Origin of the sequence: Pseudomonas sp. Kh14, from assembly GCF_900291005.1 — a bacterium.
Taxonomy (GTDB): domain Bacteria; phylum Pseudomonadota; class Gammaproteobacteria; order Pseudomonadales; family Pseudomonadaceae; genus Aquipseudomonas; species Aquipseudomonas alloputida.
The window spans coordinates 1-56937 of the sequence record NZ_OLKJ01000014.1 but is presented as its reverse complement, the minus strand read 5'-3'; the positions used below and the strand labels follow the sequence as shown (position 1 = coordinate 56937).

The 56937-nt window shown below is 61.8% G+C and carries 52 protein-coding genes (1 of these 52 only partly in view); 25 read left to right on the top strand and 27 right to left on the bottom strand.

The genetic code is table 11. The features are described 5' to 3' along the window. The 3 genes from FQ668_RS06450 to FQ668_RS06440 all read left to right on the top strand — a co-directional run. Positions 1-360 carry the final stretch of an MFS transporter gene (locus tag FQ668_RS06450; protein WP_003251986.1) on the top strand. It extends 960 nt beyond the left edge of the window, so only the last 360 of its 1320 coding nucleotides appear in the window; its start codon lies off the left edge, out of view; it ends in the stop codon at positions 358-360. A 301-nt stretch (positions 361-661) separates the two neighbouring features. After that, positions 662-988: a hypothetical protein gene (locus FQ668_RS06445; RefSeq protein WP_014592240.1), complete on the top strand. Its 327-nt coding sequence runs from the start codon at positions 662-664 to the stop codon at positions 986-988. Between the two features lie 119 nt (positions 989-1107). Continuing rightward, on the top strand, positions 1108-1713 hold the full coding sequence (locus FQ668_RS06440; protein ID WP_010952506.1) for a flavin reductase family protein: 606 nt from the start codon (positions 1108-1110) through the stop codon (positions 1711-1713). Here the strand turns inward: FQ668_RS06440 and FQ668_RS06435 are convergent, their stop codons facing one another. Next, complete coding sequence (locus FQ668_RS06435) at positions 1714-1980, bottom strand: hypothetical protein (RefSeq protein WP_014592241.1); 267 nt, start codon at positions 1978-1980, stop codon at positions 1714-1716. Between the two features lie 16 nt (positions 1981-1996). Then, on the bottom strand, positions 1997-2290 hold the full coding sequence (locus FQ668_RS06430; RefSeq protein WP_010952504.1) for a putative quinol monooxygenase: 294 nt from the start codon (positions 2288-2290) through the stop codon (positions 1997-1999). A 202-nt stretch (positions 2291-2492) separates the two neighbouring features. Between FQ668_RS06430 and FQ668_RS06425 the strand changes: the two genes are divergently transcribed. Then, on the top strand, positions 2493-3413 hold the full coding sequence (locus FQ668_RS06425; RefSeq protein ID WP_014592242.1) for an AraC family transcriptional regulator: 921 nt from the start codon (positions 2493-2495) through the stop codon (positions 3411-3413). A 123-nt stretch (positions 3414-3536) separates the two neighbouring features. On the opposite strand, the gene FQ668_RS06420 is transcribed toward FQ668_RS06425, so the two are convergent. Beyond that, positions 3537-5174 (bottom strand): 5-guanidino-2-oxopentanoate decarboxylase, encoded by a 1638-nt coding sequence (locus tag FQ668_RS06420; RefSeq protein ID WP_014592243.1) that lies wholly within the window; start codon positions 5172-5174, stop codon positions 3537-3539. A 114-nt stretch (positions 5175-5288) separates the two neighbouring features. Between FQ668_RS06420 and FQ668_RS06415 the strand changes: the two genes are divergently transcribed. Continuing rightward, positions 5289-6164, top strand: a complete 876-nt coding sequence (locus tag FQ668_RS06415; protein WP_014592244.1) for a LysR substrate-binding domain-containing protein — start codon at positions 5289-5291, stop codon at positions 6162-6164. Positions 6165-6183: 19 nt separating this feature from the next. On the opposite strand, the gene FQ668_RS06410 is transcribed toward FQ668_RS06415, so the two are convergent. Further along, the gene (locus FQ668_RS06410; protein WP_014592245.1) at positions 6184-6798 is read right to left on the bottom strand and encodes an NAD(P)-dependent oxidoreductase; all 615 of its coding nucleotides are present in this window, start codon (positions 6796-6798) and stop codon (positions 6184-6186) included. Between the two features lie 183 nt (positions 6799-6981). On the opposite strand from FQ668_RS06410, the gene FQ668_RS06405 reads away from it, so the two are divergent. Further along, positions 6982-7890 carry a LysR family transcriptional regulator gene (locus FQ668_RS06405; protein WP_014592246.1) on the top strand — a complete coding sequence of 303 codons (909 nt, stop codon included), beginning with the start codon at positions 6982-6984 and terminating at the stop codon, positions 7888-7890. Positions 7891-8122: 232 nt separating this feature from the next. On the opposite strand, the gene FQ668_RS06400 is transcribed toward FQ668_RS06405, so the two are convergent. Beyond that, complete coding sequence (locus tag FQ668_RS06400) at positions 8123-8992, bottom strand: oxaloacetate decarboxylase (protein ID WP_003251963.1); 870 nt, start codon at positions 8990-8992, stop codon at positions 8123-8125. A 382-nt stretch (positions 8993-9374) separates the two neighbouring features. Here FQ668_RS06400 and FQ668_RS06395 point away from each other — a divergent pair, with 382 nt between their 5' ends. Next, positions 9375-10826, top strand: coding sequence for an MDR family MFS transporter (locus tag FQ668_RS06395; RefSeq protein ID WP_019437967.1), 1452 nt, complete (start codon positions 9375-9377; stop codon positions 10824-10826). Between the two features lie 118 nt (positions 10827-10944). On the opposite strand, the gene ttgR is transcribed toward FQ668_RS06395, so the two are convergent. Continuing rightward, a complete protein-coding gene (gene ttgR, locus FQ668_RS06390; protein ID WP_010952495.1) occupies positions 10945-11577 on the bottom strand; it encodes an efflux transport transcriptional regulator TtgR in 633 nt (210 codons plus the stop codon). Positions 11578-11833: 256 nt separating this feature from the next. Between ttgR and ttgA the strand changes: the two genes are divergently transcribed. From ttgA to FQ668_RS06365, 5 genes are all read left to right on the top strand, one after another. Then, entirely contained in the window at positions 11834-12988 is a 1155-nt protein-coding gene (ttgA, locus tag FQ668_RS06385) for a toluene efflux RND transporter periplasmic adaptor subunit TtgA (RefSeq protein ID WP_014592249.1), read from the top strand. A gap of 3 nt (positions 12989-12991) precedes the next feature. Further along, positions 12992-16144: a multidrug efflux RND transporter permease subunit TtgB gene (ttgB, locus tag FQ668_RS06380; RefSeq protein ID WP_014592250.1), complete on the top strand. Its 3153-nt coding sequence runs from the start codon at positions 12992-12994 to the stop codon at positions 16142-16144. Beyond that, positions 16141-17595: an AdeC/AdeK/OprM family multidrug efflux complex outer membrane factor gene (locus tag FQ668_RS06375; RefSeq protein WP_019437966.1), complete on the top strand. Its 1455-nt coding sequence runs from the start codon at positions 16141-16143 to the stop codon at positions 17593-17595. Before ttgB ends, FQ668_RS06375 begins: the two co-directional genes overlap by 4 nt. Positions 17596-17999: 404 nt before the next feature. Continuing rightward, a complete protein-coding gene (locus tag FQ668_RS06370; protein WP_019437965.1) occupies positions 18000-19256 on the top strand; it encodes an OprD family porin in 1257 nt (418 codons plus the stop codon). Between the two features lie 242 nt (positions 19257-19498). Next, positions 19499-20023 (top strand): DUF962 domain-containing protein, encoded by a 525-nt coding sequence (locus FQ668_RS06365; RefSeq protein WP_014592252.1) that lies wholly within the window; start codon positions 19499-19501, stop codon positions 20021-20023. Positions 20024-20076: 53 nt separating this feature from the next. On the opposite strand, the gene pcaC is transcribed toward FQ668_RS06365, so the two are convergent. The 7 genes from pcaC to pcaR form a co-directional block, all read right to left on the bottom strand. Then, complete coding sequence (pcaC, locus tag FQ668_RS06360) at positions 20077-20469, bottom strand: 4-carboxymuconolactone decarboxylase (protein ID WP_010952489.1); 393 nt, start codon at positions 20467-20469, stop codon at positions 20077-20079. A gap of 10 nt (positions 20470-20479) precedes the next feature. Beyond that, positions 20480-21271 (bottom strand): 3-oxoadipate enol-lactonase, encoded by a 792-nt coding sequence (pcaD, locus tag FQ668_RS06355; protein WP_019437964.1) that lies wholly within the window; start codon positions 21269-21271, stop codon positions 20480-20482. A gap of 11 nt (positions 21272-21282) precedes the next feature. Then, positions 21283-22635: a 3-carboxy-cis,cis-muconate cycloisomerase gene (locus tag FQ668_RS06350; protein ID WP_010952487.1), complete on the bottom strand. Its 1353-nt coding sequence runs from the start codon at positions 22633-22635 to the stop codon at positions 21283-21285. 9 nt (positions 22636-22644) lie between these two features. Then, on the bottom strand, positions 22645-23934 hold the full coding sequence (locus tag FQ668_RS06345; RefSeq protein ID WP_003251946.1) for an MFS family transporter: 1290 nt from the start codon (positions 23932-23934) through the stop codon (positions 22645-22647). Positions 23935-24120: 186 nt separating this feature from the next. Beyond that, positions 24121-25326 carry a 3-oxoadipyl-CoA thiolase gene (gene pcaF / locus FQ668_RS06340; RefSeq protein WP_172833550.1) on the bottom strand — a complete coding sequence of 402 codons (1206 nt, stop codon included), beginning with the start codon at positions 25324-25326 and terminating at the stop codon, positions 24121-24123. 322 nt (positions 25327-25648) lie between these two features. Then, positions 25649-26995 (bottom strand): MFS transporter, encoded by a 1347-nt coding sequence (locus FQ668_RS06335; RefSeq protein ID WP_019437962.1) that lies wholly within the window; start codon positions 26993-26995, stop codon positions 25649-25651. A gap of 320 nt (positions 26996-27315) precedes the next feature. After that, complete coding sequence (pcaR, locus tag FQ668_RS06330) at positions 27316-28125, bottom strand: pca regulon transcriptional regulator PcaR (protein ID WP_033723735.1); 810 nt, start codon at positions 28123-28125, stop codon at positions 27316-27318. Positions 28126-28669: 544 nt separating this feature from the next. Here pcaR and FQ668_RS06320 point away from each other — a divergent pair. Both FQ668_RS06320 and FQ668_RS06315 read left to right on the top strand, forming a co-directional pair. Then, entirely contained in the window at positions 28670-28870 is a 201-nt protein-coding gene (locus tag FQ668_RS06320) for a hypothetical protein (protein WP_003251937.1), read from the top strand. A 312-nt stretch (positions 28871-29182) separates the two neighbouring features. Next, positions 29183-30655 (top strand): inorganic phosphate transporter, encoded by a 1473-nt coding sequence (locus FQ668_RS06315; RefSeq protein WP_014592256.1) that lies wholly within the window; start codon positions 29183-29185, stop codon positions 30653-30655. Positions 30656-30777: 122 nt separating this feature from the next. On the opposite strand, the gene FQ668_RS06310 is transcribed toward FQ668_RS06315, so the two are convergent. Next, entirely contained in the window at positions 30778-32253 is a 1476-nt protein-coding gene (locus FQ668_RS06310) for a helicase HerA-like domain-containing protein (protein WP_014592257.1), read from the bottom strand. 168 nt (positions 32254-32421) lie between these two features. Between FQ668_RS06310 and FQ668_RS06305 the strand changes: the two genes are divergently transcribed. The 4 genes from FQ668_RS06305 to FQ668_RS06290 all read left to right on the top strand — a co-directional run bounded on the left by FQ668_RS06305 (position 32422) and on the right by FQ668_RS06290 (position 37332). After that, entirely contained in the window at positions 32422-34296 is a 1875-nt protein-coding gene (locus tag FQ668_RS06305; protein ID WP_014592258.1) for a methyl-accepting chemotaxis protein, read from the top strand. Between the two features lie 168 nt (positions 34297-34464). Next, entirely contained in the window at positions 34465-35586 is a 1122-nt protein-coding gene (locus tag FQ668_RS06300; RefSeq protein WP_019437961.1) for a glycosyltransferase family 1 protein, read from the top strand. Continuing rightward, positions 35579-36343 carry a DUF2334 domain-containing protein gene (locus FQ668_RS06295; protein WP_014592260.1) on the top strand — a complete coding sequence of 255 codons (765 nt, stop codon included), beginning with the start codon at positions 35579-35581 and terminating at the stop codon, positions 36341-36343. The genes FQ668_RS06300 and FQ668_RS06295 overlap by 8 nt, the downstream gene beginning before the upstream one ends. After that, positions 36340-37332 (top strand): lysylphosphatidylglycerol synthase transmembrane domain-containing protein, encoded by a 993-nt coding sequence (locus FQ668_RS06290; protein ID WP_019437960.1) that lies wholly within the window; start codon positions 36340-36342, stop codon positions 37330-37332. The genes FQ668_RS06295 and FQ668_RS06290 overlap by 4 nt, the downstream gene beginning before the upstream one ends. Here FQ668_RS06290 and FQ668_RS28955 read toward each other — a convergent pair. Continuing rightward, the gene (locus tag FQ668_RS28955) at positions 37238-37471 is read right to left on the bottom strand and encodes a hypothetical protein (RefSeq protein ID WP_076402233.1); all 234 of its coding nucleotides are present in this window, start codon (positions 37469-37471) and stop codon (positions 37238-37240) included. The genes FQ668_RS06290 and FQ668_RS28955 overlap by 95 nt on opposite strands. A gap of 92 nt (positions 37472-37563) precedes the next feature. After that, positions 37564-38415 carry a formyltetrahydrofolate deformylase gene (gene purU / locus FQ668_RS06280; RefSeq protein WP_003251921.1) on the bottom strand — a complete coding sequence of 284 codons (852 nt, stop codon included), beginning with the start codon at positions 38413-38415 and terminating at the stop codon, positions 37564-37566. Positions 38416-38699: 284 nt separating this feature from the next. On the opposite strand from purU, the gene mvaT reads away from it, so the two are divergent. Next, entirely contained in the window at positions 38700-39077 is a 378-nt protein-coding gene (mvaT, locus tag FQ668_RS06275; protein WP_003251920.1) for a histone-like nucleoid-structuring protein MvaT, read from the top strand. Positions 39078-39150: 73 nt separating this feature from the next. Here mvaT and sbcB read toward each other — a convergent pair whose 3' ends face one another. From sbcB to FQ668_RS06260, 3 genes are all read right to left on the bottom strand, one after another. Next, positions 39151-40584, bottom strand: coding sequence for an exodeoxyribonuclease I (gene sbcB / locus FQ668_RS06270; RefSeq protein WP_014592262.1), 1434 nt, complete (start codon positions 40582-40584; stop codon positions 39151-39153). Between the two features lie 57 nt (positions 40585-40641). Next, positions 40642-41001 (bottom strand): PilZ domain-containing protein, encoded by a 360-nt coding sequence (locus tag FQ668_RS06265; RefSeq protein WP_012053641.1) that lies wholly within the window; start codon positions 40999-41001, stop codon positions 40642-40644. Between the two features lie 123 nt (positions 41002-41124). Beyond that, positions 41125-41511, bottom strand: a complete 387-nt coding sequence (locus FQ668_RS06260) for a hypothetical protein (protein WP_003251914.1) — start codon at positions 41509-41511, stop codon at positions 41125-41127. A 180-nt stretch (positions 41512-41691) separates the two neighbouring features. On the opposite strand from FQ668_RS06260, the gene pyk reads away from it, so the two are divergent. Then, positions 41692-43146, top strand: coding sequence for a pyruvate kinase (pyk, locus tag FQ668_RS06255; RefSeq protein ID WP_003251912.1), 1455 nt, complete (start codon positions 41692-41694; stop codon positions 43144-43146). A 126-nt stretch (positions 43147-43272) separates the two neighbouring features. Here the strand turns inward: pyk and groL are convergent, their stop codons facing one another. The 5 genes from groL to FQ668_RS06230 form a co-directional block, all read right to left on the bottom strand. Then, positions 43273-44913, bottom strand: a complete 1641-nt coding sequence (gene groL / locus FQ668_RS06250; protein ID WP_003251907.1) for a chaperonin GroEL — start codon at positions 44911-44913, stop codon at positions 43273-43275. Between the two features lie 48 nt (positions 44914-44961). Continuing rightward, positions 44962-45255: a co-chaperone GroES gene (locus FQ668_RS06245; RefSeq protein WP_003251905.1), complete on the bottom strand. Its 294-nt coding sequence runs from the start codon at positions 45253-45255 to the stop codon at positions 44962-44964. Positions 45256-45498: 243 nt separating this feature from the next. Next, on the bottom strand, positions 45499-45960 hold the full coding sequence (locus FQ668_RS06240) for an FxsA family protein (RefSeq protein ID WP_014592263.1): 462 nt from the start codon (positions 45958-45960) through the stop codon (positions 45499-45501). 65 nt (positions 45961-46025) lie between these two features. Beyond that, on the bottom strand, positions 46026-46757 hold the full coding sequence (locus tag FQ668_RS06235) for a HugZ family protein (RefSeq protein ID WP_019437387.1): 732 nt from the start codon (positions 46755-46757) through the stop codon (positions 46026-46028). 82 nt (positions 46758-46839) lie between these two features. Beyond that, positions 46840-47850 carry a DUF481 domain-containing protein gene (locus tag FQ668_RS06230; protein WP_019437386.1) on the bottom strand — a complete coding sequence of 337 codons (1011 nt, stop codon included), beginning with the start codon at positions 47848-47850 and terminating at the stop codon, positions 46840-46842. A 164-nt stretch (positions 47851-48014) separates the two neighbouring features. On the opposite strand from FQ668_RS06230, the gene FQ668_RS06225 reads away from it, so the two are divergent. Beyond that, on the top strand, positions 48015-48368 hold the full coding sequence (locus FQ668_RS06225) for an MGMT family protein (RefSeq protein ID WP_014592266.1): 354 nt from the start codon (positions 48015-48017) through the stop codon (positions 48366-48368). Positions 48369-48411: 43 nt separating this feature from the next. Next, on the top strand, positions 48412-49959 hold the full coding sequence (locus FQ668_RS06220) for an AmpG family muropeptide MFS transporter (RefSeq protein WP_014592267.1): 1548 nt from the start codon (positions 48412-48414) through the stop codon (positions 49957-49959). Positions 49960-50163: 204 nt separating this feature from the next. On the opposite strand, the gene FQ668_RS06210 is transcribed toward FQ668_RS06220, so the two are convergent. The 3 genes from FQ668_RS06210 to FQ668_RS06200 all read right to left on the bottom strand — a co-directional run bounded on the left by FQ668_RS06210 (position 50164) and on the right by FQ668_RS06200 (position 53057). Further along, positions 50164-51405 carry an MFS transporter gene (locus FQ668_RS06210; protein WP_014592268.1) on the bottom strand — a complete coding sequence of 414 codons (1242 nt, stop codon included), beginning with the start codon at positions 51403-51405 and terminating at the stop codon, positions 50164-50166. 207 nt (positions 51406-51612) lie between these two features. After that, on the bottom strand, positions 51613-52455 hold the full coding sequence (locus FQ668_RS06205) for a mechanosensitive ion channel family protein (protein WP_003251892.1): 843 nt from the start codon (positions 52453-52455) through the stop codon (positions 51613-51615). Positions 52456-52571: 116 nt separating this feature from the next. Then, complete coding sequence (locus FQ668_RS06200; RefSeq protein ID WP_003251890.1) at positions 52572-53057, bottom strand: YajQ family cyclic di-GMP-binding protein; 486 nt, start codon at positions 53055-53057, stop codon at positions 52572-52574. A gap of 100 nt (positions 53058-53157) precedes the next feature. On the opposite strand from FQ668_RS06200, the gene FQ668_RS06195 reads away from it, so the two are divergent. From FQ668_RS06195 to FQ668_RS06185, 3 genes are read left to right on the top strand one after another with little or no spacing between them, the layout of a single operon-like run. Further along, the gene (locus tag FQ668_RS06195) at positions 53158-54075 is read left to right on the top strand and encodes a putative 2-dehydropantoate 2-reductase (RefSeq protein ID WP_014592270.1); all 918 of its coding nucleotides are present in this window, start codon (positions 53158-53160) and stop codon (positions 54073-54075) included. 37 nt (positions 54076-54112) lie between these two features. Beyond that, entirely contained in the window at positions 54113-56143 is a 2031-nt protein-coding gene (locus tag FQ668_RS06190; RefSeq protein ID WP_014592271.1) for an ATP-binding protein, read from the top strand. A gap of 1 nt (position 56144) precedes the next feature. Continuing rightward, positions 56145-56711, top strand: coding sequence for a cob(I)yrinic acid a,c-diamide adenosyltransferase (locus FQ668_RS06185; RefSeq protein ID WP_019437284.1), 567 nt, complete (start codon positions 56145-56147; stop codon positions 56709-56711). Positions 56712-56937: the final 226 nt, after the last annotated feature.

Below are 56937 nucleotides of genomic sequence, written 5' to 3'. Positions count from 1 at the left end.
GTGCTCGGCACCCTGTTCACCGTCCCCATCCTCAGCACCCTGCACACCATCCAGACCTGGTGGGGTGCATTCTTCCTGATCATGGCCGCACTGATCATCGTAAGCGGCTATACCTCGATCAACGCCGTGGTCAAAGCCGAGCTGTTCCCTACCGAGATTCGCGCCCTGGGCGTGGGCCTGCCGTATGCCCTGACGGTGTCGATCTTCGGTGGCACCGCCGAATACGTGGCCCTTTGGTTCAAGAGCGCTGGGATGGAGAGCGGCTTCTACTGGTACGTCACCGCCTGTATCGCCTGCTCGCTGCTGGTTTACGCGACCATGAAAGACACCAAGCAGCACTCGCGGATTACCACTGAGTAACGCTGGCCTGGCAGTACTAAAAAGGGGCGCTCCATTGCATGGAGCGCCCCTTTTTCATTCAGAACTTTCCTTCTTAACGCCCTATTAATTCCACCTTATCAAGCTGCAATGGCTGGCAGAACGCTAGCGCCCGTACGAACGCTCCCAAGCCAGCCTTGCGACCTGAAGGACGACATAGGCGCCCAAATACATCGAACAAATAGATTATTAGCCACTGTTTTTTGCGCTTTTTAATCAAATTATTCGGCGTAGGATTAAACCCATAGAAACAAACAACTCACCAACCCCTGGAGCAACGACCATGAAAAACAAACTGATCCTTACCCTGGCCCTCTCGGTTTTCGCAGCTGGCGCCTTCGCCGAAGATGGCTTCGACCGGACCGACGCTCACACCTTTGCCGCGGTTCAAACCCAGTCAGCCAGCTACGCTGAAGATGGCTTCGACCGCACCGGTGGCCAGCGCTTCGCCGAAGACGGCTTCGACCGCACCGGTGGCCAACGCTTCGCCGAAGACGGCTTCGACCGCACTGGTGGCCAACGCTTCGCCGAAGACGGCTTCGACCGCACCGGCGGCCAACGCTTCGCTGAAGACGGCTTCGACCGCACCAACGCGCACCGCATCAGCTGATACCTGATTGCGAGCACCCAGCCCGGCTTCGGCCGGGCTTGATCATTTGCAGGCAAGCTCAGGCTTGGCACACTAGGCACCTTGTCCACCAGGAGGTAGGGCCAACAAGCCCAGCACAGATGTATTACTACGAACCCGCCAAAGGCCACGGCCTGCCGCACGACCCGTTCAATGCCATCGTCGGTCCCCGCCCGATCGGCTGGATCTCCTCTCAGGACCGCGAAGGCCGCCTGAACCTGGCGCCTTACAGCTTCTTCAATGCGTTCAACTACATCCCGCCGATCATCGGTTTCTGCAGCGTCGGGCGCAAAGACAGCCTGAACAACATCGAGCAGACCGGTGAGTTCGTCTGGAACCTGGCCACCCGCCCACTGGCCGAGCAAATGAACCTGAGCTGTGCACCGGTTGCTGCCGAAGTGAACGAATTCGAATTGAGCGGCCTCACTGCCGCACCGTCGAGCATCGTCAAGGTGCCACGCGTGGGTGAAACGCCGGTAGCCTTCGAGTGCAAGGTCAGCCAGATCGTCCAGCTCAAGCGCGCCGACCAGGAACAGGTGCCCAGCTGGCTGATCCTTGGGGAAGTGGTGGCGGTGCACATTGCCGAGCACCTGTTGAACAACGGCATCTACGATACCGCTGCCGCCGAGCCGATCCTGCGTGGAGGTGGCCCAGCGGATTATTTCGAGCTGGGCAACCTGTTCAAGATGGCCCGGCCGCCGGCCTGATCACCAGACCAGCTCACCCTCTTCGCTGACGCCCTGCAGGCGTTGCAGCTCGGCGGTGGCCGCTTCGTCGGCGGCCACAGCGCCCTTGAACACCTGCCCGTCGAGAACCTTGTGAAAGCGCGGCGCACCGCCCATGCCCAAGGCTTTGACTGCGATGGCCGCGTTGTAGCCGCCACCTTCCACCGGCACCATCGCCGATACCGCTTCGAAATGAGTGAATTCCCTACGTGCCATGTTGCTGTCCGGGTTGTTGAACAAGGGCGTCACTTTACCTCATCCAGGCTCAGTCGAAGGTATGCAAGTCCAGGCTGCTGACCACCTGAGCCTGCACCAGCTCACCGAACACCTCCAGTGTCGGCGAAGCAAAGTAACCACTCATCGCCTGCTGGTCCTGCCAGCTTCCGCTGAGCAACCACAGGTCAGCATCAGCCTGAGAACGCTGCACGGTGAAACTCAGGCAACCCGGTGTACGCAGCGAGGGCTCGAGCAGGTCACGCAGACGCGCGCCCAGCTCTGCCGAGCGCCCGCTGCTGGCACGGATGAAAGCAAGGTGGGTGACCGGTTGTTTAAGGGTCATTGCACAATCTCCTTGAAGCAGGCGGACGGAAAAGCCAGGCTGCCAAGGTTAGGCGCTCACCCGCGCGGCGCGTTAGGCCATTACTGCATGTCGATTGCCTGATCCTGCAGCGCGGCAGGATCAGGCAATCGACATGCAGCTTTCGACTAGCGCCCGTCTTTGCCCAAACCTATGCTGCGTCGGTCAGCAGAGGAAAGCCATCATGACCACCGCCACGTCCACCGAACCGACCCTGGAACTGCAGCGCCTGGAGCTGGCCGAGCTGATCAACCGCCATGCGGGCGAGCCCTTTGGCCCAGCATCGGCCATCGATGACCTGTACCTGGTGCGTTACACCGAAAATGTGCGTTCTGTACCCACCCTGGCGCAGCCTGCCCTGTGCATCCTTGCCCAAGGCAGCAAAAGCCTGTTCCTGGGTGACGAGCAGTACGCCTACGACCCACTGCATTACATGGTCGTTTCGGTGACCTTGCCACTCAGTGCCGTGAGGCTGGATGCCAGCCCCGAGAACCCAAGCCTGGGCCTGCGCATGGACCTGGACCCGGCCGAGATCAGCCAGCTGATCGCCGAGAGCGGGCCGATGCTGGTACCCAATCGACCTTCCGGCCGTGGTTTGTATGTGGAAAGGACTGATGCCGCGTTACTCGATGCCCTGCTGCGGTTGCTGCGGCTGCTGGACACCCCTCGCGACATCGCAATGCTGGCGCCGCTGTTCCGCCGAGAGATTCTCTACCGCCTGCTGCGTGGTCCGCAGGGTTACCGGCTGTATGAAATTGCCTTGGCCAACAGCCAGACCCACCGGGTTTGCCAGGCCATCTCCTGGCTCAACAACAACTTCCAACAGCCGCTGCGTATCGAGGACCTGGCCCGTGAGGTCAACCTCAGCACCTCGACCTTGCACCACCGCTTCAAGGCCGTGACCTCGATGAGCCCGCTTCAGTACCAGAAGCAACTGCGCCTGCAGGAGGCGCGGCGGCTGATGTTGAACGATGGGCTGGAGGCGGCGGTGGCGGCTTATCGGGTGGGTTATGAAAGCCCGTCGCAGTTCAGCCGTGAATACAGCCGGCTTTACGGCGCGCCGCCGATTCGTGATGTGGCTCGGTTGCGGGCTACTGCGGTCTGAAGCTCAACATTCGCCTGCACCGGCGCTTTCGCGGGTAAACCCGCTCCTACAGGTTTTTGCACAGATGCGAAAATTGCGCGCTGCCTGCAGGCGCGAGAGGCCGATACAGGCAATCGCAATACTTCAACCCAATACCGCGGCCTGCCACTGATTCTGATCCACCTGAATCAAGGTCGGCCCCTTGCGCTCAACAGCTTGCCCGAGCGCCGCCTGCAATTGGGCGATATCGGCCACGTTCTCTGCTGCCGCGCCCAACGCCCGCGCCACGCCGATGAAATCCGGGGTATGGATATCCACTCCGACCGGCTCGATCGCCCGATTGACCATGTATTTCTTGATTTCCTCGTACCCCTGGTTATTCCACAGCAGTACGATCAGCGGTACCTGCGCCTCCACTGCACTGGCCAGTTCCGGCAGGGTGAACTGCAAACCACCATCACCAATCAGGCACACCGCCGGAGAGCGTTCGACGGTCTGCTCGGCACTGCCCAACCAGGCGCCCATGGCTGCTGGCAACGCGTAACCCAAGGTGCCGTAACCGGTCGAGGCGTTGAACCAGCGGCGTGGCTGCTCCATGTCGAGTGTCAGGTTGCCGGTATACACAGGTTGGGTCGAGTCGCCCACCAGAATCGCATTAGGCAGGCGCTCCAGTATGGCGCTCAGCAAACGTGTCTGGCTCAGGGTTGGCTGGTCCCAGTCTGCCGCCAGGACCTTGCGCAGGTTGGCCACGCGAGCCATGCCCCAAGTGCTTTCGTGCACTGGCTGCGGCTGAGTTTGCAAGGCACCGAGCAGCGCTTCGGCTGCCAGCTTGGCATCGGCTACCAGCGCCAGCTCCGGCAGATAATTGCGCACGGTCTGGTCCGGGTCGATGTCAATGCGCAGCAGCCTGCCCGGGATCTCGAAGCCTCCCTTGAAGGTCACGTCATAATCGGTTTCGGCCAGTTCGGTGCCGATCGCCAGCACCACGTCCGCCTCGGCCACCAGCGCCCGTGTGGCCGGTAACGACTGGGTCGAGCCGATCTGCAATGGGTGGCTGGCAGGCAGCAAGCCTTTGGCATTGATGGTCAGCGCCACCGGGGCCTGCAGGTGTTCAGCCAGCCGTGCCAGCGCGGCCCCTGCAGCCAATGCCCCGCCACCGGCCAGAATCAGCGGCCGACGCGCACTGGCCAGGCGCTCAGCCATCTGCGCTACGGCCTGCGGTGCAGCACCAGCCCGACTGCCACGTACAGGGCGGCCCGGCAGCAGGAAGTCGGCCGGTTCAACCAGCACATCGAGCGGGATTTCGATATGCACCGGGCGTGGCCGGGCACTGTCGAACACGGCAAATGCCCTGGCCAGTACCTGCGGCAAGTCGGCTGCACTCATCAAGGTGTGGGAAAACGCCGCCACACCCGATACCAGCGCGGCTTGGTTGGGCAGCTCGTGCAACTTGCCACGGCCACCGCCCAGCTGGTCACGGGACTGCACGCTGGAAATCACCAGCATCGGGATCGAGTCGGCATAGGCCTGGCCCATGGCAGTGGTGATATTGGTCATGCCCGGGCCGGTGATAATGAAGCACACTCCGGGTTTGCCGCGGGTGCGCGCATAGCCGTCAGCCATGAACCCGGCACCTTGCTCATGACGCGGGGTGATGTGACGAATGGAAGAGCCCGCCAGGCCACGATAGAGCTCCACGGTATGTACACCGGGGATGCCGAAGACATGATCGACGCCATAGCCTTCAAGGAGTTTGACCAGTACTTCGCCACAGGTTGCCATCAGGGGTCACCATGAATCTTGTTGGGGTATGCCCTTATTGGACCCAAGCCACGGCTATCGCCACAATGTAAAAAAACACATACTAGCCATGTCCTGTAATCATGGCTTACTGCAATGAAACGCCTCCCGCCCCTGCCTGCCCTGCACACGTTTCTGGTCACCGCCCAGCACTGCAACTTCACCCGCGCCGGGCAGCAGTTGCACATCACCCAGGGCGCTGTCAGCCGCCAGATTGCAGCCCTCGAAGAACACCTCGGTTATGCCCTGTTCAAGCGCGAGGCGCGTGGGTTGAGCCTGACCCGTGAAGGCCTGGACTGGCTGCCACGGGTGCAGCAGGTGTTCGCCCTGATCGAACAAGGGGTGCGCGAGGTGGGTGAGCACAGCACCACTCTGCAGCTCAAGGCCCCCACCTGCGTGATGCGTTGGCTGCTGCCGCGCCTGATGGAGTGGCAGGCACTGCGCCCGGACGTACCGGTGGAGCTGACCACTACAGTGCAGCACGGGGTGGATTTGCGTCGCGAGGGCTTCGATGCCGCAGTGGTCTACGGCGATGCGCCGAACCACGGGCTGCAGGTGCGCAAGCTGTTCGATGAACAACTGACCCCGGTGTGCGCACCGTCACTGCGTGAGGGGCCAGTGCCGTTGCAGCAGGTGGAAGACCTGGCCCGACATATGTTGCTGCATCCCTCGCGGGATGAACACGACTGGCGGTTGTGGTTGCAGGCGGCTGGAGTGACGCTGGCCACGCATGGACCCAAACAGCATTTCGAGACACTGGACATGGCGATGGCCATGGCTTCGCAGGGGACAGGGGTGGCAATCGGTGACTGGTCGCTGATTGGCGATGACCTGCGCGGCGGGCGGTTGTGCATGCCGTTTGCGCTGAAGGTGCTGACAGGCAAGGGGTATTACCTGGTGAGCCAGGCCAGGAGCTTGCCGCCGGGGTTGCTGGAATTGCTGGACTGGCTGGAGGGCCAGGCCAGCCTGTGACGGCCCTTTCGCAGTCGACTCAATAGCCGACTGTGAACCGTTGCCGCGAGTGCTGCGGCTGCTCCAGCTCATCCAGCATGGCAATCGCATAGTCGGCAAACGTGATCCAGCTCTTGCCGTCCGCACCGATCAACAGATGATCCTTGCCCAGCGTATAGTGACCTCTGCGCTCACCCTCAACGAACTCAGCCGAAGGCGAGAGGAAGGTCCAGTCCAGGTTCGGCTCGCGCCGCAGCGCCTCCAGAAAACGCACGCCGGCACTGGCCTCGGCTTTATACGCCTCCGGGAAATCCGGGCTGTCGATCACCCGATGCCCTGACGGCAGCAACAAGCTACCGGCGCCACCCACCACCAGCAGGCGCTTGACCCCGGCGCGCTTCACCGGCTCGATGATGGCGTGCGGCTGCATTGTCGAGAAATGCGCGGCACTCAACACAGCGTCCATACCTGCGACCGCTGCTTGCAGGGCCGCGCTGTCCGTGGCATCCAGCGACTTGACGGTCACACCCTCTCGCCCTTCAAGCGTGGAAGGGTCGCGGGCAATGGCCAGTACACGGTGACCACGGCGCAGGGCCTCTTCCAGTAACTGGCTGCCAGCGCGGCCAGTGGCACCGATGATTGCGATCTTGCTCATGAAATACTCTCCATCAGTTGAACGAAATGACTGCCCTTGGCGACCTTCGCCGCCAGCGCCAAGGCTCTCGTCTGCCGGCTTCGGATAACGCCTTCCGGCAAACAATGCGCATAGCTTAGTTACCCGATTCGTCACAAAAAATGCGATGCTCAGACATAGTTTGTTTCTGAAATCGGGCAAATCATGGATCGCCTCAACGCCATGCGTGTATTCGTCACAGTCATCGATCTGGGCAGCCAGTCGGCGGCGGCGGACTATCTGCAGTTATCGCGGCCGGTCGTGTCGCGCTACCTGGCAGAGTTGGAAGACTGGGTTGGCACGCGGCTGATGCAGCGGACCACGCGCAAGCTCAGCCTCACGGCAGCCGGCCAGGAAACCCTGCCTCGCTGCCGGCAACTGCTGGAACTGGCCGGCGACCTGCAGGCTGCCGTGCAGCAGCCGGAAGACTCGCCAAGGGGGGCACTGCGTATCAGCGTCAGTACCTCATTCGGCCAGGCACAGCTGGTGGATGCAGTGGCCGCCTATGTGCGGCGCTTTCCCGACGTGAAGGTAGAACTGCAGATGCTCGACCGCACCGTCAACCTGGTGGACGAGCGCATCGACCTGGCCATTCGCACCAGCAATGACGTGGACCCCAGCCTCATCGCCCGGCGCCTGAGCGTGTGCCGCTCGGTCGTGTGCGCGGCACCGGCCTACCTGAATGAGCGAGGCACGCCGCAACGGGTTGAGGAACTGAGCCAGCACAACTGCTTGACCCATGCCTATTTCGGACACAGCTTGTGGCATTTCGCGGTAGCCGGCCAGCAGGTCGCCGTGCCCGTATCGGGAAACATCAGTGCCAATGAGGTGATGACCCTGCAGAGGGCTGCGCTGGCTGGCGCAGGTATCGCCATGCTGCCAACCTTCCAGGCCGCAGACGCCATACGCCGGGGTGAACTGGTGCGTCTGCTGCCCGAGGCCAAACCACGTGAACTGAACCTGAATGCGGTGTATACGTCGCGCAAACACATGCCGGCGACCTTGCGCAGCATGCTGGATTTCTTGGTACAGCGTTTCAAGGACGAGCCGGAGTGGGATCGGGATCTATACTAGTGGCGTACACCCCTATCGCTGTCACAGGAGGTGAGCACCATGGGCATCAATTCCAGAAGAGTCGCCCTTGTCATGGCCCTTACCGCAGTCGCAGCGCTGTATGGCTCAGCCTGCTGGCGCGCCGAACTGCTACGCAGCCAGCCCAGCGTCGCCAATAGCTGCGAGCAGGCACATTGCGTGCCTCACAGTGCAACCTTGAGCGCCGTCCGTTGAATGGACAGCGCCCTGCTGATCACTCTTCGACGCTCATGTATTCCTTGGCCCAGCGAATGTAGTCCTCAGGCTGGGTGTAGGTGTGCGAGAGTTCGGTGGCACTGAGGTTTTCCGACTTGTTCTGCCGACCACGCTGCAGCCGCAGGCAGTCGTAAGTGGCCTTGATCGCGGCAAAGTAAGCCGCATGGCCATCGACCACGATGCGCACGCCCAGACGCGCCAGGCGCTCGTCATCGCGCAGGTTCGGGTTGCCATAGGTAACCAGCATCAGCGGCACAGTCAGGTGCTCGGCAATCTGTTCGAGCTGCTCGAAGTCTTTGACCCCGACCATGCAGATGCCATCAGCGCCCGCCTTCTGGTAGCTCTGGGTACGCACGATGATTTCTTCGGTACTGAGTACGCCCGCGTTGGTACGGGCAATGATCGACAGGGACGAATCGACTCGTGCCTCCAGCGCCGCGCGGATCTTGCCAACGCCCTCCTCGACCGGGATCAGGTCGGTGGACTTGCGCCCGAACTGGGCAGGCAGCAGGGTGTCCTCGATGGTCAGTGCGGCCACACCGGCGCGCTCCAGTTCGATCACCGTGCGCATCACGTTCAATGCGTTGCCATAGCCGTGGTCGGCGTCGGCCAGTACCGGCAGTTGCGCGACCCGACCAATGCGGGTGGCCTGCTCGACGAACTCGCTGAGGGTGATCAGAGCGAAGTCCGGAGCAGCCAGTACCTGCAACGAAGCGACCGAACCGCCGAGGATACCGACTTCGAAGCCCAGGTCTGCGGCAATGCGTGCCGACATCGGGTCGAACACCGAGGCAGTGTGGAAACACGAACCTGAAGCGAGCAGCTCGCGGAAGGCAAAACGCAGATCTTGGTGGGAAGCCTTGGGCATGATCACTCCGCAAAAAAGTTGAAATTTGAACGGTAACTACCGACCCCTGTAATCGGGTCTACCTGACCTGTTCCAACCGTCGCCATCTGGGCGGTCATGCTCGACATGCAGGCAGAGGAATAAAAGGTGTGGGAGACAGCGGACTGAAAAACCTGCGGCAATATGTTGCACCAACCTGGTGCAAGCCCCGGATTTCAGCCTCTGTGGCATACCAACGATATCACGCAGCCATGCAGCACTGGATGAATGCGCCAATGCCGATCTTGCATAGGGGATGCAGATAGTACATAGGAAGCTACCTAACTCAGGTTACAATCCGAGGGCTTCTGCGAGAGCAGGCTTGCCCGCGAAGGGGCCGCCATTGACAAAACAAGGTATTTCCGTGACCGCCGCCCTGCCCCCCACCGCCCTGCGCAACGTGCTCACCGCCCTGATGCTGGCCATCTTCCTCGGCGCACTGGACCAGACCATCGTCGCCGTCTCGCTGCCCGCCATCTCGGCGCAATTCAGCGATGTCGGCCTGCTGGCTTGGGTCATCTCCGGTTATATGGTGGCCATGACCGTGGCCGTGCCGATCTACGGCAAACTGGGCGACCTTTACGGCCGGCGCCGGATGATCCTCACCGGCATCAGCCTGTTCACCCTGGCCTCCATTGCCTGCGCCATGGCCCAGAACATGCCGCAACTGGTGCTGGCCCGGGTACTGCAGGGTATCGGCGCAGGCGGGATGGTCTCGGTGAGCCAGGCAATCATTGGCGACTTCGTACCCCCACGCGAACGCGGCCGCTACCAGGGCTACTTCAGCAGCATGTACGCCGCGGCCAGCGTGGCCGGGCCAGTGCTGGGCGGCTGGTTGACCGAGTACCTGTCGTGGCGCTGGGTGTTCTGGATCAACCTGCCGCTGGGGCTGGTCGCCTTGTGGGCCATTCGCCGTGCGCTCGGCGACATGCCGGTGCAGCGTCGCGAGGCACAGGTGGACTACCTTGGCGCCATGCTGTTGATTCTCGGCCTAGGCAGCCTGCTGCTAGGCATCACCTTGGTAGGCCAGGGCCACGCCTGGGCCGACCCGGCCGTGCTGGCGCTGTTCGGCTGCGCCCTGCTGGGCCTGGCGCTATTCATCACCCACGAACGCCGCTGCCCGGAGCCGCTGCTGCCGCTCAGCCTGTTCGGCAACCGTGTGGCAGTGCTGTGCTGGGCGGTGATCTTCTTCGCCAGCTTCCAGTCCATTTCGCTGACCATGCTCATGCCCTTGCGTTACCAGGGCATTACCGGCGCCGGCGCCGACAGCGCCGCCCTGCATCTGCTGCCGCTGGCCATGGGGCTGCCCATGGGCGCCTTCACAGGAGGCCGCATGACCAGCCGGACCGGGCGCTACAAACCACAGATCCTGGCCGGTGCACTGCTGATGCCAGTGGCCATTTTCGCGATGGCACTGACTCCGCCGCAATCAGCGTTGCTCAGTGCGCTGTTCATGCTGCTGACCGGCATAGCCTGCGGGCTGCAATTCCCGACCTCACTGGTGGGCACACAAAGCGCGGTGGCCAGCAAGGACATCGGCGTGGCCACCAGCACCACCAACCTGTTCCGTTCGCTGGGCGGAGCCATGGGCGTGGCGTGCATGTCCAGCTTGTTGCTGGCACTGCTGCATCAGGGTGGTTTCGAACTGTCGGGTAACCCGTTGCTGGGGAGCTTGAAGGCCGCAGAGGTGGACCTGGTGACTCAGGGGCGGTTGCTGGAAACGTTCCAGCAGCTGCTGATGGGGAGTGCGGTCGTCGCGGTGCTGGGACTGTTTGCGGCATTGGCTTTGCCCGACCGGCAATTGCGCGGCCGCTGAAGACTACGCAATCGCTGCAAGAGCCGCCTTGTGCTGCGAACAGCCGCAGGGCGGCCACGCCCCTTAATGCCCCCTTAACACAAAGGGGAAACACTCCCTCACAATCCTTAACAAAGTGTCATTTGCGCAGAGCAGGGCTCAAGCGCAGCATATCCAGCCCGGTGTCGACCCATTTTTCGACATCGCCCAACAGATCGACACTGTCAGGCAGCAATAGCCAGCGCCCGATCAGGCCATCGACATAGGCAAACATGGCCACCGCCGCGCGCTCCACATCCAGCTCGCCAGGCAACTGGCCCCGGCGTACGGCATTGGCCAGCGCCAGGGTGATGCCCTTGTGGCAATCCAGCACCGCACTCTGGCGCTGCTGGCGAATTTCACACATGTCATCGGTGAACTCGCACTTGTGATGCAGGATTTCATTGATACGACGGGTTCGGGCATCGAGCACCAGCTCGTTGAACACTTGCAACAGCAGCTTGCGCATGCAGCCAAGCGGGTCGAGTTCATCCTCGCTTTCGCTCGCGCGCGCCAAATGGTCATGGGTCTCGTGCAGACTGTCGAGCAACGCCTGCACCAGCTCGGCCTTGTTGTTGAAGTGCCAGTAGATCGCCCCCCGCGTCACACCCGCCAGTTCGGCGATGTCGGCCAGGGTGGTTCGCGCAACCCCGCGCTTGTAGAAGGCCCTTTCCGCCGCCTCGATGATCTGGGCACGGGTTTCCTGGGCTTCTTCTTTGGTTCGACGGACCATGGCAGTACAACCTCATCTGGCCCGAACGCGCAGCGCGGGCGGGGAACGCTCCGAGGGCTCCTGTGCCGGGGCCTCTCGGATGAGCTAATCAAGCGCTGAGGGGTACCTGAGTACAACTCAGCAGTATTTACAAACAACCATGAATGTAAGTATATTCCTTAGCAAGCTATTTATCCACCGGATAGCATTTTTTCCAGATCAAGATCTCTTCCATTACTCTTGAGCGTCTCCCTGCTCCAGCGACCCGAGGATCCTCATGCAATTCAAGCCAGCCGTTACCGCTCTGGTTTCCGCCGTCGCCCTGGCAACCCTGCTCAGTGGCTGTAAGAAAGAAGAAGCAGCGCCCGCGGCGCAGGCTCCTCAGGTCGGCGTCGTGACCATCCAGCCGCAAGCCTTCACCCTCACCTCGGAATTGCCGGGGCGAACCAGTGCCTACCGCGTCGCCGAAGTGCGCCCGCAGGTCAACGGCATCATCCTCAAGCGCCTGTTCAAGGAAGGCAGTGAGGTCAAGGAAGGCCAGCAGTTGTATCAGATCGACCCTGCCGTGTACGAAGCCACCCTGGCCAATGCCAAGGCCAACCTGCTGGCTACACGCTCACTGGCCGAACGCTACAAGCAGCTGATTGACGAACAGGCCGTCTCCAAACAGGAATACGACGACGCCAATGCCAAACGATTGCAGGCCGAGGCTTCGCTCAAGAGCGCACAGATCGACCTGCGCTACACCAAGGTTCTGGCGCCGATCAGCGGCCGTATCGGTCGCTCTTCGTTCACCGAAGGTGCACTGGTGAGCAATGGTCAGACCGACGCCATGGCCACCATCCAGCAACTCGACCCTATTTATGTCGACGTTACCCAGTCCACCGCCGAGCTGCTCAAGCTGCGCCGTGACCTGGAAAGCGGCCAGTTGCAGAAGGCCGGCAACAACGCCGCCTCGGTTCAGCTGGTGCTGGAAGACGGTAGCCTGTTCAAGCAGGAAGGCCGCCTGGAATTCTCCGAAGTCGCGGTCGATGAGACCACCGGCTCGGTGACCCTGCGCGCCCTGTTCCCCAACCCCGATCACACCCTGCTGCCAGGCATGTTCGTGCATGCGCGGCTCAAGGCCGGGGTCAACGCCAACGCCATCCTGGCACCGCAACAAGGCGTGACCCGCGACCTCAAGGGCGCTCCCACCGCCCTGGTGGTCAACCAGGAGAACAAGGTCGAACTGCGCCAGCTCAAGGCCAGCCGCACCTTGGGTAGCGACTGGCTGATCGAGGAAGGCCTCAATCCGGGTGACCGCCTGATCACCGAAGGGCTGCAATACGTGCGCCCAGGCGTCGAGGTGAAGGTCAGCGATGCCACCAACGTCAAGAAGCCGGCCGGCCCTGATCAGGCCAACGCGGCGAAAGCAGACGCCAAAGCGGAGTAAACCATGTCGAAGTTCTTTATCGATCGCCCGATCTTCGCCTGGGTGATCGCCTTGGTGATCATGCTGGTCGGGGCCTTGTCTATCCTGAAGCTGCCGATCAACCAGTACCCCAGTATCGCGCCGCCGGCCATCGCCATCGCCGTGACCTACCCGGGCGCCTCGGCGCAAACCGTGCAGGACACCGTGGTTCAGGTGATCGAGCAGCAGCTCAACGGTATCGACAACCTGCGTTATGTGTCGTCGGAAAGTAACTCCGACGGCAGCATGACCATTACCGCCACCTTCGAACAGGGCACCAACCCCGATACCGCGCAGGTACAGGTACAGAACAAGCTGAACCTGGCCACCCCGCTGCTGCCGCAGGAAGTGCAGCAGCAAGGTATCCGCGTCACCAAAGCAGTGAAGAACTTCCTGCTGGTGATCGGCCTGGTCTCCGAAGACGGCAGCATGACCAAGGACGACCTGGCCAACTACATCGTCTCGAACATGCAGGACCCGATCTCGCGTACCGCAGGTGTGGGTGACTTCCAGGTGTTCGGTGCGCAGTACGCCATGCGTATCTGGCTCGATCCGGCCAAGCTGAACAAGTTCCAGCTGACCCCGGTCGACGTCAAGACCGCTGTGGCCGCACAGAACGTGCAGGTGTCTTCCGGCCAGCTCGGCGGCCTGCCAGCCCTGCCGGGCACCCAGCTGAACGCCACCATCATCGGCAAGACCCGCCTGCAAACCGCCGAGCAGTTCGAGAGTATCCTGCTCAAGGTCAACAAAGACGGTTCACAGGTGCGCCTGGGCGATGTCGCCCAAGTAGGCCTGGGGGGTGAAAACTACGCCGTCAGCGCCCAGTTCAACGGCAAGCCGGCTTCCGGCCTGGCGGTAAAACTGGCAACCGGCGCCAACGCGCTGGACACTGCCAAGGCACTGCGCGAGACCATCAAAGGCCTGGAACCGTTCTTCCCGCCGGGGGTCAAGGCGGTATTCCCGTATGACACCACCCCAGTGGTCACCGAATCGATCAGCGGCGTGATCCACACCCTGATCGAAGCCGTGGTGCTGGTGTTCCTGGTGATGTACCTGTTCCTGCAGAACTTCCGCGCCACCATCATCACCACCATGACCGTACCGGTCGTATTGCTGGGTACCTTCGGTATCCTTGCCGCCGCGGGCTTCAGCATCAACACCCTGACCATGTTCGCCATGGTCCTGGCCATCGGCTTGCTGGTGGACGACGCCATCGTCGTGGTGGAGAACGTCGAGCGGGTCATGTCCGAAGAAGGCTTGCCGCCCAAGGAAGCGACCAAGCGCTCGATGGAACAGATCCAGGGCGCCCTGGTGGGTATCGCCCTGGTGCTCTCGGCCGTACTGCTGCCCATGGCGTTCTTTGGCGGCTCCACGGGTGTGATCTACCGGCAGTTCTCCATCACCATCGTCTCGGCCATGGGCCTGTCGGTGCTGGTTGCGCTGATCTTCACCCCGGCGCTCTGCGCAACCATGCTCAAACCGCTGAAGAAGGGCGAGCACCACACTGCCAAAGGCGGCTTCTTTGGCTGGTTCAACCGCAACTTCGACCGCAGCGTCAACGGCTACGAGCGTAGCGTAGGCACCATCCTGCGCAACAAGGTGCCATTCCTGCTGGGCTATGCGCTGATCGTGGTCGGCATGATCTGGCTGTTCGCTCGCATCCCTACCGCGTTCCTGCCAGAAGAAGACCAGGGCGTACTGTTCGCTCAGGTGCAGACCCCAGCCGGCTCCAGTGCCGAGCGCACGCAGGTCGTGGTCGACCAGATGCGTGAATACCTGCTCAAGGACGAAGCCGATACCGTATCGTCGGTGTTCACCGTCAACGGCTTCAACTTCGCAGGCCGCGGCCAGAGCTCGGGCATGGCCTTCATCATGCTCAAACCCTGGGATGAACGCTCGAAGGAGAACAGCGTGTTTGCCCTGGCCCAGCGCGCCCAGCAGCACTTCTTCACCTTCCGTGATGCGATGGTGTTCGCCTTCGCCCCGCCAGCGGTGCTTGAACTGGGTAACGCCACCGGCTTCGACGTGTTCCTTCAGGACCGCGGCGGTGTCGGCCACGCGAAGTTGATGGAGGCGCGCAACCAGTTCCTGGCCAAAGCTGCGCAGAGCAAGATCCTCAGCGCCGTGCGCCCGAACGGCCTGAACGATGAACCGCAGTACCAGCTGACCATTGATGACGAACGTGCCAGCGCCTTGGGCGTGACCATTGCCGACATCAACAACACCCTGTCGATTGCCTTGGGTGCCAGCTACGTCAACGACTTCATCGACCGTGGCCGGGTCAAGAAGGTGTACATCCAGGGCGAACCCAGCGCGCGGATGAGCCCGGAAGACCTGCAAAAATGGTACGTGCGCAACGGCGCAGGCGAGATGGTGCCGTTCTCCTCCTTCGCCAAAGGCGAATGGACCTACGGTTCGCCGAAGCTGTCGCGTTACAACGGTGTCGAAGCGATGGAAATCCTCGGTGCACCGGCGCCTGGCTACAGTACCGGTGAAGCCATGGCCGAGGTCGAGCGCATTGCAGGCGAGCTGCCGAGCGGTATCGGCTTCTCCTGGACCGGCATGTCCTACGAGGAAAAACTCTCCGGCTCGCAGATGCCGGCGCTGTTCGCCCTCTCGGTGCTGTTCGTGTTCCTGTGCCTGGCGGCCCTGTACGAAAGCTGGTCGATCCCGATCGCTGTGGTGCTGGTAGTACCGTTGGGTATCATCGGTGCGCTGATCGCCACCAGCCTGCGCGGCCTGTCCAACGACGTGTACTTCCTGGTTGGCCTGTTGACCACCATCGGTCTTGCGGCGAAAAACGCCATTCTGATCGTGGAATTCGCCAAGGAGCTGCACGAACAAGGCCGCAGCCTGTACGACGCAGCGATCGAGGCGTGCCGCATGCGTCTGCGCCCGATCATCATGACCTCGCTGGCGTTCATCCTGGGCGTGGTACCGTTGACCATCGCCAGCGGCGCAGGCGCCGGCAGCCAGCACGCCATCGGTACTGGCGTGATCGGCGGCATGATCAGTGCGACCGTGCTGGCTATCTTCTGGGTACCACTGTTCTTCGTCGCAGTGTCGTCGCTGTTCGGCAGCAAAGAGCCGGAAAAAGACGTCACCCCTGAAAATCCACGTTATGAGGCTGGGCAATGACCAAGTCTTTGTTGTCCCTGGCGGTAACCGCTTTCATTCTTGGCGGCTGCTCGCTGATCCCTGACTACCAGGCCCCGGAGGCGCCGGTGGCTGCGCAGTGGCCGCAAGGCCCTGCTTACTCGCCGACGCAATCGGCGGATGTTGCCGCTGCTGAACAGGGCTGGCGCCAGTTCTTCCACGACCCGGCGCTGCAACAGCTGATCCAGACCTCGCTGGTCAATAACCGCGATCTGCGCGTCGCAGCGTTGAACCTCGACGCCTACCGTGCGCAATACCGCATTCAGCGCGCCGACCTGTTCCCGGCGGTTTCGGCCACCGGTAGCGGCAGCCGCCAGCGTGTCCCGGCGAACATGTCGCAAACGGGCGAATCTGGCATCACCAGCCAGTACTCGGCCACCTTGGGCGTCAGCGCCTACGAGCTGGACCTGTTCGGCCGCGTGCGCAGCCTGACCGAGCAGGCCCTGGAAACCTACCTCTCCAGCGAGCAGGCGCGTCGTTCCACGCAAATTGCCCTGGTCGCCAGCGTGGCCAACGCCTACTACACCTGGCAGGCCGACCAGGCCCTGTTCAAGCTGACCGAAGAAACGCTGAAGACCTACGAGGAAAGCTACAACCTCACCCGTCGCAGCAACGAGGTCGGCGTGGCCTCGGCCCTGGACGTCAGCCAGGCGCGTACCGCCGTGGAAGGCGCCAGGGTCAAGTACTCGCAGTACCAGCGCCTGGTCGCCCAGGACGTCAACAGCCTGACCGTGCTGCTGGGCACCGGCATTCCTGCCGACCTGGCCAAGCCGCTGGAGCTTGATGCCGACCAACTGGCCGAAGTACCGGCCGGCCTGCCATCGGATATCCTTCAGCGTCGCCCGGACATTCAGGAAGCCGAGCACCTGCTCAAGGCCGCCAACGCCAACATTGGCGCAGCCCGCGCAGCGTTCTTCCCGAGCATCAGCCTGACCGCGAACGCCGGCAGCCTGAGCCCCGACATGGGCCACCTGTTCTCGGGCGGCCAGGGCACCTGGCTGTTCCAGCCGCAGATCAACCTGCCGATCTTCAACGCCGGTAGCCTGAAAGCCAGCCTGGACTACTCGAAAATCCAGAAGGACATCAACGTCGCCAAGTACGAAAAAACCATCCAGACGGCCTTCCAGGAAGTCTCCGATGGCCTGGCGGCACGCAAGACCTTCGAAGAGCAGTTGCAGGCCCAGCGCGACCTGGTGCAGGCGAACCAGGACTACTACCGCTTGGCCGAACGCCGTTACCGCATCGGGATTGACAGCAACCTGACCTTCCTCGATGCCCAACGCAACCTGTTCAGTGCCCAGCAAGCGCTGATCGGCGACCGCCTGTCGCAGCTGACCAGCGAGGTCAACCTGTACAAGGCGCTTGGCGGTGGCTGGTACGAGCAGACCGGGCAGGCCAACCAGCAGGCATCGGTGGAAACACCGAAAGGCTGATCGGCCTTGTTACAGCACAAGCCCACCCTTAGCGGTGGGCTTTGCTTTTTTACTGCCTGTGCCGGCCAGTATCTCTTGGCGATTCACCGTCGCAGCCACCACCGTATTCGCGGGTGAACCCGCTCCTACACGGATCGTGTGGTAGACACATATCGGTGGCTGGGCGCAAGCCGTTGTAGGAGCGGGTTTACCCGCGAAGAGGCCACCACAGGAGAGTTATTAACCAACCGGAACATTCCGTTCGATTATCGCCCCGTTCCGTTTGCGGCGAATTGCCTCACCCCCGCACTACCCCGCACCATCCCCCCACGCAACGTTACCCAAGTTCATCAAAAACACCCGCACCTGCAGGCCCGATCCCGCAGTGCACCGGCTCGACCATAAAAACAAGAGATCCACGACAGATGAGCATTTCGCTACCCGCACGTCAGCTGCTGCCTGGCCTGTTGGCCATGTCCTGCGCCCTCCCCGCATTCGCCGCCAACGAAGGTGGTTTCATCGAGGACGCCAAGGCCACCCTCAACCTGCGCAACTTCTACATCAACCGTAACTTCGTCGATCCGGCCCACCCACAGGGCAAGGCCGAGGAATGGACACAAAGCTTCATCCTCGATGCCCGTTCCGGTTTCACCCAGGGCACGGTCGGTTTCGGCGTGGACGTACTGGGCCTGTACTCGGTCAAGCTCGACGGCGGCAAAGGCACCACCAACACTCACCTGCTGCCCGTGCATGACGACGGCCGCCCGGCCGATGACTTTGGCCGGCTGGGTGTGGCGCTGAAGGCCAAGCTGTCCGAAACCGAGCTCAAAGTCGGTGAATGGATGCCGGTACTGCCAATCCTGCGTTCGGACGATGGCCGCTCACTGCCGCAAACCTTCCGCGGTGGCCAGCTGACCTCCAGGGAAATCGCCGGCCTGACCCTGTACGCCGGCCAGTTCCGCGGCAACAGCCCGCGCAACGATGCCAGCATGGAAGACATGTCGCTCAACGGCAAAGCCGCCTTCACCTCCGACCGTTTCAACTTCGGCGGCGGTGAGTACACCTTCAACGACAAGCGCACCATGATCGGCCTGTGGGATGCCCAGCTCAAGGACATCTACCGCCAGCAATACCTCAACCTGACGCACAGCCAGCCGCTGGGCGACTGGACGCTGGGAGCCAACCTGGGCTACTTCATCGGCAAGGAAGATGGCGCCGAACGGGCCGGCAAGCTGGACAACCGCACCGCCTCCGCCTTGCTTTCCGCGCGCTACCAAGGCCACACCTTTTACGTTGGCCTGCAGAAGGTCAGCGGCGACGATGCCTGGATGCGGGTCAATGGCACCAGTGGCGGTACCCTGGCCAACGACAGCTACAATTCAAGCTTCGACAATGCCAAGGAGCGTTCCTGGCAGGTTCGCCATGACTTCAACTTCGCCACCGTCGGCGTACCCGGCCTGACCCTGATGAACCGCTATATCAAGGGTGACAACGTCACCGTGGGCAGCATAGACGATGGCAAGGAATGGGCGCGGGAAACAGAGCTGGCCTATGTGGTGCAGTCGGGCAGCTTCAAGGACCTGTCGGTGAAATGGCGCAACTCGACCATGCGTCGCGACTTCAGCACCAACGCGTTCGATGAGAACCGCTTGATTGTGAGTTATCCGCTGAATCTTCTGTGAATCAAATGGCCTCTTCGCGGATAAACGCGCGAGGAGGCCAGACGCCTCCTCAAATGACCTGAAGCTATAAAAATCCCTGCCCTTTTTTGAAGGCATGATTTGCAACAGCTTGATGAAAACCCTGCCATGAATTTGCCAGTGCACGCTGTTGCCATTCGCTGAGCTGATGATGGTGGTGACTGCAGGCTATCCTGATCACTATCCGCTACAGGTGAAACAAAGCTGAACAGGGAGGCACAACAATGAAAACCCTCGTCGACCACCTGAGCCAATACGCCAACTACCACCGCGATCCGCGCAACATCGCCACCCACTTCGTCGGCATCCCCATGATCGTGCTGGCAGTCACCATCCTGCTTTCACGCCCAGGCTGGGAGATAGCTGGCCTGTGGCTGTCCCCTGCCTTGGTGGCAGCGGCGGTGTCTGTGTGGTTCTACTTGCGCCTGGACCTGCGCTTCGGGCTGGTGATGGGGCTGTTGCTGGGCATGTGCCTGTGGGTCGGTGAAGCGCTGGCAGTGCAGTCGACAACGCTATGGCTCGGTGCCGGGCTGGGGGCGTTCGTGGTGGGCTGGATCATCCAGTTCATCGGCCATTACTACGAAGGCCGCAAACCGGCATTTGTCGACGACCTGAGCGGCCTGATCATCGGGCCACTGTTCGTGGTGGCGGAAGCTGCGTTCATGCTAGGCCTGTGCCCGACCCTGAAGCGCGCCGTGGAAACCAATGCCGGCCCGATTGCCATGCGGCAAAAAAAGGCATCGGTGTAAAGGCCATTCGCGGGCAAGCGCCCTGTTGCAGGGGGCTTGCCCGCGAACACGATTTACTGGCGCGACTCTACGCCAAGTTCATCCCACACCGACTCAGCCAGGTGGAACGTGGCATTGGCCGCCGGAATGCCGCAGTAGATCGCGCTCTGCATCAGCACTTCCTTGATCTCGTCGCGGGTCACGCCATTGTTGGCCGCCGCACGCAGGTGCAGCTTCAGCTCGTCGTTGCGGTTCATGCCGATCAGCATGGCGATGGTGATCAGGCTGCGGGTATGGCGCGGCAGCCCTGGGCGGGTCCAGATGTCACCCCAGGCATGGCGGGTGATCATTTCCTGGAACTCGCCATTGAAGTCGTTGAGCTTCTCCAGGCTGCGGTCCACGTGGGCATCACCCAGCACTGCGCGGCGCACTTGCATGCCAGCGTCGTAACGTTGTTTCTCGTCCATGGTGTTGTCCTCAGTGAGCCAGCAGGAAATCGAGCACGCGGCGGCTGAAAGCCTCGCCAATCTCGACGTTGGACAGGTGCGCCGCCGGGAAGTCGACGTACTCGGCACCTTGGATACCGGCCTGCATGAAGCGGCCATGCTCAGGGGTGGTAACCACGTCTTGCGTACCGGCAACGATCAGCGCGGGCACCTGGATGCGGCCCAGTTGCTCACGATAATCAGCGTCACGTACCGCTGCACAGTTGCCTGCGTACCCTTGCGGGCTGGTTTGCGCCAGCATCTGGCAGATACGCTGGGCCTGCTCCGCCTGTGCCTGGGCAAAGCCCGGGGTGAACCAGCGGGCGATGGAGGCATCGCGCAGGTCGACCATGGCCTGCTGGCCGCCTTTGAGTACCGTGTCGATACGGGTGTTCCACACCTCGTCGTTGGCGATCTTGGCGGCCGTGTTGCACAGGGTCAGGCTGTGCAGGCGCTCACCTGCATGGATACCCAGCCACTGGCCGATCAGGCCTCCCATCGACAGGCCGACGAAGTGAGCCTTCTGAATGTCCAGGCCATCGAGCAGGGTCAGCACGTCGCGGCCCAGCTGTTCGATGCTGTAAGGGCCTTCAGTGACCAGCGATGCGCCGTGACCACGGGTGTCATAGCGCAGCACCCGGAAGTGCTGGCTCCAGAGCGGAATCTGGGTGTCCCACATGCCCAGGTCGGTACCCAGCGAGTTGGACAGGACCAGCACCGGGGCGTCATCCGGGCCATCGATCTGGTAATTCAAAACGCCATCGGCCAGTTGCAAGTGCGCCACAGCGGTCTCCTTCAGGCAGTAAAACGTTGATGTTCGGACACGGCGCGCGCCACCCAGACGCGGGCCTGGCCCAGGTAATGGGCAGGGTCGAGCAGGCGATCGAGTTCTTCGCCAGACAGCTCGGCGCTGACCTGCGGCTCGTCACCCAGCACGGCACGCAGGTGCCGCTGTTCGGCCACCGCGCGCTGGCAGCATTGTTCCAGCAGGTGGTGGGCACGGTCGCGACCCAGACGCTGGGCGAGGACGATGCTCACCGCTTCGGCCAGCACCAGGCCTTGTGTCAGGTCGAGGTTACGGCGCATGCGCGCGGCATCCACCTCCATGCCCTCGGCAATCACTTGAGCCTGGCGCAGGGCGCCAGAGACCAGGCAGCAGATATCCGGCAGGGTTTCCCACTCGGCATGCCATAAGCCCAGGCTGCGTTCGTGCTCCTGAGGCATGGCTGCGAACAGCGTCGACAGCAAGCCCGGCACGCGGGTCGCGGCACCGATCAACACGGCGGCACCCACCGGGTTGCGCTTGTGTGGCATGGTCGAAGAACCACCCTTACCCGGCGCAGAAGGCTCAAACACCTCCCCCGCCTCGGTTTGCATCAGCAAGCTGATATCACGGCCGAACTTGCCCAGGCTGCCGGCAACCAGGCCCAGTACCGAGGCAAACTCCACCAGGCGGTCGCGCTGGGTGTGCCAGGGCTGCTCGGGCAGGGTCAGCTTGAGCTGTTCGGCCAGCGCTTCGGCCACCGGCATCGCCTTGCTGCCCAAGGCCGCCAGGCTACCCGAAGCACCGCCGAACTGCAGGACCAGCAGGCGCGGGCGCAGTTCCTGCAGGCGCTGACGGTGGCGGGTCAAAGCCCCCAGTACACCGGCCAGTTTCATGCCCAGGGTCACCGGGGTGGCGTGTTGCAACCAGGTACGACCCACCAATGGTGTATCGGCGTGCTTCAAGGCCTGCTGCGATAGGGTATCGGCCAGCTTGCCGAGGTCGGCCTCGATCAAATCGAGGGCATCGCGCAGCTGCAGAACCAGACCAGTGTCCATCGCATCCTGGCTGGTGGCGCCAAGGTGCACATAGCGCTCAGCCTCAGGTACGCCAGTGGCGATCACCTTGCCCAACGCTTTCACCAGCGGAATGGCCGAGTTGCCGGCGGTGGCGATGGCATTGGCCAGCGCGCCAACGTCATAGCGCTCGGCCTGGCATGCCGCCTCGATGGCTGCTACCGCGCTGTGCGGTACCAAACCGGCAGAGGCTTCGGCACGGGCAAGCGCTGCTTCGAAATCCAGCATGCCCTGCAGGCGGCCACGGTCGGAGAAAATCTCGCGCATGGCCGGCGCGGTGAAATAGGCGTCGAACAGTTGGTTGCTCATGCAGCGTCCTTAGTCATCATGGTGCAGGTACGCCGCCTGCTTCGGCAGGCGCAGGCTGAACAGGAAGGCAATCGCCATCATCGCCGTGACGTACCAATAGAAAGTGTTTTCCATCCCCAGGGTTTTCAGGCCCAGGGCCACATACTCGGCCGAACCGCCGAATGCTGCGTTGGCCACCGCATAGGCCAGGCCAACACCCAGTGCACGCACCTGCGGCGGGAACATCTCAGCCTTCACCAGACCGCTGATCGAGGTGTAGAAACTGACGATACACAGGGCCAGGCTGATCAGCACGAAGGCCATGAACGGGCTGGTCACGGTTTTCAGTGCCATCAGCAGCGGCACGGTGCACAGGGTACCGAGGCCGCCGAACAGCAGCATCGAATTGCGCCGACCGATACGGTCGGACAGCATGCCGAAGAACGGCTGCAACACCATGAACAGGAACAACGCCCCGGTCATCACGTAGCTGGCGTTCTTGGCTGTCATACCCGCGGTGTTGACCAGGTATTTCTGCATGTAGGTGGTGAAAGTATAGAAAATCAGCGAGCCACCCGCGGTGTAGCCCAGTACCGTGATGAACGCCGCTGCGTGATTGCGGAACAGGCCTGCGATAGAACCTGCATCCTTGTCATTGCGGGCTTCGGCGCTACTGGTTTCGTGCAGCGAACGGCGCAACATCAGCGAGATCAGGGCGGCGATGGCCCCCACCACGAAGGGAATGCGCCAGCCCCAGGCCCGCAGTTCATCTTCAGTCAGCAGCTGTTGCAGGATCACCACGACCAGTACCGCCAGCAACTGGCCACCGATCAGCGTGACGTACTGGAACGAAGCAAAGAAGCCGCGCTGCCCCCGCAGTGCCACTTCACTCATGTAGGTAGCCGTGGTGCCGTACTCGCCCCCTACCGACAGCCCCTGGATCAGGCGAGCCAGCAATAGCAGCGCCGGGGCCCAGGTGCCGATGCTGGCATAGGTGGGCAGGCAGGCGATCATCAGGGAGCCGAAGCACATCATCAGCACCGAGATCATCAGGGAGTTCTTGCGACCATGGCGGTCGGCGAGGCGGCCGAAGATCCAGCCACCAATGGGGCGCATCAGGAAGCCTGCGGCGAATACACCTGCCGTGTTCAACAGCTGCACGGTGGGGTCGTCGGAGGGAAAGAAGGCCGGGGCAAAGTAGATCGCGCAGAAGGCGTAGACGTAGAAGTCGAACCATTCCACCAGGTTGCCTGACGAGGCACCGACAATAGCGAAGATGCGCTTGCTGCGTTCTTCGCCGGTGTAATAGGTTGAGGTCATGAGGGTTTCACTCCTGGAGGGTCCTAGGCAAGTCTAGACATACCTAGTAACACACTCGTTCCGCTATCTGGCGGGCAATTGGCCTTGTGTCTCACAGGACAGACCTCTTCGCGGGCAAGCCCGCCCCACAGGTGATTGCGTGGATCCCTGTAAGAGCGGGCTTGCCCGCGAAGCGGCCGGTACAGGTCAAACCCGCTCGATGGCCAGTGCCAGACCTTGGCCAACGCCCACACACATGGTCGCCAGGCCTTTACGCCCACCACTTTTCTCCAGTTGGTGCAGCGCAGTCAGCACCAGGCGCGCACCGCTCATGCCCAGCGGGTGGCCCAGGGCAATGGCGCCGCCATTAGGGTTTACCTGTGGTGCATCGTCAGCGACACCCAGCTCACGCAGCACTGCCAGGCCTTGACTGGCAAACGCTTCGTTAAGCTCAATCACATCGAAATCGCTTACCGGTACCCCAAGACGCTCGGTCAGCTTGCGCACCGCCGGCACCGGGCCAATGCCCATGACACGTGGAGCAACGCCGCCGCTGGCCATGCCCAGAACGCGGGCACGCGGGGTCAGGCCGTGTTTCTTCACCGCTGCGGCCGAGGCCAGGATCATCGCCGCAGCACCGTCGTTCACGCCCGAGGCGTTGCCGGCGGTGACCGTCTTGTCCGGGCCGTTGACCGGTTTGAGCTTGGTCAGCGCCTCCAGCGTGGTTTCCGGGCGCAGGTGTTCGTCACGTTCGACGATGATTTCGCCCTTCTTGTGAGCGATACGCACCGGCACAATTTCTTCGGCAAAGAAGCCGGCAGCCTGCGCAGCGGCAGCCTTCTGCTGGCTGCGCAAGGCGAAAGCGTCCTGGTCAGCACGCGAAACCTGATAGTCGTCAGCCACGTTGTCAGCGGTTTCCGGCATGGAATCCACACCGTACTGGCTCTTCATCAGCGGGTTGATGAAACGCCAGCCAATGGTGGTGTCTTCCAGCTTCATGTTGCGCGAATAGGCGCTTTCAGCCTTGCCCATGACGAACGGGGCGCGCGACATCGACTCGACGCCACCGGCAATCACCAGTTCCATCTCGCCGCTGGCGATGGCGCGAAACGCGGTGCCGACGGCATCCATGCCCGACGCGCACAGGCGGTTCAGGGTGACGCCCGGGATGCTTTCCGGCAGGCCGGCCAGCAGCAGTGCCATGCGGGCCACGTTGCGGTTGTCTTCACCGGCCTGGTTGGCGCAGCCGAAGAACACTTCGTCTACCTGGTCCCACTGCACGCCAGGGTTGCGCTCGATCAGCGCCTTCAGCGGCACGGCTGCCAGGTCGTCGGCCCGCACGCTGGCCAGGGCGCCGCCGAAGCGGCCGATCGGGGTACGGATGGCATCACAGATGAATACGTCGTGCATCAGGCTTCTCCTGCCAGCTGGCCATGGTCAGCGGCGGTACGGGCGTCGAGGTCACGCATGGCGGACGGCTCGATTGGGGTGAGTGTGGAAATGGTCTGCGCGTGGCATTTGGAGGCTCCTGGTCAGGGTGCTTCGATGAACCCAGATTAAGGAGACTGGTGGGCACCTTACAATCCGATAATCGACTATTTGTGCGATTAACGAACCATTTGTTGCGCAACTGCCCACGCCACCGCAGGGCAGTTGTGCGCCCTGATCGCAGCACAATGCCGCACCTGTCGGCGCGGCGTTGTGCTGTGAATGGGCCGTAACGCGGCCCTCGCCCTCAGGTTGCGTCGGCGTGGCTGACCAGCCCCTTGACCACCACACCCACAGTCGCCAGCGCCGCCGGCACCAGCAACGCCGTCAGCACCTGCTCGAAGCTCCAGCCCAGGCCCAGCAGCGTTGCACCACTCCAGGCCCCGAGAATCGCACCAAAGCGGCCAATACCCAGCATCCACGATACGCCTGTGGCTCGGCCCTGGGTGGGATAGAAGCGCGCCGCCAGCGATGGCATTGCCGACTGCGCACCGTTTACGCACATACCGGCGACAAGTACCAGGGTGGCTAGCACGGTGATGTTGCCCAGGCTCTGCCCCACTGCGTAGGCGAACACCCCGGCCAGCAGATAGAAAATGCCGATCACCTTGTGCGGATTGAAACGGTCCATGGCCCAACCCACGCCGACAGCACTTAGCACTCCGCCAAACTGGAACAGCGCGCCGATAAACGCGGCCTGTTCCATGCTCGCGCCGCTGTCACGCATCAGGGTTGGCAGCCAGCTGGTCAGGAGGTAGACGATCACCAGCCCCATGAAATAGGTCAGCCACAACAACACGGTGCCCAAGCCATAGGTGCCAGAGAAGATCACCGCGAACACATTGCGTGCAGCCACCGCCTTTTGCTCCGGCACGCTGAAACTGCCTGCCTCGGCGACCACTTGCGGGGCGATTGGCGACAAGGTCTTGCGCACCTTGTCGGTGCCGCGGTTGCGCACCACCAGGAACCGCGCCGACTCCGGCAGCCAGACCATCAGCACCAGCGCCAGCAGCAACGGCAGCACGCCACCGATGACCAGCAGGCTGTGCCAGCCGTAGGCCGGGATCATCTTGGCAGAAATGAAGCCACCACCCGCCATGCCCAGGTTGAAGCCACAGAACATGCTGGTCACCAGCAGCGACTTGAGGCGCTCCGGCGTGTATTCAGACAACAGCGTGGTAGCGTTGGGCATGCCTGCACCCAGGCCCAGGCCGGTCAGGAAGCGCAGTACCAGCAACTGGTCGACGTTGGTGGCATAGGCCGAGGCCAGGCTGAAGCCACCGAACACCAACACCGCCCCCACCAGCACGCCTTTGCGGCCGAAACGGTCAGCCAGCGGCCCGGAACCCAGGGCGCCGAACACCATGCCGATCAACGCGGCACTCATGACCGGCCCAAGGCTCGCGCGGTCGATCCCCCACTCTTGCGATAGTGCCGGGGCGATGAACCCCATGGCAGCGGTGTCCAGGCCGTCGAGGAAGACGATCAGGAAGCACAGCAATACGACCCGCCATTGATAACGGGACAGCGGCTGCTGATTGATGAATGACTGAACGTCGAGGCTTTTGCCGACGTTGGTTTGCGCTTGGTTCATTATTGTTATCCAGAATGTGGGGCACAGTCAGGCGATTGCACGCGGGTATCCGGTACAAGGGCGATGATTGGGGTATATGGCCTGGGTCAGCCTGGATATAACGATACTGCATGCGGGTGCGGCCGCAGCAGCGAAGTGACAGTATTCATGAGTGAGTGCCTCTAGTGTTTTTCTTGTTCGGTCGGCTAGCCGACCGTTGCGAGAGACATTAATCAGCCGGCCGAGGTGACGCAATTCACCCGGCACGACACTGTGCGTTTATCGCACAAGAAACGGTTTTGCCTGTTCTGATCCGGGGCCGCAACGTGCTCCCTGCGGTCTTAACCAAACAACTGGTGGCAAAGGTCCCGGCTGGCTGCCAGCAAAATCGGCAAGAACCGCTGCTCCAGTTCACTGCGGGTCACCCGCCCGACATGGGTACTGACGTTCAGCGCAGCCAATACCTGCCCCGAAGCGTCATACACCGGCACGGCAATCGATCGCAGCCCCTGTTCCAGTTCCTGATCTACCACGCACCAGCCCTGGGCGCGCACCTGCTGGATGCAGGCGAACAATGATTCGGGGTCATTCAGGGTGCGGCTGGTGCGCGCCTTGAGGTCGGCACGTTCCAGGTACTCACGCAGGCTGGTGTCGTCCATGGCCGCCAGCAGAATGCGCCCCATCGACGTGCAATAGGCCGGCAGGCGCCCGCCCACCGACAGATCAACCGAGATCAGACGCTCGACCGTGGCCGAACGGGCTATATAAAGGATGTCGTCGCCTTCGAGGGTGGCCATGTTAGCCGCCTCATGCAGCTGGTCGCTGATGCGGTCCAGGTACGGCTGGGCAGAAATTGCCAGCGGCGTCGACGACAGGTACGCATGCCCCAGGGTCAGCACTTTGGGCAGCAGCGAATAGGTACGCCCGTCGGTGGTGGCGTACCCCAGCTTGATCAACGTGTGCAGGCAACGTCGCACCGCCGCGCGAGGGATTTCGGTACGGTGGCTGATCTGGGCGATGGTCAGGTGGCGCTTGCGCTCCTGGAATGCCTGGATCACGGCCAGGCCACGTGCCAGCGAGGTCATGAAGTCCGGGTCACCGGTAAAGGCCTGGATGCGCTTGGCCGGGGAAGCCACGATCGGCGGCGCCATGGCAGCCGAAGCAGGTCGCGCCACCTCAGCATTGCCGGAATCGTTGCCCAGGGTTTCGTCACTCATCGCACACCTCAAAAAAAACACCGGTTCGTGCGATTATCGAACAAACGGCCGATAATCGCAATTGACCGCCGACACTTTTGCTTATACCTTTCCCATGCCACTTGTGGCTTCTTTGGAGAGACTGGTCAGGTACCCACCGTAGAAGTCCCCAGGCAACGGCCTCGCCTTTCGGCGAGGCCGTTTTTCATTACGGCCCGCCCTGACATTGCAACGAACTTCTATCCGTCCCTCCTTTCTAACTTGTACGAAAGGTCCCAACTGTTCGCGGGCACATCCTGCTACTTACGCCAGATGTTCTCAGGGTTGCGTAAATTAACGATGTTCGGCGAATTATCGGTTGCTATAATCGATTGCGCAGGCCCTCCGCTTACCGTGGTCATAGAACCTTCCGCTTTATCAAGCCGTTGCGGCCAGCAAGGCAAAATGCATGTTGCACAATGCATAACAACAGTCATTACACTTACTTCAGGTACTGCACGTGACGAAAGATGAACTGCGCGCGGAACTCGAGCGCCAGGCTGAACGTTACAAGGATGTTTATGGTGGCGAAGTCACCACATACGCCGCACAACCGGATCCGGAACGCAAACCCTGGCGCAAGCGTGCCAGCGTTCGCGACCAGGCCTTCAGCCAGGAACTGGAACGCATCGAAAAAGAACTGCGCAGCGACAATCCCTGAGCCTCGGGACCCTCTGCGCATCGTCGCCCGGCCTACCCGGGCGAGCTCGATCTTTACTGTCTGGCCGATGATGAAATGGAATCACACAAATTTCATACAGTCGTTTGAATTTTTGCAAAATGGATTTTTCTCAATATTTCGGCCTTTTTTCGCCATATTTTGTGATTTTTAGCCGCTATTTACCTTCCGTACCGCCCCCCTCTGCATGGCGCGCTTGCACCATGAAGACTGTCATCAGCCTGTTACAGGTGCATCGATTGCCAAGGTTTTCTGGCATAATCCCGCCCCCCTAAGACCCGCCAGACAACCTTCATGATCGATTTATTCAGCGGACTGGATGCCTGGGTGTTGGTGAGCCTGCTGCTCGCCTTGACCTTCGTACTCGCCTTCGAGTTCATCAATGGCTTTCATGACACCGCCAACGCGGTAGCTACCGTCATCTACACCAAAGCCATGCCGCCGCACCTCGCCGTGTTCTTCTCCGGCGTGTTCAACTTCCTTGGCGTTCTGCTTGGCGGTGTAGGGGTGGCCTATGCCATCGTGCACCTGTTGCCGGTAGAGCTGCTGATCAATGTGAACACCGGACACGGCCTGGCCATGGTCTTCTCGTTGCTGGCCGCGGCCATCACCTGGAACCTGGGCACTTGGTACTTTGGCATCCCTGCCTCCAGTTCGCACACGCTGATCGGCTCCATCCTCGGTGTCGGCCTGGCCAACGCCCTGATCAACGACATTCCGCTAGGCGACGGCGTCAACTGGCAGAAAGCGATCGATATCGCCATGTCGCTGGTGGTCTCGCCAATGGCCGGCTTTGCCGTTGCAGCCCTGGTGCTGATCGGCCTGAAATGGTGGCGCCCGCTGTCGAAGATGCACAAAACCCCGGAACAGCGCCGCAAGCTCGACGACAAGAAGCACCCACCCTTCTGGAACCGTCTGGTCCTGGTGGTTTCCGCCATGGGCGTTAGCTTCGTGCACGGCTCCAACGACGGCCAGAAAGGCATCGGCCTGATCATGCTGGTGCTGATCGGTATTGTCCCGGCCAAATTCGTACTCGACCTGAACAGCACCACCTACCAGATCGAACGTACTCGCGACGCCACCCTGCACATGAGCCAGTTCTACCAGCGTAACGCCGCCACCCTGGGCGAGTTCCTGGCACTGGGCAAGGCCAAGGCCAGCGATCTGCCGGAGCAGTTCAGTTGCAACCCGCAGCAGACCGAGCCGACCATTGCTGCGCTGCAGACCTCGCTGAAAGGCGTGACGGACTACCACAGCCTCGATGCCGAGAAGCGCGTTGAAGTGCGCCGCTACTTGTTGTGCCTGGACGACACGGCGAAGAAGGTTGGCAAGCTGCCAGGCCTGGACGCCCGTGAAAAGTCCGACCTTGAAAAACTGCGCAAAGATCTCACCGCCACTACCGAATACGCCCCGTTCTGGGTGATCGTGGCCGTCGCCCTGGCCCTTGGCCTGGGCACCATGGTTGGCTGGAAGCGTGTGGTGTTGACGGTGGGCGAGAAGATCGGCAAACAAGGCATGACCTATGCCCAAGGCATGTCGGCACAGATCACCGCAGCCTGCGCCATCGGCATGGCCAACGTCTTCGCCCTGCCAGTGTCGACCACCCACGTGCTGTCGTCCGGCGTGGCCGGCACCATGGTCGCCAACAAAAGTGGCCTGCAAGGCGGCACCGTGAAGACCATCCTGCTGGCATGGGTCCTGACCCTGCCTACCTCGATGGGCCTGGCGGCCGGCCTGTTCTGGCTGGCGTCCAAAGCCATTGGCTGAGTGACACCGCAATGAATGAAGGCGCCCTCGGGCGCCTTTTTCATAGCCGTTATGCCTGCGCCGCCTTGTTCTTTGCCGGAGCAGCCTTGTGCTACCAAGGGTATGGAAGCGGCGCAGGAAGACTACCTTTTCTTGCCCCCTAACAACGACCCCATCAACCCGCGCACCAACTGCCGTCCCAACTGGTTAGCTGCCTGGCGCACTGCCGACTTGATCGCCTGCCCCGCTGCACTCTGCAAGAACTCACCCGCTTTGTCGGCAAAACTCTCTTCATCCGCCTTCGGTTGTGGCGCCGGTTCCACCGGCTCGCCCTTACGCTGGCTCAGCATTTCATAGGCAGACTCACGGTCCACCGGTTTGTCATAGCGCCCCGCCAATGGCGAAGCGGCAATCAGCGCACTGCGCTCAGCCGCACTCAGGGGCCCGATACGCGACTGCGGCGGTGCAACCAGCACCCTCTGCACCATGGCCGGCGTGCCCTTCTCTTGCAACGTACCCACCAGCGCTTCGCCAATACCCAGTTCGGTCAGCACCGCCAGGGTGTCGAACGTTGGGTTGGGACGGAAACCATCGGCTACCGCCCGCAGCGACTTCTGCTCCTTGGCCGTGAACGCCCGCAAGCCGTGCTGAATGCGCAAGCCCAACTGGGCCAGCACCGCGTCGGGCAAGTCACCCGGCGACTGGGTAACGAAATAGACCCCCACCCCCTTGGAGCGGATCAGCCGGACCACTTGCTCAAGACGGTCCTGCAACGCCTTGGGCGTGCCGTTGAACAGCAAGTGTGCTTCATCGAAGAACAGCGCCAGCACCGGTTTGTCGGCATCACCGCGCTCGGGCAACTGCTCGAACAATTCGGCCAGCAGCCACAACAGGAACGTCGCGTACACCTTGGGTGCTTCGTGCACCAATCGGCTGGCATCGAGCAGGTGGATACGTCCACGGCCATCCGGATCAGGGCGTAGCAGATCCTCCAGTTGCAATGCCGGCTCGCCAAACAGTGCCTCGGCGCCCTGCTGCTCCAAGGTAGCGAGCCGGCGCAACAAAGCCTGGGTGGAGGCCGTGGTCATCAGCGCGCTGTCTTCGCCGAGCAACTGCGGGTTGTCCTTCAGATGCGCCAGCAGGGCCTTGAGGTCTTTGAGGTCCAGCAGCAGCAGGCCTTCGCGATCGGCCACCTTGAATGCTGCATACAGCGCCGCCTGCTGGCTGTCGGTCAGTTCCAGCAAGTTGCCCAGCAACAACGGCCCCATTTCACTGAGGGTGGTGCGCAGCGGGTGGCCAGACTGCCCGGCGATATCCCACAAGGTCACCGGGTAAGCCCTGGGCGTATGCCCCAGCCACGGCATGCCGGCGATGCGCTCAGCCACCTTGCCCTGTGGCGCACCGGCAGTACCCAGGCCACAAAGGTCGCCTTTGACGTCCGCGGCGAACACCGCCACCCCTGCGTCGCTGAACACCTCCGCCAGGCGCTGCAGGGTGACGGTCTTGCCAGTACCGGTTGCGCCAGCCACCAGACCGTGGCGGTTGGCCAGGCGCATTGCTTGCCCGACTGGCTGGCCATCCGGGCCCGCGCCTACAACGATGGTCGAAAATTCCGACATCTCTTTAATCCTCTGCTCAAGCTTTAGCTTAATTCGGCCGATACCTGTGGGTGTTATTCGCCTTAATAGAGAGGAACAGCCGAAAAGGGACTTTTCAGGATGTTGCACAACCTACGGCTCCACTCGTGCGAACGCCTGATATAAAACCTTAGCGGAACCGATTACGCCATGAACAAAAGCCTTCGTTTCAGCCACAAGATTCTTTTGGCGGCATCACTGATCGTGATACTCGCCTTCAGCCTTTTCACCCTCTACAACGATTACCTCCAGCGTAATGCGATCCGCGAGGACCTGGAAAACTATCTGGCTGAAATGGGCACCTCCACGTCGACCAACATTCGCAACCTGTTCGAGGGCCGGATAAAACTGGTGGAGAACCTGGCGCAGAACATTGCCCAGGACCCGGCCAACGCCGAAACCCTGATGGGTCAGAATGCGCTGATATCCAGCTTCCTCACGGTCTACCTGGGCAAAGTCGACGGCGGTTTCAGCGTGCGCCCGGACGCGAAGATGCCCGACGGCTACGACCCGCGCACCCGCCCTTGGTACAAGGACGGCATGAACGCCAGCGGCGCGACGCTGACCGAACCCTACATCGACATGACCACCAACAAGATGGTCATCGGCATCCTCAGCAAGGTCTCCAGCAGCGTTGGCGTGGTCGGCGGCGACCTGGCCCTGGACGGTCTGGTGCAGATCATCAACTCGCTGAACTTCGGCGGCATGGGATACGCCTTCCTGGTCAACGACCAGGGCAAGATCCTGGTGCACCCGGATAAGGATCTGGTCATGAAGTCGCTGTCGGACCTGTTCCCGCAGCGCACGCCGAAACTGACCGGTGAGCTGACCGAAGTGCAAAGCGATGGCCAGACCCGCCTGCTGACCTTCAGCCCGATTACCGGCCTGCCGTCGGCAAACTGGTACATCGGCCTGTCGGTGGACAAGGACAAGGCCTTCTCGATGCTCAGCACCTTCCGCACCTCTGCGGTGATCGCCACGGTGGTGGCAGTGGTGATCATCATCGGCCTGCTCGGCTTGCTGATCCGCGTGTTGATGCAGCCGCTGCACACCATGACCCGTGCCATGGAAGACATTGCCGAAGGTGAAGGCGACCTGACCAAGCGCCTGCACATCCACAACCACGACGAATTCGGTGTTCTCGGCAACGCCTTCAACCGCTTCGTCGAGCGCATTCACAGCAGCATTCGCGAAGTGTCCTCGGCCACCGAGCAGGTCAACGAAGTGGCCCTGCGGGTGATCAGCGCTTCGAACTCGTCGATGACCAACTCCGACGAGCAGTCCAACCGCACCAACAGTGTCGCCGCCGCCATCAATGAATTGGGCGCTGCGGCTCAGGAAATCGCCGGCAACGCCGCCCAGGCTTCGCAGCACGCAAGCTCCGCGCGCCTGTTGGCCGAAGAAGGCCAGCAAGTGGTCGAGCGCAACATTGCCGCGATGAACCGCCTGTCCGACCTGATCGTCACCTCCAGCGCGCACATCGAAACACTGAACAGCAAGACCGTGAATATTGGCCAGATCCTGGAAGTGATCACCAGCATTTCCCAGCAGACCAACCTGCTGGCGCTGAACGCCGCCATCGAAGCGGCCCGCGCCGGTGAGGCCGGGCGTGGCTTTGCCGTGGTCGCCGACGAGGTGCGCAATCTGGCGCACCGCACCCAGGAGTCGGCGCAGCAAGTGCAGACCATGATCGAAGAGCTGCAGGTCGGTGCCCGCGAGTCGGTCGACACCATGGACCAGAGCCAGCGCCACAGCCAGGACAGCATGCAGATCGCCAACCAGGCGGGTGAGCGACTGGACAGCGTTACCGTGCGCATTGGCGAGATCGACGGCATGAACCAGTCGGTGGCCACTGCCACCGAAGAGCAGACCGCCGTGGTCGAGGCGATCAACATGGACATCAACGAGATCAACATGCTCAACCAGGAAGGCGTGGAGAACCTGCAAGCAACCCTGCGCGCCTGCTCCGACCTCGAGCAGCAGGCTGGCCGCCTGAAGCACCTGGTGGGCAGCTTCCGTATCTGATAGAGGCTACACCTTCGCCTGGCACAGCCTCTGCGCTGCGCCAGGCATTGCGCACTCCCCTCCTCTCAAACCGATCGAACAAACTATCCTTCAGATAGGTCCACCTTTAGGCATTTCATCGCCGGCATTTCAACGCCGGATGACAGACCCGAAGACGATCCCGGAGGGATGCTGATCGTGCACATCGCCGACATCACCATGTTCTACGCCCCGGCCAGCGGTGGCGTACGTACCTATCTTGATGCCAAACATCACCGTCTCGACGCCATTCACGGCGTACGCCACAGCCTGTTGATTCCCGGTGCCAGCGCCCAACACGGCGATGGCATCTATCAGGTACCTGCGCCGCCCTTGCCGTTTGGCAAGGGCTACCGCTTTCCGGTACGCCTGGCCCCCTGGTGCAATACACTGCGCACGCTCAAACCCGACCTGATCGAAGTTGGCGACCCCTACCTGACCGCCTGGGCGGCGCTCGAAGCGCGGCGCCAGCTCGACGTGCCAGTGATCGGTTTCTACCATTCCGACCTGCCGTTACTGGTCAGCAACCGCATGGGCAACTGGTTCGCACCCAATGTCGAGGCCTACGTCAGCAAGCTATACGGCAATTTTGATCGGGTACTGGCCCCCAGCCAGGTGATGGCCGACAAACTACGCCGCTTGGGCGTGCGCGATGTCCATGTGCAGCCGCTGGGCGTTGACCTTGCCACTTTCCACCCCTCCCGGCGCGACCCACATGTACGTGCCGAACTGGGCATTGCCGACACCAGCCGCCTGTTGATCTTTGCTGGCCGCGGCTCGCGGGAAAAGAACCTGCCGGTGCTGCTTGACTGCATGCAGCAACTCGGCGACCCCTACCACCTGTTACTGGTGGGCTCGAACATGCCGGCCAGCGTGCCGCACAACGTCAGTGTCATCGATCACTTCTGCCCGGCTGCCGAGGTGGCCCGGCTGATCGCCAGCGCCGATTTGCTGGTGCATGCTGGCGACCAGGAAACATTCGGCCTGGTCATCCTCGAAGCCATGGCCAGCGCCACACCCGTGGTGGCCGTGCGCGCCGGTGCGTTCCCTGAAATCATCAACGAACAGTGTGGCCGCCTGTGCACGCCCAACGATGGTCGGGCCATGGCGTGCGCCGTGCGCGAGGCATTCGAGGCAGGTATCCGCGAGCTCGGCGTGCAGGCCCGTCACCATGTAGAGCAACATTATTCATGGGATAACGTGGTAGCTGGCCTGCTCCAGCACTACCAGGCCGTGCTCGGCCACCAGCCGCAGGTGCGCGCCCATGCTTGAGCCTTCCGCCAGCCAACGCAGCCTCATGCTGGTGTTGCATGATGTTGCCCCGGAAACCTGGCCGGACTATGAACCGTTCGTAGAGGCCGTCGACGCGCTGGGCAACGTGCCAATGACATGGCTGGTGGTCCCGGATTTCCATCGACGTAATCCGCTGCACCAGGCGCCTTCGTTCTGCCGTCTGCTGGACCAACGCCTCGCCAAAGGCGACGAACTGGCGCTTCACGGCTATGCCCATGCTGACGAAGGCCCCGTACCGCGCAGCCCCATCGACTACTTCATGCGGCGCATTTATACCCATGAAGGCGAGTTCTACAGCCTTGATGAGAACGAAGCGCTTACCCGGCTACAGGAGGGCCTGGCACTGTTCGAGGACCAAGGGTGGCCTGTGGCAGGGTTTGTCGCACCGGCCTGGCTCATGAGCCAGGGCACGCGGCAAGCGCTGTGCCGCCTGCCACTGAAATACACCAGTACACCGCAGCATCTGTACCGCTTGCCGGACTTTACGGCCATTGATGCGCCAGGCCTGGTCTGGAGCGCGCGCAGCGCATGGCGTCGCAAACTGTCCCGCACGCTGTGCGACTGGCAATGCCAGCGCTGGCGAGGCGCGAGCACGTTGCGCTTGGGGCTGCACCCTGTAGACATGCGCCATCGCTCATCCCGTGACTATTGGTTGCGCACGCTGGAGAGACTGTTGAAGGATGGCCGCGAACCGCTGACCAAATCTGCCTGGCTGGAGCGCCAGGGGGCAGCATGAAGCGCTGGGTCTGGCTGGCGTTGGCATTGCTGGGTGCAGCGCTGGTGCCAGCGTTGCTGGGCGGTAGCGAGCTGCTGCCGAGGCTGAGCCGGTTCGACCCGCACCTGCTGCTCATGCTGCTAGGCATGATTATGTTGTGCTGGGTCATCAATGCGCTGCGCCTGCGCCTGTTGCTGGGTGAGCAGGCAAAACAGTTGAGCCATGCTCGCAGCCTGGGCGTGGTCATGGCCACCGAGTTTGCCATCTGCACCACCCCTGGCGGCAGTGGTGGGCCGCTGACCCTGATGGCCCTGCTGGCGCGAGACCGCATCCGCCCGGCACGCAGCGGCGCCGTTTTTGCCATGGACCAGTTGAACGACCTGGTGTTCTTCTTTTGCGCAATGCTGGCGATTGCCGGCTACGCGCTGTTCCACAGCCTGGGCCGCAGCCAGGAAAGCATGTTGCTTGGCAGTGCGTTACTGCTGTGCACAGCGCTGGCCGGGGTGATCGGGCTGTTGCGCTACCGGCGCCCGATAATGCGCATGAACGGCAGGCTGTTGCAGCGCATGGGGATGGGCCAGCCGCGCAAACGTCGCTGGGCGCGCAAACTGCTGCACTTCGTCGCAGCACTGGCGCAGACCTGGCGCCTGCCCAAGCGCAGGCTGAGCCTGGTGTTCACCCTGACCTGCATCCATTGGGGGCTGCGCTACAGCGTCTTGTACCTGGTGCTGCGGGGCTTGGGGGTAGACCTGCACTGGATTCCCAGCTTCCTGGTGCAGATGCTGTCGCTCAGCGCCGGCCAGTTCAGTCTGCTGCCTGGCGGCGCCGGGGCCGCCGAGCTGACGTCGGCCAGCCTGTTGACACCCTTGGTGGGCAGCTCGACCGCAGCTGCGGCAATCCTGATATGGCGGGCGGTTACGTACTACTTTTATCTGCTGGCTGGGGGGCCGGTGTTTGTGTGCCTGCTGGGACGTCCGTTGCTGGAGCGCTGGCGGCGTCAGGCGGGTTGAGCTGTTGCCAGAGTTCGGCGGCGCCGGGGAAGTCGGTGCCATCCGTGTCATCCAGGGCTTCAGGGTCGTAGCGGGCCAGGCAGCCTTCGCCAATAGTCGGTGGAGGTGAGGCGAAGGGGTTGTTGCGTTGCTTGGTCATTGCCGTTTCACCCAAGATTGCCGGGGCGCTCTGCGCCCCTGTCGCGACAGGGCTGCGCAGCAGCCCGGAATCTCACAGCAAGCCGGACGGTGTCAGTCGAACACCACAGTCTTGTTACCATGCACCAGCACACGGTCCTCCAGGTGATAACGCAGGCCACGGGCCAACACCATCTTCTCCACATCACGGCCAAAGCGGACCATGTCCTCGATGCTGTCGGCATGGCTGACACGCACGACATCCTGCTCGATGATCGGGCCGGCATCCAGCTCTTCGGTGACGTAGTGGCACGTCGCGCCGATCAGCTTCACCCCACGCAGGGCGGCCTGGTGGTATGGCTTGGCGCCGACGAACGACGGCAGGAAGCTGTGATGGATGTTGATCACCTTCTCGGCATAGTCCCGGCACAGTTGTGGCGGCAGGATCTGCATGTAGCGGGCCAGCACCACGACGTCGGCCGCATGCTCCTGCACCAGACGCGACACCTCGGCAAAGGCCGGAGCCTTGTCTTTGGGGTCGACCGGTACATGGAAGAATGGAATACCGTGCCACTCGACCATGCTGCGCAGGTCGTTGTGGTTGGAAATGACGCAAGGGATCTCGCAGTCCAGCTCATCGGTGTGCCAGCGGTGCAGCAAGTCTGCCAGGCAGTGCGACTCACGGCTGGCCATCAATACCACGCGTTTTTTCTGAGCCGAGTCGGTAATGCGCCAGGTCATGGAGAACTCTTCGGCGATCGGCGCAAACGCCTCACGGAAGGCTTCTATACCGAACGGCAGCGATTCAGCGCGGATTTCATGACGCATGAAGAACCAACCGCTCTGCTCATCGGAGTGGTGGCTGGCTTCGTTGATCCAGCCATTGTACAAGGCCAGGAAATTACTGACTTTCGCCACGATGCCTACACGGTCGGGGCAGGCGATCACCAGACGATAGGTGCGCATGAATGAGACTCCAGAACTTCGCAAAGGCGCCTATTCTAGCGGTCCGCCAGAAAAAACGCAGTATTGATCGTTGCCGCGATGGCATATGCAAGCCCGAAAACGCCACACGGGCGCTGCCTCACAGACAAGAGGAAACGCACGGGGCATATGTAAAATTTTGTTCACGTAGAGAAATGCTGTCACAGCTTAATTAACAGTTAATTGCCCAATCTTATGTTTACTTGCGAGTATGGGCTGTCTATTATTGCCCCACACATTTCTGAACACGCATTAAGGAACACTCCATGTCCCTGATCAACGAGTACCGCGCCACCGAAGAAGCCATCAAGGAACTTCAGGCCCGCCTGGCCAATCTGTCGCAGGATGACAAGCTGAAGAAAGAACTGGAGTTCGAAGGCAAACTGCGCACACTGATGGGCGAGTACTCCAAGTCGCTGCGCGACGTGATTGCCCTGCTCGATCCAGAGTCGAAACTGAGCAAGGCACCACGTGGTTCGGTCAAGACTACCGCCACCAAGCGCGCACGCAAGGTCAAGCAATACAAGAACCCGCACAACGGTGAAGTGATCGAAACCAAAGGCGGCAACCACAAGACCCTGAAAGAGTGGAAAGCCACTTGGGGCGGCGACGTGGTTGAAAGCTGGGCAACCCTGCTGGACTGATTATCCGCATACGCCCTATTGCTTCGCACAACAAAAACGCCGGCACATTGCCGGCGTTTTTGTTTACCTGCCATCAGCCGATGGAATAGTGTTCCTGCAATTGTCGAGCATGCAGTTGCCAGGCCTCCAACACTCGCCTGCCTGCCTCGTCGGCGCCCTCCCAGGCTTGCTGGCGCGCCTTTTCGAAGTCGCCCAAGGTATTCGGCGCCCCCCACTGCGGATCGCTCAGGCGCTGTTGGCAGAAGCCATACCAACGTTGCCGCTCTTCGCCGGTCAAGGTTTCAGGGAAGTTACGTGCCCGGTAGCGGAACAACAGCTCCGGCAAACGAGGATCATCGAACATCCAGTGGCCATGGCTCAACTGCGCCGGTTCCAGCGCCCGAACTTGCTCGCATAAGCGCCGGTCGCGGTCACCTATAAAACCCTCATACAACTGCTGTTCCGGGTCCTCACTCGGGGAGAACTCGTCCTTGCCATAGATGTGCTCCAGCTTTTCTTGCCATTGCGCCTGTTGATTGGCCAATTGTTCGCCGCGCGATTGTAACAACGTCAAGTCCAGGCCCAATCGTTGTTGATCGACCGGGCGCAATACCGACAGCGGTGCCACTACCGGGCAACGATTGATCTGCACCAATTTGAGCGGTACCGGTAATTCACCTTCGGCCAATTCATCATGCCGGGTGTACAAGCGCTGACGCAAAACTTCAGCACTTTCCCGCAGTAACGGTAGGGTTTCCTGATGCAGGTCGCAGACAATGAGTGCATTGCGATTACGCGGGTGCCAGGCCAGTGGCAATACGACCCCCAGGTAATTGCGCGCCGCCGAAAAACGCCCGGATATATGCACCAGTGGCTGCAACAAACGGATCTGCTCCATCACTTTATGCTTGCTGCGCAGCTGAAACAGCCAGTCATACAACTTGGGTTGTTTCTGCCGAATCAGGCGAGCCAAGGCAATGGTCGCCCGCACGTCGGAAAGCGCTTCGTGGGCATGACCGTGGTCAATGCCATTGGCCTTGCTCAGCAGTTCCAGACGCAGGCTGGTGCGCCCGTCCTGCTGTGGCCATTGAATGCCTTCCGGGCGCAAGGCATAGGCGGTGCGCACAATGTCGATCAGGTCCCAGCGGCTATTGCCTCCCTGCCATTCACGGGCATAGGGGTCGAAAAAGTTGCGGTAAAGGCTGTAGCGGGTCACTTCATCGTCGAAGCGCAGGGTGTTGTAGCCGGCACCACAGGTGCCCGGTTGCGCCAGCTGGGCATGCACCCGAGTCATGAACTCGGCTTCGCACAGGCCCTGCTCCGCCAGCAGTTGCGGCGTGATGCCTGTCACCAGGCAGGCCGCCGGGTGCGGCAGGATGTCGTCCGACGGTCGGCAATAAAGGCTGATTGGTTCGTCGATTTCGTTGAGGTCGAAGTCAGTGCGCAGGCCGGCCACCTGCAGCGGCCGATCGCAGCGCGGGTTGATGCCGGTGGTTTCATAGTCGTGCCAGAAAATGCTGGAGGTCACGGGGTCGTCCTGTATCGAGGTCGACCCGATTCTAGCGCGATTCTGAAAAATGAACGTTCAGACGGGAGCGTTGGCGGGGCGGAAACTGAAATAGTCGCGCAACGAACGTACGAAATCATCGTACTCGCGCGGAGACTGCAGCAGCATGAAGCCCGAATCGTAGTGCCCAGGCGTCTGGTCCTCGCGGCACCACAGGCAACTGGCAGTGAGGTTGACGAACTGGTGCCCGCCGCCAGGCAGGGGCATACGCAGTTGCAGCTCGTAATCGGGCCCGACCAACACGGGCAGCTGGCTGATGACCATCAACCCATTTTCAGAGGCATTGCCTAGCTGACCGATCTCCTGACCGGTAAAGCGATTGAACACCTTGAGGACACAAGGTAATTGATGACGTTCGATGTGGCGCTTGTTGAACATGATCGCGAGTGTATTCCGTACCTGATGCCAGGAATACAAGGTACTGGCGGTTGTTGTAACAGCTGAGTTACAGATTAGCGCAGCGCGCGCAGCAAATCTCGTGAAATAAACCACACCTTTGTGTTAGCGCCAAGGTACGGTCGTCACCGGGTTGGCCACGGCCGTTTCTGCGCCGCGCAAATGGCCGAGTTTTTCCAGGGTCTGCAGGCGCGCTCGGGCGCGATAGGCATATTCGTTGCCCGGGTATTGCTGGATCAGGTACTGATAGGTCTGCGCCGCGTCCACGTACAACGCCTGACGCTCCAGGCACTGGCCGCGCAGCAGGGACACTTCGGGGTGGATGAACGGCCGAGCACGGCTGGTGCGATCAACCTGCGACAGTTCGAGCATGACCCGTGCGCAATCGCCGCGGTCGTAGGCGCGGTAGGCATTGTTCAGGTGGTGGTCCATGGACCAGCGGGTGCAGCCGACGGCGCTGGCGGCCAGGGCTAAAACGATCAGGGCTCGCATGGGGATCTCCTTTGATGCCAGTGTATCGGCGTTTGCCTGCAAATCTTCACACCCTTTTGCAAGGATACCCTGCCCCGTTCAAATGCCACCCTGCCTTGGTTGCAGGTAGTGCAACGGAACAATGACTACAGCGAGATTCAGGAGTAGCCTTTCGCTGCGCTTCACTATAGGAGTCTGTGCATGAGCATCCGCCGCACCAAAATCGTCGCCACCCTTGGCCCCGCCAGCAACTCGCCGGAAGTGATCGAACAACTGATCCTCGCCGGCCTGGACGTGGCACGTCTGAACTTCTCCCACGGCACGCCGGACGAGCACAAGGCCCGCGCGCGCCTGATCCGTGACATCGCCGCCAAGAACGGCCGCCATGTTGCACTGCTGGGCGACCTGCAGGGTCCGAAGATCCGCATCGCCAAGTTCGCCAACAAGCGCATCGAACTGAAGATCGGTGACAAGTTCACCTTCTCCACCGCCCACCCGCTGACCGAAGGCAACCAGGACATCGTCGGTATCGACTACCCCGACCTGGTCAAGGACTGCGGCGTTGGTGACGAACTGCTGCTCGACGATGGCCGCGTGGTCATGCGCGTCGAAACCGCCACTGCAGACGCCCTGCACTGCGTGGTGATCATCGGTGGCCCGCTGTCGGACCACAAAGGCATCAACCGTAAGGGTGGTGGCCTGACCGCACCGGCCTTGACCGAAAAAGACAAGGCCGACATCAAACTGGCTGCGGAAATGGACCTGGACTACCTGGCCGTGTCCTTCCCGCGTGACGCCAGCGACATGGAATACGCGCGCAAGCTGCGTGATGAAGCCGGCGGCAGCGCCTGGCTGGTGGCCAAGATTGAGCGCGCCGAAGCAGTTGCCGATGACGAGACCCTCGACAAGCTGATCGCCGCCTCCGACGCTGTGATGGTTGCCCGTGGTGACCTGGGCGTGGAAATCGGCGACGCCGAGCTGATCGCTATCCAGAAGAAGATCATCCAGCACGCCCGCCGCAACAACAAGGCCGTGATCGTGGCGACCCAGATGATGGAGTCGATGATCCAGAACCCGATGCCGACCCGCGCGGAAGTGTCCGATGTGGCCAACGCCGTGCTGGACAACACCGATGCGGTGATGCTGTCGGCCGAAAGCGCCGCCGGTTCCTACCCGATCGAAGCTGTCCAGGCCATGGCACGCATCTGCCTGGGTGCCGAAAAGCACCCGACCAGCCAGAAGTCCAGCCATCGCCTGCACACCACCTTCCAGCGCTGCGACGAAAGCATCGCCTTGGCGGCCATGTACACTGCCAACCACTTCCCGGGCGTAAAGGCGATCATCGCCCTGACCGAAAGCGGCTACACCCCGCTGATCATGTCGCGCCTGCGTTCGCATGTACCGATCTTCGCCCTGTCGCCGCACCGCGCCACCCAGGCGCGCGCCTCGATGTTCCGTGGCGTGTACCCGATTGCCTTCGACCCGGCCGCGCTGCCGGCCGACAAGGTGAGCCAGGCGGCGGTCGACGAGCTGCTCAAACGTGGCTTGGTGGAGCAAGGTGACTGGGTGATCCTGACCAAGGGTGACAGCTACCACACTATCGGTGGCACCAACGGCATGAAGATCCTGCACGTCGGTGATCCGCTGGTCGGTTGATCCACGCTTTTCACAGCACAAGGCTCAAGCGCAGCCTTGTGCTGCGAAGATGGCCCGACAGGAATAACAAAAAGCCCCGGTTCTCGCGAACCGGGGCTTTTTGATGGTGCAGGTGGTAAGGCTGGCTTACATCATGCCGCCCATGCCACCCATGCCGCCCATATCAGGCATGCCAGCAGCTGGCTTGTCTTCCGGCAGGTCGGCAACCATGGCTTCGGTGGTGATCATCAGACCGCCGATCGAAGCAGCAGCTTGCAGCGCCGAGCGAGTAACCTTGGCTGGGTCCAGGATACCCATCTCGATCATGTCGCCGTATTCACCGGTAGCGGCGTTGTAGCCGAAGTTGCCCGAACCTTGCTTGACCTTGTCAGCAACCACGCTTGGCTCATCACCGGCGTTGGCAGTGATCTGGCGCAGCGGGGATTCAACAGCGCGACGCAGCAGCGCGATACCGACGTTCTGGTCTTCGTTGTCGCCTTTCAGGTCGACGATGGCCGCCAGGGCACGAACCAGGGCAACACCACCGCCAGGCACCACGCCTTCTTCAACGGCTGCACGGGTAGCGTGCAGGGCGTCTTCAACGCGGGCTTTCTTCTCTTTCATTTCAACTTCGGTGCCGGCACCCACCTTGATCACGGCAACACCGCCAGCCAGCTTGGCCAGACGCTCTTGCAGCTTCTCACGGTCGTAGTCCGAGGAAGTTTCCTCGATCTGGGCACGGATCTGCTTGACGCGTGCTTCGATCTCGGTGTCAGCGCCAGCACCGTCGATGATGGTGGTGTTTTCCTTGGACAGGATGACGCGCTTGGCGTTACCCAGGTGCTCCAGGGTAGCGGTTTCCAGGGACAGGCCGATTTCTTCGGAGATGACCTGGCCGCCAGTCAGGACGGCGATGTCCTGCAGCATGGCCTTGCGGCGATCGCCGAAGCCCGGAGCCTTGACTGCAGCAACCTTGACGATGCCGCGCATGTTGTTGACTACCAGGGTAGCCAGCGCTTCACCTTCGACGTCTTCGGCAACGATCAGCAGTGGGCGGCCCGCCTTGGCAACGGCTTCCAGAACTGGCAGCAGCTCACGGATGTTGGAGATTTTCTTGTCGACCAGCAGCAGCAGCGGGCCTTCCAGCTCGGCAACCATGGTGTCCGGCTTGTTGACGAAGTACGGCGACAGGTAGCCGCGGTCGAACTGCATGCCCTCTACGACGGACAGTTCGTTTTCCAGGCCCGAGCCTTCTTCAACGGTGATCACGCCTTCTTTACCGACTTTTTCCATGGCTTCGGCGATGATTTCACCGATGGAGTTGTCGGAGTTGGCAGAGATGGTACCTACCTGGGCGATGGCCTTGGAGTCGGCGCATGGCTTGGACAGGTTCTTCAGCTCGGCAACGACGGCAGCAGTGGCCTTGTCGATACCGCGCTTCAGGTCCATCGGGTTCATGCCGGCAGCGACGGCTTTCAGGCCCTCGTTGACGATGGCCTGAGCCAGAACGGTAGCGGTGGTGGTGCCGTCACCGGCAGCGTCGTTGGCCTTGGAAGCAACTTCCTTGACCAGCTGGGCGCCCATGTTTTCGAAAGCGTCTTTCAGCTCGATTTCTTTGGCGACGGAAACGCCGTCCTTGGTGATGGTCGGCGCGCCGAAGCTCTTGGCCAGTACCACGTTACGGCCTTTCGGGCCCAGGGTCGCTTTTACCGCGTCAGCCAGAACGTTGACACCAACCAGCATTTTCTTACGAGCGGAATCACCAAATTTTACGTCTTTAGCAGCCATGATCGTTTAATCCTTGAAAAACTTTGGAGTAACGGGAAGTCGGGGAAATCAGCCTTCGACAACGGCGAGGATTTCGTTCTCGGCCATGACCAGCAGGTCTTCGCCATCGACTTTCACGGTGTTGCTGCCCGAGTACGGGCCGAAAACCACTTTGTCACCCACTTTCACGGCCAGCGCGCGAACTTCGCCGTTGTCCAGGACGCGACCGGTGCCGACGGCTACAACTTCGCCGCGGTTTGGTTTTTCAGCGGCCGAACCCGGCAGGACGATACCGCCAGCGGTTTTCGATTCTTCTTCGCTGCGACGGATGACTACGCGGTCATGCAGAGGACGAAGTTTCATTGTCGATCTCTCCCAAATTGTGGTTTTCATCGGCCGGTTCGACACCGGCGGTTTTGATGCTGTCCGGCGTTGCCGGGGGTGGCCCGCTGTGAGCGAACCACCTGTGTAATGTCTGGTGTTGCCACCAGAAACCTTGCGGTGACCACATACATGAGGCCGCCACATCCAATTACAAGGCTCGAGATAGAAAATTTTTCATCAGGCCAAAAAAAACCGGGGCCGCTTTCGCGGCCCCGGTCCTTCTTACTTGTCGCGGCGCTCGTACTCACCTTCGATCACGTTCGGGCGGTGGCCGCCATCACGCGGCTGCGCCTGGAAGGGGTCATCCTGGAATGCACGCTGGCGCATGGCCTGGGCCTCGGCACGCTCGCGCATCTTGCGCGCCGCCATGCGGCGGGTGAATGGCAGCAGGCACAGCACACCCAGCACGTCGCTGATGAAGCCGGGCAGCAACAACAAGCCACCACCCACGGCCAGCATCATGCCCTGGAACATGTCCTCGGCGGGCAATTCACCGCGCTGCAGGCTTTCACGGGCGCGCAATGCAGTCGCCAGGCCGGCCACCCGCATGACCAGTACGCCCAGGGCGGAGCCGGCGATGATCAGCAGCAACGCCGGGAAGAAACCGATTGCCGCGCTGACCTTCACGAAGACGAACAGCTCCAGCACAGGAAAAATCAGAAACAGCAGTAGAAAAGCACGCATCAAGGGTTCCTCGACGGAAGATAACCTTCCAATAAGACCTCAAATGGATGCCTGCGCTCCAGATTTCAACCCTCGGCTTGCACCACAAGCGGCCAATTGTCGGCGCGAGCCAGCAAAACCAAGGCCTCGCGGACTTGTGTCGGCGTGTTGCAAGTAGTGGGGAAAGGCAACCAGTGCACTCCCTGGCCGATGCGCAGGTGCATGCCTTCACTGTCTACCCCAACCATCTGCGCCGATACGTGCTGTGGCAACCCGGTCAATTCGACGTAGTGGGCAATGGCACTGGCGTGATCGCTGTTCATGTGTTCGATCATACTCCCCTCGGCCTTGCCCGCGAACGGGTTGGCCAAGGTCACATGATCAAGCCAGTGGATCGCACCGAAGCCGCCGATGTAGCGGTGGCGCACCGGTTGCAGCACCCAGAAATCGAAGTCGTGGGCCTTGTGGTAGTTGGCCGCGTCCGGGAAATAGCGGTAATAGCGTTCGGCGGCGGCCTCGATGGCGGCCTCGTCGACCAGCTTGTGCGCTTCGGCCATCACCGTCAGGCGCCCTACCGCCTGCACATCCTCGGCCTCGCGCTCACCCACCAACAGCGAACACTTGGGGTCCTTCTGCAGGTTGTGGGTATGCTGGGCAATACGGCTGATCAGAATCAGCGGGTTGCCCTGGGCGTCCAGGCAGTACGGCACGACCGACCCGAAGGGGTAGCCAGGCATCGACCTGGAATGTGTCGAAAGCACGCCGCGGTATTCCTTGAGCAGCAGTTCCCGGGCGGGGCGAATGGCGTTGGTACTCACTTGAGGGCGGCTCCTGGCGGACGGGTTGGGGACAAGATAAGCATTATCAGCTGCCTGTGCCACTGACCTGCATCCAGACGCCTTACCAGGTAACGCCGAAGCCCGCGGTATAGCGTGTCTTGTCCAGGTCACTCTCACGCGTGCCGGTGATGATATCCTTCTCCGCCTTGAGGTTGAGCGAGGCCCACTCGGTGACCTTGTAGCGCAGACCAACCTCGGCATCCAGCGAATAGTCTGCTACGCCACCCAGCGGCTTGGCGAACTCGCCGTTGGTGAACAGCTGCACGTTCTTGCCGATCAGATAGCGGGTGTAATCCCACTTCACGGCCGCAGAATAGAAATTATCCTTGCCGCCGTCCCGATACTCGAAATCAGTGCGGTTGATCAGTGAGCCCAGCGAGAACGCCCCCAGCTCATCGTCCCAGAACTGGTAACCCGGGCCGGTACCCACGGTGCGCTGGCGGGCCAGGTCTTCGATGTGATCGCGCTTGTATTCCGCACGCCCCTGCCAGAACCACTTATCGGTAATGAAGCGGTCCAGCGCGTACTCGGCGCTCCAGTTGTTGGTGGTGGTGACGTCGTCCTTGGTCTCGCGGTTGTACTCACCCTCGGCGTTGTGCCGCCAACGGCCATGGCGGGCAGTGGTCTTGAAGCCCACGTCATAATCGTCGGTGTCGTTCTCGGCGCGCTTGTAGTCCAGTGCCACGTCGACATTGCCTTTCCACACGAAATCCTCAACCAGCGGCTTGGGCTTCATGATCTGCTCGATGCTGGCCAGCTCCACCGTCTTCGGTGTCTCGCCATTGGCCAAGGTCACCTTGCCTGGCTCGGCGGCCTTGAGCGACTTGGCTTTCTCTCCGCTGTAGGCGTCCTGCTTGACCAGCATCTCCTGGTCGCTTTCCAGCGTCTGAACCTGTTTCCAGTCCAGGGCGATGGACCCGCCATAAGGGGTTTCAAGCAGCAGCTTGCCGCCGTCGAATACCTTGATCTTGCCACTTAGCCGGTCACCGTTCTTCATCCACACAGTGTCGGCCCACACCGGAGAGGCACACAGGGAAACAGCAAGAAGGCACAACAAGGATCTAGAATTCATAAACGGGCTTTGTTTGCGGACTATGGGTTCGATTTGACGAAAAAGCCGGGCATTATCCAGATACCCACGACCAGAGCAAGGACAGACCGGGAGTATGCCGTTGAGTTCAACTCTCATTTACCAGACCACCGGTCCGGTTTCATCTGCAGCCCAAGGCGGGCGAGATGTCTGATGGATATGAGCATGCCCTTGATTCGGCCGAGGGCCGACGAACGGCGCTGTATTCAGTACTGGGCCAAGTGCCACCCGGCAAGGTGGTGAGTTATGGCCAACTGGCCGAACTGGCCGGGCTTGGCCGTGCGGCGCGCTGGGTGGGGCGTACCCTGGGGCAGTTACCCGCAGACACACGCCTGCCTTGGCACCGGGTGCTCGGTGCAGGCGGCCGGCTGAGCCTGGCGCTGGGCACCCCGTCGGGCGATGAACAACGGGCGCGGTTACGCGGGGAAGGTGTGAATGTAAGCAACAATCGTGTGGATATGACGCGCCATGGCTGGCGCCCAATGGAGCACAGCGGTTAGAGTGCGCGCTTTGTTTTCGAAAACTTGAGGCAGATGTTGGCCCATGCCCCGTAAAACCTGGCGCGCTGCGCTTGCTGCCTATGCCAGCCCGTCAACATTGGTACTTTTGCTACTCGGTTTCGCCGCCGGCCTGCCCTACATGCTGGTGTTCTCGACCTTGTCGGTATGGTTGCGCGAAGCCGGCGTTGCCCGTGAAACCATCGGTTATGCCAGCCTGATTGGCTTGGCCTACGCCTTCAAGTGGGTCTGGTCGCCGCTGCTCGACCAATGGCGCTTGCCGCTGCTTGGCGGCCTCGGGCGCCGGCGTTCGTGGCTGCTGTTGTCGCAAGCGCTGGTAGTGATCGGGCTGGTCGGCATGAGCCTGTGCGACCCGCAACAGCATCTCTCCTGGCTGATCGCCATGGCCGTGCTGGTGGCCTTCGCCTCGGCTACCCAGGACATCGCTGTCGACGCCTACCGCCTGGAAATCGCTGACGACCAGCGCCAGGCCGCGCTCGCTGCCAGCTACATGGCCGGCTACCGGGTGGCTGCCTTGCTCGCCACGGCCGGTGCCCTGTTCTTCGCCGAGTGGTTTGGCTCTACCGGCTTCAGCTACCTGCACAAGGCCTGGGCCGGCACGTACGTGATGTTCGGGGTGATGATGCTGCCCGCCCTGTTCACCACGTTGGTCATGCGCGAACCACCAGTGCCCATGCGCACCCAACTGTCGGCAGCGCGCTACGGGCTGGTGCACCAGATGGCCTCGGTGTTCGTGCTCATCATCCTGCTGGTCTCGGTACCTGCCAGCTTCACCCAGATGTTCAATACCGGCTGGTCCAGCGTGATCTCCGGTGATGCCACGCCGCTCGACCTGCTGCTGGAAGACCGCGCCTTCCTGCGCCTGATCCTCTACGTGCTGCTGTCCTGGGCCTGCCTGTCGAGCCTCGGCCGTCGCGGCCTGGCTCCCGTGCTGACCCCGATCAACGACTTCATCACCCGCTACCGCTGGCAGGCTCTGCTGCTGTTGGGCCTGATCGCCACCTATCGCATGTCGGACACGGTGATGGGGGTGATGGCCAACGTGTTCTATATCGACATGGGCTTCACCAAGGACCAGATTGCCAGCGTCAGCAAGATCTTCGGCCTGATCATGACCCTGGTCGGCGCCGGGGTTGGCGGCCTGCTGATCGTGCGCTTCGGGATCATGCCCATCCTGTTCATCGGCGGCGTAGCCTCTGCTGGCACCAACATCCTGTTCCTGATGCTGGCTGACATGGGGCCGAACCTGGAAATGCTGGTGGTGACCATCTCACTGGACAACTTCAGCTCCGGCATGGCTACCTCGGCCTTTGTCGCCTACCTGTCAAGCCTGACCAACCTGAAGTTCTCGGCGACCCAGTACGCGTTGCTCAGTTCGATCATGCTGCTGTTGCCGCGGCTGATCGGCGGGTATTCGGGCGTTATTGTGGAGAAGTTCGGCTACCACGACTTCTTCCTGATCACGGCGCTGCTGGGGGTGCCTACGCTGATCCTGATCGCCCTGCAGTGGCATCAGGAAGCCGGGCGGGGGACGCCGGTGGCGGACGACCACTCGGTGGCTGAGCGGCCCTGAAGCTTTGTATTGCCTGTGCTGGCCTCTTCGCGGGTAAACCCGCTCCTACAAGGCGGCGCGGCCCTGTGTAGGAGCGGGTTTACCCGCGAAGAGGCCAGGCCGCGTTGCCTTGTAGGAGCGGGTTTACCCGCGAAGAGGCCAGGCCGCGTTGTCTTGTAGGAGCGGGTTTACCCGCGAAGAGGCCGGCACAGGCAATACCGCTTATCAAGCAACAGCCCCTTCCCCAGGCCGCCCACCCACCACAAACCACAGCGGCCACAGCGCCAACGCCCCCGCCACCCCCGCTGCCAGGGCAAAATGCAGCAAGCTGGCGCCGGCGCCAATCATCGCCAGCAGCGCTCCACCGAGCCCCAGCAAGGCAATGGTGATCATCCCCAGCATGGCCGAAACCAGCCCCTTGCTCTGCTCACTGGAGAACAGCGTCATGCGGTACAGCACCGCATTGGCCACGCCCAACCCAAGCGCGTACAGCGACATGCCGGCCACCACACTGGTCACGCTGGGCCAGCGCCAAGTCGCCAGCACCATCAGGCACAGGCCAGCCAGGTATGGCCAGAGCGCGCCACGCACCAGGGCTGGCAGCGGGTAGCGATCGGCAATACGGTTGATGATCAGGTTACCGAGGATCAGCCCACCAAATACCGGCAACTGCCACAAGGCATACTCCAGGGTACTCAACCCCTCATCGTGAATCAGCAGCACCGGCGACAGGCCAATCCAGCCAATCAGCGGCAAGCCGACCAACCCAAGGGCGGCGCTGCCTGCAACGAAGCGGCGGTTGCCCAGCAACTGACCATAGCCCGCCAACAGCGGCAGCAGGTGAATCGGCGTGAACGCCAGCCGCGAGCCGTCACGGCGCTCCACGCCCAGGGTTTCCGGCATCAGGCGGTACAGCAGCAGCCAGGCCAGCACCGCGCCGATGGCGAACGCCACGAACAGCCAGCGCCAGTCCAGCCATTGCAGCAGCAAGGTGCCCACCAGCGGCCCGAGCAGGGGCGACAGCAAGGCGATGTTGGCCAGCAGGGCCATCATGCGTACGGCATCAGCCTCGCTGAAAGCCTCGTTCAGGGCTGGGTAGCTGACGGTGACCACGAAGCCCAGGCCAATGCCCTGCAACAGGCGCAACAGGTTGAACAGGCCGATGTCCTGGACCCAGAAGGTAGCCAGGCAGGCCAGGCCAAAGAATGCGCAGCCGACCAGCAGCAGCGGGCGCCGTCCATAACGGTCGGCCAACGGGCCGATCAGCCATTGCAGTACCACGCCCCCCAGCAGGTACAGGTTGAGGGCATGGGGTATGTATTCGGGGCTGGCGTCGAGGTCGCTGACCACGACCGGCATGGCCGGCATGACCGCGTCGCTGGCCAGGTAGGTCAGCAGTTCGAACAGGGCCAGGGTCAGGCCGAACAGCAAGGCACGCAGAGGGGTGATATACAGCAGTGGTTTCATGATGGCGTATCGGGTGTGGCGGGCGGGGTCACGCTATATGCCAGAAATGGCTGGAAATTGCTGTGAACAAGTGTAATCAGGGTCGGAAAAAGCTGGGGCCGCTTTGCGCCCCTTCGCGGGCAAGCCCGCTCCTACAAACACGTATGTCCTCGTAGGGGCGGGCTTGCCCGCGAAGGGGCGCAAAGCGGCCCCGGCTTGAACGCGGTATTACTGCGTTGCAGTCTCCTGCACCACGCGAATAACCCGCTGCGGAAACGGAATGTCGATCCCTTCGGCTTTCAACCGGTCACGCGCATACTCGTTGAGCATGAACATCACATCCCAGTAATCGGAGGTCTTGGTCCACAAGCGCAGCGATACGGTGATCGAGCTGTCGCCCAGCGTCGACACGACCGCCTGCGGTGCCGGGTCTTGCAGAACACGCGGGTCCTTTGCCAGCTCCAGCAACACATTGCGGGCCTTCTGCAGGTCGGCCTCGTAGTCAACGCCCACATCGAACACCACCTTGCGCGTCGGCTGGCGGTTGGTGTTGGTAATGATGCCGTTGGACAGGCTGCCATTGGGCATGATGACCGTCTTGTTGTCACCGGTGCGCAGCACGGTGTGGAAGATCTGGATACTGTCGACGGTGCCGGCAACGCCCTGCGCCTCGATCCAGTCACCGATACGGAACGGGCGGAACATCAGGATCAGCACACCACCGGCGAAGTTCGCCAGGCTGCCCTGCAAGGCAAGGCCGATGGCCAGGCCTGCGGCACCGATGGCGGCGACGAACGAGGTGGTCTCGATGCCGATCATCGAGGCCACGCTGACCAACAGCAGCACCTTCAGCACGATGTTCGCCAGGGTGCTGATGAAGCCCTGCAGCGCCAGGTCGGCGTTGCGCAGGCCAACCAGCTTGCCGAGGCGGGCGCTGACCTTGTTGATGATCCACCAGCCGACCGCCAAGGTCAGCAGTGCCAGCAGCACACGGCTGCCGTATTCCATGATCAAAGGGATCCACGTTTGGGATTGGCGGACGAGCTGGTCGACCTCAGCGTTCAAATCCATATTCATCTCCTGATGCCGAGCGGCAAGTACACGGTAGAACAGGCCGCGCGTGTTATTACGCAACCACGGCCCCCATGGACATCATTTGGCCATCGGGGTTCCGGGCCACCCCCGCATCAGTCGCGGAAGTTGTTGAACTGCAGCGGCATGTCGAATTCCTTGGTGCGCAGCAGGGCAATGGCTTCCTGCAGATCGTCACGTTTCTTGCCGGTTACCCGTACCTGCTCACCCTGGATGGCGGCCTGTACTTTCAGCTTGCCATCCTTGATGGTGGCTACGATCTTTTTTGCCAGGTCCTTGTCGATGCCTTCGCGGAACTTGGCTTCCTGTTTCTTTTCCTTGCCGGAGGCGTAGGGGTCCTTGGTTTCCAGGCACTTCACGTCGATCTTGCGCTTGACCAGTGCCAGGCGCAGGATCTCCAGCATCGCCTCGAGCTGGAACTCTTCCTCGGCGGTGAGCATCACGGTCTGCTCTTTGTCCTTGAACTCGAAGGTGCCTTTGCCCTTGAGGTCGTAGCGGCGGTCCAGTTCCTTGATGGCGTTGTCGACCGCGTTCTGCACTTCGTGCTTGTCCAGTTCCGATACCACGTCGAACGAAGGCATGGTTGTTCTCCCAAAATAAAAGCGCGCTCAGGCTGAAGATGGAGCGCGCTGGGTTTGAAGGTTAAAATGCGGGCTCATTATAACGGGTTGCGAAACGCATATGAGCAGCACCTGGCATATTCTCGGCGCCGGTAGCCTTGGCAGTCTGTGGGCCTGCCGCCTGGCACGCGCAGGCAAGGCCGTGCGCCTGATCCTGCGTGACGGGCAACGGCTACAGGCTTATCAGCAGGCCGGTGGCCTGACCCTGGTCGAACAGGAGCAAACCCGGCACTACGCCATACCTGCCGAAACGGCGCAAGCGCAAGGCCCGATCCACCGGCTGCTGGTGGCCTGCAAGGCCTATGACGCTGCCCCGGCGATTGCCGGTCTAGCGCCACGGCTGGCCGAGAGCGCCGAAGTGCTGCTGTTGCAGAATGGCCTTGGCAGCCAGGATGAAGTCGCAGACCTGGTGCCGCACGCTCGCTGCATCTTCGCCTCCAGCACCGAAGGCGCCTTCCGCGAGGGGGACTGGCAGGTGCGTTTTGCCGGCCATGGCTTCAACTGGCTGGGCGACCCACGTAACCCCATGATCCCCGCCTGGTTCGATGACCTGCACGAGGCCGGTATCCCCGCAGAATGGACAGTAGACATACTGACCCGCCTGTGGCGCAAGTTGGCGCTCAATTGCGCCATCAACCCGCTGACCGTGCTTCACGATTGCCAGAATGGCGGGCTGCTGGGGCACCTGGGTGAAGTGCAAGCCCTGTGCGTCGAACTGGCCCGACTGCTGCGCCGTTGCGGCCAGCCGCAAGCAGCCGAGGGGCTGGAGGAAGAAGTGCAGCGGGTAATCCTCGCCACCGCAGCCAACTACTCTTCCATGTACCAGGACGTGCATGCAGGACGGCGCACCGAGTTGCACTACCTGCTCGGCCATGCTTGCCGCGCTGCGGGCCGTCATGGCCTGCACTTGCCGCAGCTGGAACACCTGCTGCAGCGCTTGGTCGAAAACCTGCGCGCGCGTGGTTTGCCCTGCGACTGACGCGGCCCTTCAACCGGATACGGACATTGCCTTGCCCATGACCTTGCGCCAACGCCTGGAAAACCTCCCGGTCGGGCAGAAGCTGCTGGCGGCCCTGCTGGTATTGCTGGTGACCATCTTGCTGATGGCCAACCTCACCTTCATCAGCGCCGCCTACTGGATCACCCAGGAAAGCATGGCGCCCCAGGCCATGCAGACCATCGGCCGGCTGGTGGCCAATCCTCAGCTTGCAGCCCGCGCCGGCGACACCCCGGAAACCGCCCGTGCCCTGCTCAAGGAACTGGACAGTTACACACCGCTGCGCGCCGCCGCGGTCTACGGTGGCGATGGCCGAATGCTGGCGCAGTTGCAGCATGGCGAGCCGCTGGCCCTGCCCAAACGTTTTCGCAACATCGACGGCTGGCGCCTGATGGAGTTTCGCAGCACTCAGTTGATCCGCATCCCCCGCGATGCCAACCCACCGGCACACTTGCTGCTGGTAGCCAGCAGCGAACTGCCCACGGCCTTCTACACCGGCACACTCAGCGCCAGCCTGGGCATCCTGGTGTTCAGTGTCCTGCTATGGATCGTCATCGCCCGGCAGATCAAACGCCTGATCACCCAACCGATCAACCAGCTTGAGGAACTCAGCCGCCAGGTTACCCGCGAAGAGAGCTACGCCTTGCGCGCCCAACGCGGCAACGATGATGAAATCGGCAGCCTGGCCGAGGCCTTCAACACCATGCTGTCGCGCATCGAGGCCCGCGAGCAGCAGCTCAAGAGCGCCCGCGACGAGTTCCAGAGTGCCTACGACCAGGCTCAGGGCCTTGCCGAAGAAACCCGCCACACCAACCGCAAGCTGGAACTGGAAGTACAGGTACGCAGCAAGATCGAGAAAAAGCTCACCGGTTTTCAGAACTACCTCAACAGCATCATCGACTCGATGCCCTCGGCACTGATCGCCCTCGACGAACAGCTTTACGTGACCCAGTGGAACCACGAAGCCACGGTGCTTTCCGGCACGCCACTGGACGAGGCACTTAACCAGCCGGTGTTCATTGCGTTCGAGCCGCTGAAGCCGTTCCTCCCGCAACTGAAGGAAACCGTGGAAAAACATCGAGTGGCGAAGATCGAGCGGGTAACCTGGCCCAAGGGCGACGACCTGCGCCACTACGCCCTGACCTTCTACCCACTGACGGGCGGCGGCGGGCGCGGCGTGGTCATTCGTATCGACGACATCACCCAGCGTCTGTCATTGGAAGAGATGATGGTGCAGTCAGAAAAAATGCTCTCGGTCGGGGGGCTGGCTGCCGGCATGGCGCACGAAATCAACAACCCGCTGGGCGCTATCCTGCACAACGTGCAGAACATTCGCCGGCGCCTGTCGTCCGACCTGCCGCGCAACCAGGAACAGGCCGAAGAGCTGGGCATCGACCTGGCCACGATCAACCGCTACCTGGACAGCCGCGAGGTGCCGCAGCTGCTCGACGGCATTCAGCAGGCCGGCGCCCGGGCGGCGAAGATCGTCACCCACATGCTCAGCTTCAGCCGCCGCAGCAACCGCCAGCTGGTGCCATGCGAGCTGCCGGCGCTGATCGATCAGGCGCTTGAAATTGCCGGCAATGACTTCGATCTGGCCATCGGCTTCGACTTCAAGGGGCAAGCCATCGTGCGCCAGTTCGACCCCGACCTGGGGCCGGTGCCATGCACCGCCAACGAGCTGGAACAAGTACTGCTCAACTTGCTGAAGAATGCAGCCCAGGCCATCCACCAACGCCCGCAACCCAGCGAGCCCGGACGCATCACACTGCGCACCCGGCTAAGCCCGCCATGGGCCGAAATCCAGGTCGAAGACAACGGCGTCGGCATGCCCGAGGCGGTGCGCAAGCGCACCTTCGAGCCGTTCTTCACCACCAAGGAAATCGGCCAGGGTACCGGCCTGGGCCTGTCGGTCTCCTACTTCATCATCACCAACAACCACAAGGGGCAGATGGAAGTGCAATCCACGCCAGGCCAAGGCACCTGCTTTACCCTACGCCTGCCCCTCACCCAGCCGGCAGCGGCGGTGCCGGCCAGAACGGAGCAATGACATGGGCTACCGCCTTTCGAAGATTTATACCCGCACCGGCGACAAAGGCGAAACCGGCCTGGGCGACGGCCGTCGGGTGCCCAAGGACCACCCGCGGATCGAAGCGATTGGCGAGGTGGACAGCCTGAACAGCCAGTTGGGGTTGCTGCTGGCGGGGCTCGCCGAGCACGGGCTGAATGAAGTGACCGCAGTATTGGCGCCGTGTCAGCACCGCTTGTTCGACCTGGGTGGCGAGCTGGCGATGCCCAGTTACCAGGCGTTGAACCTGGCGGAAGTGGAACGCCTGGAGGCGGCCATCGATGTGTGGAACGAAGAGCTGGGGCCGCTGAAGAACTTCATTCTGCCCAGTGGTTCGGCGCTGGTGGCGCAGGCGCATGTGTGCCGCAGTCTGGCGCGCAGTGCAGAGCGCCGGTGCCAGCAGTTGAATGCCATGGAGCCGCTGGAAGGCGTTGGTTTGGCGTATATCAACCGGTTTTCCGATCTATTGTTCGTGGCGGCGCGGATCATCGGGCGGCGCCAGGGGGTGGCTGAGGTTTTGTGGCAGCCCGCAGAGAAACCGAAAGGCTGATACTTCTGGGGCTGCTTTGCAGCCCATTCGCGGGCTTGCCCGCTCCCACAGGTTTCGAGCAGGCTTGAAGCTTGTGAGTTTCCTGTAGGAGATCACCCAGCCCTTCCGGGCTGCGCTGTCGCGCAGCAAACATTGAAGTACACGACTTTAGATTTGCAGTGGCGCTGACATTTTGTAAAAGAAAAGGCGGCTGGCCCGGTAGGGCCAGCCGCCTTTTGCTTTGTTA

Excerpts from the sequence above, each read along its gene's own strand:
- FQ668_RS06430 (WP_010952504.1), bottom strand. The coding sequence starts at position 2,290 with ATGACCCTTAAACAACCGGTCACCCACCTTGCTTTCATCCGTGCCAGC.
- purU (WP_003251921.1), bottom strand. The coding sequence starts at position 38,415 with ATGCGCACCTATCGTCTGGTGATCGCCTGCCCCGACCGTGTAGGCATC.
- FQ668_RS06345 (WP_003251946.1), bottom strand. The coding sequence starts at position 23,934 with ATGACCTCAACCTATTACACCGGCGAAGAACGCAGCAAGCGCATCTTC.
- FQ668_RS06305 (WP_014592258.1), top strand. The coding sequence starts at position 32,422 with ATGAACAAAAGCCTTCGTTTCAGCCACAAGATTCTTTTGGCGGCATCA.
- FQ668_RS06205 (WP_003251892.1), bottom strand. The coding sequence starts at position 52,455 with ATGGATTTGAACGCTGAGGTCGACCAGCTCGTCCGCCAATCCCAAACG.
- groL (WP_003251907.1), bottom strand. The coding sequence starts at position 44,913 with ATGGCTGCTAAAGACGTAAAATTTGGTGATTCCGCTCGTAAGAAAATG.
- FQ668_RS06365 (WP_014592252.1), top strand. The coding sequence starts at position 19,499 with ATGAAAACCCTCGTCGACCACCTGAGCCAATACGCCAACTACCACCGC.
- FQ668_RS06195 (WP_014592270.1), top strand. The coding sequence starts at position 53,158 with ATGAGCAGCACCTGGCATATTCTCGGCGCCGGTAGCCTTGGCAGTCTG.
- FQ668_RS06370 (WP_019437965.1), top strand. The coding sequence starts at position 18,000 with ATGAGCATTTCGCTACCCGCACGTCAGCTGCTGCCTGGCCTGTTGGCC.
- FQ668_RS06405 (WP_014592246.1), top strand. The coding sequence starts at position 6,982 with ATGGATCGCCTCAACGCCATGCGTGTATTCGTCACAGTCATCGATCTG.
- FQ668_RS06245 (WP_003251905.1), bottom strand. The coding sequence starts at position 45,255 with ATGAAACTTCGTCCTCTGCATGACCGCGTAGTCATCCGTCGCAGCGAA.
- FQ668_RS06375 (WP_019437966.1), top strand. The coding sequence starts at position 16,141 with ATGACCAAGTCTTTGTTGTCCCTGGCGGTAACCGCTTTCATTCTTGGC.
- FQ668_RS06260 (WP_003251914.1), bottom strand. The coding sequence starts at position 41,511 with ATGCGAGCCCTGATCGTTTTAGCCCTGGCCGCCAGCGCCGTCGGCTGC.
- FQ668_RS06225 (WP_014592266.1), top strand. The coding sequence starts at position 48,015 with ATGTCTGATGGATATGAGCATGCCCTTGATTCGGCCGAGGGCCGACGA.
- ttgR (WP_010952495.1), bottom strand. The coding sequence starts at position 11,577 with ATGGTCCGTCGAACCAAAGAAGAAGCCCAGGAAACCCGTGCCCAGATC.
- FQ668_RS06315 (WP_014592256.1), top strand. The coding sequence starts at position 29,183 with ATGATCGATTTATTCAGCGGACTGGATGCCTGGGTGTTGGTGAGCCTG.
- pyk (WP_003251912.1), top strand. The coding sequence starts at position 41,692 with ATGAGCATCCGCCGCACCAAAATCGTCGCCACCCTTGGCCCCGCCAGC.
- FQ668_RS06410 (WP_014592245.1), bottom strand. The coding sequence starts at position 6,798 with ATGAGCAAGATCGCAATCATCGGTGCCACTGGCCGCGCTGGCAGCCAG.
- FQ668_RS06240 (WP_014592263.1), bottom strand. The coding sequence starts at position 45,960 with ATGCGTGCTTTTCTACTGCTGTTTCTGATTTTTCCTGTGCTGGAGCTG.
- FQ668_RS06295 (WP_014592260.1), top strand. The coding sequence starts at position 35,579 with ATGCTTGAGCCTTCCGCCAGCCAACGCAGCCTCATGCTGGTGTTGCAT.
- FQ668_RS06220 (WP_014592267.1), top strand. The coding sequence starts at position 48,412 with ATGCCCCGTAAAACCTGGCGCGCTGCGCTTGCTGCCTATGCCAGCCCG.
- FQ668_RS06185 (WP_019437284.1), top strand. The coding sequence starts at position 56,145 with ATGGGCTACCGCCTTTCGAAGATTTATACCCGCACCGGCGACAAAGGC.
- FQ668_RS06440 (WP_010952506.1), top strand. The coding sequence starts at position 1,108 with ATGTATTACTACGAACCCGCCAAAGGCCACGGCCTGCCGCACGACCCG.
- FQ668_RS06230 (WP_019437386.1), bottom strand. The coding sequence starts at position 47,850 with ATGAATTCTAGATCCTTGTTGTGCCTTCTTGCTGTTTCCCTGTGTGCC.
- FQ668_RS06265 (WP_012053641.1), bottom strand. The coding sequence starts at position 41,001 with ATGTTCAACAAGCGCCACATCGAACGTCATCAATTACCTTGTGTCCTC.
- FQ668_RS06420 (WP_014592243.1), bottom strand. The coding sequence starts at position 5,174 with ATGGCAACCTGTGGCGAAGTACTGGTCAAACTCCTTGAAGGCTATGGC.
- FQ668_RS06415 (WP_014592244.1), top strand. The coding sequence starts at position 5,289 with ATGAAACGCCTCCCGCCCCTGCCTGCCCTGCACACGTTTCTGGTCACC.
- FQ668_RS06425 (WP_014592242.1), top strand. The coding sequence starts at position 2,493 with ATGACCACCGCCACGTCCACCGAACCGACCCTGGAACTGCAGCGCCTG.
- FQ668_RS06400 (WP_003251963.1), bottom strand. The coding sequence starts at position 8,992 with ATGCCCAAGGCTTCCCACCAAGATCTGCGTTTTGCCTTCCGCGAGCTG.
- ttgB (WP_014592250.1), top strand. The coding sequence starts at position 12,992 with ATGTCGAAGTTCTTTATCGATCGCCCGATCTTCGCCTGGGTGATCGCC.
- FQ668_RS06445 (WP_014592240.1), top strand. The coding sequence starts at position 662 with ATGAAAAACAAACTGATCCTTACCCTGGCCCTCTCGGTTTTCGCAGCT.
- FQ668_RS06335 (WP_019437962.1), bottom strand. The coding sequence starts at position 26,995 with ATGAACCAAGCGCAAACCAACGTCGGCAAAAGCCTCGACGTTCAGTCA.
- ttgA (WP_014592249.1), top strand. The coding sequence starts at position 11,834 with ATGCAATTCAAGCCAGCCGTTACCGCTCTGGTTTCCGCCGTCGCCCTG.
- FQ668_RS28955 (WP_076402233.1), bottom strand. The coding sequence starts at position 37,471 with ATGACCAAGCAACGCAACAACCCCTTCGCCTCACCTCCACCGACTATT.
- FQ668_RS06350 (WP_010952487.1), bottom strand. The coding sequence starts at position 22,635 with ATGAGCAACCAACTGTTCGACGCCTATTTCACCGCGCCGGCCATGCGC.
- FQ668_RS06210 (WP_014592268.1), bottom strand. The coding sequence starts at position 51,405 with ATGAAACCACTGCTGTATATCACCCCTCTGCGTGCCTTGCTGTTCGGC.
- FQ668_RS06190 (WP_014592271.1), top strand. The coding sequence starts at position 54,113 with ATGACCTTGCGCCAACGCCTGGAAAACCTCCCGGTCGGGCAGAAGCTG.
- FQ668_RS06290 (WP_019437960.1), top strand. The coding sequence starts at position 36,340 with ATGAAGCGCTGGGTCTGGCTGGCGTTGGCATTGCTGGGTGCAGCGCTG.
- FQ668_RS06310 (WP_014592257.1), bottom strand. The coding sequence starts at position 32,253 with ATGTCGGAATTTTCGACCATCGTTGTAGGCGCGGGCCCGGATGGCCAG.
- FQ668_RS06300 (WP_019437961.1), top strand. The coding sequence starts at position 34,465 with ATGCTGATCGTGCACATCGCCGACATCACCATGTTCTACGCCCCGGCC.
- pcaC (WP_010952489.1), bottom strand. The coding sequence starts at position 20,469 with ATGGACGAGAAACAACGTTACGACGCTGGCATGCAAGTGCGCCGCGCA.
- pcaR (WP_033723735.1), bottom strand. The coding sequence starts at position 28,125 with ATGGCGCCGCCGATCGTGGCTTCCCCGGCCAAGCGCATCCAGGCCTTT.
- mvaT (WP_003251920.1), top strand. The coding sequence starts at position 38,700 with ATGTCCCTGATCAACGAGTACCGCGCCACCGAAGAAGCCATCAAGGAA.
- FQ668_RS06200 (WP_003251890.1), bottom strand. The coding sequence starts at position 53,057 with ATGCCTTCGTTCGACGTGGTATCGGAACTGGACAAGCACGAAGTGCAG.